61 protein-coding genes and 1 other RNA gene (1 of these 62 running past the window's edge) are annotated in these 57,671 nt (G+C 36.9%); 55 read left to right on the top strand and 7 right to left on the bottom strand.

Going from position 1 to position 57,671, the window contains the following annotated elements:
- The 19 genes from trpE to LRP81_RS17090 all read left to right on the top strand — a co-directional run.
- On the top strand, positions 1-987 hold the 3' portion of the coding sequence (trpE, locus tag LRP81_RS17180) for an anthranilate synthase component I (RefSeq protein WP_230503394.1). The gene continues 534 nt to the left of window position 1, outside the view; 987 of the gene's 1,521 nt are visible here — the last part of the coding sequence; the start codon falls outside the window, past its left edge; the stop codon is at positions 985-987.
- Positions 980-2,005 (top strand): anthranilate phosphoribosyltransferase, encoded by a 1,026-nt coding sequence (gene trpD, locus LRP81_RS17175; protein ID WP_230503392.1) that lies wholly within the window; start codon positions 980-982, stop codon positions 2,003-2,005. The genes trpE and trpD overlap by 8 nt, the downstream gene beginning before the upstream one ends.
- A complete protein-coding gene (trpC, locus tag LRP81_RS17170) occupies positions 1,995-2,759 on the top strand; it encodes an indole-3-glycerol phosphate synthase TrpC (RefSeq protein WP_230503390.1) in 765 nt (254 codons plus the stop codon). Before trpD ends, trpC begins: the two co-directional genes overlap by 11 nt.
- Positions 2,752-3,414 carry a phosphoribosylanthranilate isomerase gene (locus tag LRP81_RS17165; RefSeq protein WP_230503387.1) on the top strand — a complete coding sequence of 221 codons (663 nt, stop codon included), beginning with the start codon at positions 2,752-2,754 and terminating at the stop codon, positions 3,412-3,414. The genes trpC and LRP81_RS17165 overlap by 8 nt, the downstream gene beginning before the upstream one ends.
- Positions 3,392-4,591: a tryptophan synthase subunit beta gene (gene trpB, locus LRP81_RS17160; RefSeq protein WP_230503385.1), complete on the top strand. Its 1,200-nt coding sequence runs from the start codon at positions 3,392-3,394 to the stop codon at positions 4,589-4,591. Before LRP81_RS17165 ends, trpB begins: the two co-directional genes overlap by 23 nt.
- Positions 4,588-5,394, top strand: coding sequence for a tryptophan synthase subunit alpha (gene trpA / locus LRP81_RS17155; RefSeq protein WP_230503383.1), 807 nt, complete (start codon positions 4,588-4,590; stop codon positions 5,392-5,394). Before trpB ends, trpA begins: the two co-directional genes overlap by 4 nt.
- An 8-nt stretch (positions 5,395-5,402) precedes the next feature.
- Entirely contained in the window at positions 5,403-6,497 is a 1,095-nt protein-coding gene (gene hisC, locus LRP81_RS17150) for a histidinol-phosphate transaminase (protein WP_230503381.1), read from the top strand.
- A gap of 57 nt (positions 6,498-6,554) precedes the next feature.
- Positions 6,555-7,667, top strand: a complete 1,113-nt coding sequence (locus tag LRP81_RS17145) for a prephenate dehydrogenase (RefSeq protein ID WP_230503379.1) — start codon at positions 6,555-6,557, stop codon at positions 7,665-7,667.
- 15 nt (positions 7,668-7,682) lie between these two features.
- The gene (aroA, locus tag LRP81_RS17140; RefSeq protein WP_230503378.1) at positions 7,683-8,978 is read left to right on the top strand and encodes a 3-phosphoshikimate 1-carboxyvinyltransferase; all 1,296 of its coding nucleotides are present in this window, start codon (positions 7,683-7,685) and stop codon (positions 8,976-8,978) included.
- Between the two features lie 240 nt (positions 8,979-9,218).
- Positions 9,219-10,139, top strand: a complete 921-nt coding sequence (locus LRP81_RS17135; RefSeq protein WP_230503376.1) for a hypothetical protein — start codon at positions 9,219-9,221, stop codon at positions 10,137-10,139.
- Between the two features lie 4 nt (positions 10,140-10,143).
- The gene (locus tag LRP81_RS17130) at positions 10,144-11,403 is read left to right on the top strand and encodes a tetratricopeptide repeat protein (protein WP_230503374.1); all 1,260 of its coding nucleotides are present in this window, start codon (positions 10,144-10,146) and stop codon (positions 11,401-11,403) included.
- 31 nt (positions 11,404-11,434) lie between these two features.
- Positions 11,435-11,971 (top strand): ReoY family proteolytic degradation factor, encoded by a 537-nt coding sequence (locus tag LRP81_RS17125; protein WP_230503372.1) that lies wholly within the window; start codon positions 11,435-11,437, stop codon positions 11,969-11,971.
- Positions 11,972-12,113: 142 nt separating this feature from the next.
- Entirely contained in the window at positions 12,114-12,563 is a 450-nt protein-coding gene (locus tag LRP81_RS17120) for a YpiF family protein (RefSeq protein ID WP_230503370.1), read from the top strand.
- Between the two features lie 245 nt (positions 12,564-12,808).
- Positions 12,809-13,318, top strand: coding sequence for a QcrA and Rieske domain-containing protein (locus LRP81_RS17115; RefSeq protein WP_230503368.1), 510 nt, complete (start codon positions 12,809-12,811; stop codon positions 13,316-13,318).
- A 3-nt stretch (positions 13,319-13,321) separates the two neighbouring features.
- Positions 13,322-13,996 carry a menaquinol-cytochrome c reductase cytochrome b subunit gene (gene qcrB, locus LRP81_RS17110; RefSeq protein ID WP_152444771.1) on the top strand — a complete coding sequence of 225 codons (675 nt, stop codon included), beginning with the start codon at positions 13,322-13,324 and terminating at the stop codon, positions 13,994-13,996.
- A gap of 37 nt (positions 13,997-14,033) precedes the next feature.
- Positions 14,034-14,828: a menaquinol-cytochrome c reductase cytochrome b/c subunit gene (locus LRP81_RS17105; protein ID WP_230503366.1), complete on the top strand. Its 795-nt coding sequence runs from the start codon at positions 14,034-14,036 to the stop codon at positions 14,826-14,828.
- Positions 14,829-14,898: 70 nt separating this feature from the next.
- Positions 14,899-15,495, top strand: a complete 597-nt coding sequence (locus LRP81_RS17100; protein ID WP_230503364.1) for a DUF1405 domain-containing protein — start codon at positions 14,899-14,901, stop codon at positions 15,493-15,495.
- A 58-nt stretch (positions 15,496-15,553) separates the two neighbouring features.
- Complete coding sequence (ypjB, locus tag LRP81_RS17095; RefSeq protein WP_230503362.1) at positions 15,554-16,351, top strand: sporulation protein YpjB; 798 nt, start codon at positions 15,554-15,556, stop codon at positions 16,349-16,351.
- A 73-nt stretch (positions 16,352-16,424) separates the two neighbouring features.
- Complete coding sequence (locus LRP81_RS17090) at positions 16,425-17,105, top strand: zinc metallopeptidase (RefSeq protein WP_230503360.1); 681 nt, start codon at positions 16,425-16,427, stop codon at positions 17,103-17,105.
- Between the two features lie 140 nt (positions 17,106-17,245).
- On the opposite strand, the gene LRP81_RS17085 is transcribed toward LRP81_RS17090, so the two are convergent.
- Positions 17,246-18,121 carry a YitT family protein gene (locus tag LRP81_RS17085; RefSeq protein WP_230503357.1) on the bottom strand — a complete coding sequence of 292 codons (876 nt, stop codon included), beginning with the start codon at positions 18,119-18,121 and terminating at the stop codon, positions 17,246-17,248.
- Between the two features lie 188 nt (positions 18,122-18,309).
- On the opposite strand from LRP81_RS17085, the gene LRP81_RS17080 reads away from it, so the two are divergent.
- The 19 genes from LRP81_RS17080 to LRP81_RS16990 all read left to right on the top strand — a co-directional run bounded on the left by LRP81_RS17080 (position 18,310) and on the right by LRP81_RS16990 (position 35,204).
- A complete protein-coding gene (locus tag LRP81_RS17080) occupies positions 18,310-18,627 on the top strand; it encodes a nucleotide pyrophosphohydrolase (protein WP_230503401.1) in 318 nt (105 codons plus the stop codon).
- A complete protein-coding gene (gene dapB / locus LRP81_RS17075) occupies positions 18,624-19,427 on the top strand; it encodes a 4-hydroxy-tetrahydrodipicolinate reductase (protein WP_230503355.1) in 804 nt (267 codons plus the stop codon). Before LRP81_RS17080 ends, dapB begins: the two co-directional genes overlap by 4 nt.
- A gap of 16 nt (positions 19,428-19,443) precedes the next feature.
- Positions 19,444-19,863, top strand: a complete 420-nt coding sequence (mgsA, locus tag LRP81_RS17070; protein WP_230503353.1) for a methylglyoxal synthase — start codon at positions 19,444-19,446, stop codon at positions 19,861-19,863.
- The gene (bshB1, locus tag LRP81_RS17065) at positions 19,856-20,566 is read left to right on the top strand and encodes a bacillithiol biosynthesis deacetylase BshB1 (RefSeq protein WP_230503351.1); all 711 of its coding nucleotides are present in this window, start codon (positions 19,856-19,858) and stop codon (positions 20,564-20,566) included. Before mgsA ends, bshB1 begins: the two co-directional genes overlap by 8 nt.
- Entirely contained in the window at positions 20,567-21,700 is a 1,134-nt protein-coding gene (gene bshA, locus LRP81_RS17060; protein ID WP_230503349.1) for an N-acetyl-alpha-D-glucosaminyl L-malate synthase BshA, read from the top strand. It begins immediately after the preceding gene.
- Positions 21,701-21,731: 31 nt separating this feature from the next.
- Positions 21,732-22,943: a CCA tRNA nucleotidyltransferase gene (locus LRP81_RS17055; RefSeq protein ID WP_230503347.1), complete on the top strand. Its 1,212-nt coding sequence runs from the start codon at positions 21,732-21,734 to the stop codon at positions 22,941-22,943.
- Positions 22,913-23,899, top strand: a complete 987-nt coding sequence (locus LRP81_RS17050) for a biotin--[acetyl-CoA-carboxylase] ligase (protein WP_230503344.1) — start codon at positions 22,913-22,915, stop codon at positions 23,897-23,899. The genes LRP81_RS17055 and LRP81_RS17050 overlap by 31 nt, the downstream gene beginning before the upstream one ends.
- A gap of 269 nt (positions 23,900-24,168) precedes the next feature.
- Positions 24,169-24,999: a 3-methyl-2-oxobutanoate hydroxymethyltransferase gene (gene panB, locus LRP81_RS17045; RefSeq protein ID WP_230503342.1), complete on the top strand. Its 831-nt coding sequence runs from the start codon at positions 24,169-24,171 to the stop codon at positions 24,997-24,999.
- 6 nt (positions 25,000-25,005) lie between these two features.
- Positions 25,006-25,854: a pantoate--beta-alanine ligase gene (panC, locus tag LRP81_RS17040; RefSeq protein ID WP_230503340.1), complete on the top strand. Its 849-nt coding sequence runs from the start codon at positions 25,006-25,008 to the stop codon at positions 25,852-25,854.
- Between the two features lie 15 nt (positions 25,855-25,869).
- Positions 25,870-26,253: an aspartate 1-decarboxylase gene (panD, locus tag LRP81_RS17035; RefSeq protein WP_230503338.1), complete on the top strand. Its 384-nt coding sequence runs from the start codon at positions 25,870-25,872 to the stop codon at positions 26,251-26,253.
- A gap of 126 nt (positions 26,254-26,379) precedes the next feature.
- Positions 26,380-28,965, top strand: a complete 2,586-nt coding sequence (locus tag LRP81_RS17030; RefSeq protein ID WP_230503336.1) for an exonuclease domain-containing protein — start codon at positions 26,380-26,382, stop codon at positions 28,963-28,965.
- A 215-nt stretch (positions 28,966-29,180) separates the two neighbouring features.
- Positions 29,181-29,351, top strand: coding sequence for a YpmA family protein (locus LRP81_RS17025; protein WP_230503334.1), 171 nt, complete (start codon positions 29,181-29,183; stop codon positions 29,349-29,351).
- 12 nt (positions 29,352-29,363) lie between these two features.
- Positions 29,364-29,837 (top strand): cell wall elongation regulator TseB-like domain-containing protein, encoded by a 474-nt coding sequence (locus LRP81_RS17020; RefSeq protein WP_230503332.1) that lies wholly within the window; start codon positions 29,364-29,366, stop codon positions 29,835-29,837.
- A gap of 20 nt (positions 29,838-29,857) precedes the next feature.
- Entirely contained in the window at positions 29,858-31,045 is a 1,188-nt protein-coding gene (locus LRP81_RS17015; protein ID WP_230503330.1) for a pyridoxal phosphate-dependent aminotransferase, read from the top strand.
- Between the two features lie 171 nt (positions 31,046-31,216).
- Positions 31,217-32,509, top strand: a complete 1,293-nt coding sequence (gene asnS / locus LRP81_RS17010; protein ID WP_230503328.1) for an asparagine--tRNA ligase — start codon at positions 31,217-31,219, stop codon at positions 32,507-32,509.
- Between the two features lie 256 nt (positions 32,510-32,765).
- Positions 32,766-33,467: a DnaD domain-containing protein gene (locus LRP81_RS17005; protein ID WP_230503308.1), complete on the top strand. Its 702-nt coding sequence runs from the start codon at positions 32,766-32,768 to the stop codon at positions 33,465-33,467.
- Positions 33,468-33,536: 69 nt separating this feature from the next.
- Positions 33,537-34,190 carry an endonuclease III gene (gene nth, locus LRP81_RS17000; protein ID WP_230503306.1) on the top strand — a complete coding sequence of 218 codons (654 nt, stop codon included), beginning with the start codon at positions 33,537-33,539 and terminating at the stop codon, positions 34,188-34,190.
- Positions 34,190-34,708 carry a YpoC family protein gene (locus LRP81_RS16995; RefSeq protein WP_230503305.1) on the top strand — a complete coding sequence of 173 codons (519 nt, stop codon included), beginning with the start codon at positions 34,190-34,192 and terminating at the stop codon, positions 34,706-34,708. Before nth ends, LRP81_RS16995 begins: the two co-directional genes overlap by 1 nt.
- Before the next feature lie 106 nt (positions 34,709-34,814).
- A complete protein-coding gene (locus LRP81_RS16990; RefSeq protein WP_230503304.1) occupies positions 34,815-35,204 on the top strand; it encodes a hypothetical protein in 390 nt (129 codons plus the stop codon).
- 131 nt (positions 35,205-35,335) lie between these two features.
- On the opposite strand, the gene LRP81_RS16985 is transcribed toward LRP81_RS16990, so the two are convergent.
- Both LRP81_RS16985 and recU read right to left on the bottom strand, forming a co-directional pair.
- Positions 35,336-37,984: a transglycosylase domain-containing protein gene (locus tag LRP81_RS16985; protein ID WP_230503303.1), complete on the bottom strand. Its 2,649-nt coding sequence runs from the start codon at positions 37,982-37,984 to the stop codon at positions 35,336-35,338.
- Positions 37,985-38,026: 42 nt separating this feature from the next.
- Positions 38,027-38,626 (bottom strand): Holliday junction resolvase RecU, encoded by a 600-nt coding sequence (gene recU / locus LRP81_RS16980; RefSeq protein ID WP_230503302.1) that lies wholly within the window; start codon positions 38,624-38,626, stop codon positions 38,027-38,029.
- Positions 38,627-38,729: 103 nt separating this feature from the next.
- Between recU and LRP81_RS16975 the strand changes: the two genes are divergently transcribed.
- On the top strand, positions 38,730-39,737 hold the full coding sequence (locus tag LRP81_RS16975; RefSeq protein WP_399207970.1) for a DUF2515 family protein: 1,008 nt from the start codon (positions 38,730-38,732) through the stop codon (positions 39,735-39,737).
- 131 nt (positions 39,738-39,868) lie between these two features.
- Here the strand turns inward: LRP81_RS16975 and LRP81_RS16970 are convergent, their stop codons facing one another.
- Positions 39,869-39,976 (bottom strand): spore protein, encoded by a 108-nt coding sequence (locus LRP81_RS16970; protein WP_230503301.1) that lies wholly within the window; start codon positions 39,974-39,976, stop codon positions 39,869-39,871.
- Between the two features lie 196 nt (positions 39,977-40,172).
- On the opposite strand from LRP81_RS16970, the gene LRP81_RS16965 reads away from it, so the two are divergent.
- Together LRP81_RS16965 and LRP81_RS16960 are read left to right on the top strand one after the other, a co-directional pair.
- The gene (locus LRP81_RS16965; protein WP_230503300.1) at positions 40,173-40,430 is read left to right on the top strand and encodes a hypothetical protein; all 258 of its coding nucleotides are present in this window, start codon (positions 40,173-40,175) and stop codon (positions 40,428-40,430) included.
- A gap of 35 nt (positions 40,431-40,465) precedes the next feature.
- Positions 40,466-40,831, top strand: a complete 366-nt coding sequence (locus LRP81_RS16960; protein WP_230503299.1) for a YppE family protein — start codon at positions 40,466-40,468, stop codon at positions 40,829-40,831.
- Positions 40,832-40,993: 162 nt separating this feature from the next.
- Here the strand turns inward: LRP81_RS16960 and LRP81_RS16955 are convergent, their stop codons facing one another.
- Entirely contained in the window at positions 40,994-41,161 is a 168-nt protein-coding gene (locus LRP81_RS16955; RefSeq protein ID WP_230503298.1) for a hypothetical protein, read from the bottom strand.
- 223 nt (positions 41,162-41,384) lie between these two features.
- On the opposite strand from LRP81_RS16955, the gene LRP81_RS16950 reads away from it, so the two are divergent.
- Positions 41,385-41,963, top strand: coding sequence for a YppG family protein (locus LRP81_RS16950; protein ID WP_230503297.1), 579 nt, complete (start codon positions 41,385-41,387; stop codon positions 41,961-41,963).
- Positions 41,964-42,086: 123 nt separating this feature from the next.
- Here LRP81_RS16950 and LRP81_RS16945 read toward each other — a convergent pair whose 3' ends face one another.
- Both LRP81_RS16945 and LRP81_RS16940 read right to left on the bottom strand, forming a co-directional pair.
- Positions 42,087-42,272 carry a hypothetical protein gene (locus tag LRP81_RS16945; RefSeq protein WP_230503296.1) on the bottom strand — a complete coding sequence of 62 codons (186 nt, stop codon included), beginning with the start codon at positions 42,270-42,272 and terminating at the stop codon, positions 42,087-42,089.
- Positions 42,273-42,669: 397 nt separating this feature from the next.
- The gene (locus tag LRP81_RS16940) at positions 42,670-43,134 is read right to left on the bottom strand and encodes an Hsp20/alpha crystallin family protein (RefSeq protein ID WP_230503295.1); all 465 of its coding nucleotides are present in this window, start codon (positions 43,132-43,134) and stop codon (positions 42,670-42,672) included.
- A 78-nt stretch (positions 43,135-43,212) separates the two neighbouring features.
- Between LRP81_RS16940 and LRP81_RS16935 the strand changes: the two genes are divergently transcribed.
- The 13 genes from LRP81_RS16935 (at position 43,213) to LRP81_RS16875 (ending at position 57,521) form a co-directional block, all read left to right on the top strand.
- On the top strand, positions 43,213-45,198 hold the full coding sequence (locus tag LRP81_RS16935; RefSeq protein ID WP_230503294.1) for a lysylphosphatidylglycerol synthase domain-containing protein: 1,986 nt from the start codon (positions 43,213-43,215) through the stop codon (positions 45,196-45,198).
- A gap of 171 nt (positions 45,199-45,369) precedes the next feature.
- The gene (locus tag LRP81_RS16930) at positions 45,370-45,582 is read left to right on the top strand and encodes a cold-inducible protein YdjO-related protein (RefSeq protein WP_230503293.1); all 213 of its coding nucleotides are present in this window, start codon (positions 45,370-45,372) and stop codon (positions 45,580-45,582) included.
- A 216-nt stretch (positions 45,583-45,798) separates the two neighbouring features.
- On the top strand, positions 45,799-48,066 hold the full coding sequence (locus tag LRP81_RS16925) for a DEAD/DEAH box helicase (protein WP_230503292.1): 2,268 nt from the start codon (positions 45,799-45,801) through the stop codon (positions 48,064-48,066).
- 14 nt (positions 48,067-48,080) lie between these two features.
- A complete protein-coding gene (locus tag LRP81_RS16920; RefSeq protein WP_230503291.1) occupies positions 48,081-49,337 on the top strand; it encodes a ribonuclease H-like domain-containing protein in 1,257 nt (418 codons plus the stop codon).
- 336 nt (positions 49,338-49,673) lie between these two features.
- Complete coding sequence (locus LRP81_RS16915) at positions 49,674-50,075, top strand: CotD family spore coat protein (RefSeq protein ID WP_230503290.1); 402 nt, start codon at positions 49,674-49,676, stop codon at positions 50,073-50,075.
- A gap of 486 nt (positions 50,076-50,561) precedes the next feature.
- Entirely contained in the window at positions 50,562-51,125 is a 564-nt protein-coding gene (locus LRP81_RS16910; protein ID WP_230503289.1) for a DUF1273 domain-containing protein, read from the top strand.
- A gap of 101 nt (positions 51,126-51,226) precedes the next feature.
- Positions 51,227-51,532 carry a cell division regulator GpsB gene (gene gpsB, locus LRP81_RS16905; protein ID WP_230503288.1) on the top strand — a complete coding sequence of 102 codons (306 nt, stop codon included), beginning with the start codon at positions 51,227-51,229 and terminating at the stop codon, positions 51,530-51,532.
- A gap of 72 nt (positions 51,533-51,604) precedes the next feature.
- Positions 51,605-51,994: RNase P RNA component class B (gene rnpB / locus LRP81_RS16900), an RNA gene on the top strand.
- Positions 51,995-52,106: 112 nt separating this feature from the next.
- Complete coding sequence (locus tag LRP81_RS16895) at positions 52,107-53,249, top strand: THUMP domain-containing class I SAM-dependent RNA methyltransferase (protein ID WP_230503287.1); 1,143 nt, start codon at positions 52,107-52,109, stop codon at positions 53,247-53,249.
- Positions 53,250-53,301: 52 nt separating this feature from the next.
- Positions 53,302-53,511, top strand: a complete 210-nt coding sequence (locus LRP81_RS16890) for a hypothetical protein (protein WP_230503286.1) — start codon at positions 53,302-53,304, stop codon at positions 53,509-53,511.
- Positions 53,512-53,594: 83 nt separating this feature from the next.
- Complete coding sequence (locus tag LRP81_RS16885) at positions 53,595-53,786, top strand: hypothetical protein (protein WP_230503285.1); 192 nt, start codon at positions 53,595-53,597, stop codon at positions 53,784-53,786.
- A gap of 159 nt (positions 53,787-53,945) precedes the next feature.
- Entirely contained in the window at positions 53,946-55,865 is a 1,920-nt protein-coding gene (locus LRP81_RS16880; RefSeq protein WP_230503284.1) for an ATP-dependent DNA helicase, read from the top strand.
- Positions 55,866-56,000: 135 nt separating this feature from the next.
- Positions 56,001-57,521 carry a carboxypeptidase M32 gene (locus LRP81_RS16875; protein WP_230503283.1) on the top strand — a complete coding sequence of 507 codons (1,521 nt, stop codon included), beginning with the start codon at positions 56,001-56,003 and terminating at the stop codon, positions 57,519-57,521.
- Positions 57,522-57,671: the final 150 nt, after the last annotated feature.

Below are 57,671 nucleotides of genomic sequence, written 5' to 3'. Positions count from 1 at the left end.
ATTGAGGAACTAAAACGAATGTATCATGATGCAATATTCTCCATTTCTGAAAAAGTAACCCGTATTAAGAAACGACAAGAAGTGGATGAATTGATCGAGGTGTATGATGGGCACAAACAATTAAATGTCCATTCAAATTACACAAAGGCAGAATTTATAAGACATGTAGAAAAGATCAAAGATTATATTCAAAAGGGAGATATCTTTCAGTGCGTGCTGTCACAGCGATTTGAGATAAATGTGCAGATGGAAGGATTTGATGTATATAGGGTGTTAAGACGTCAAAATCCATCTCCATATTTATTCTATTTATATTTTGAGGAAATGGAGTTAATCGGCAGTTCACCTGAACGACTCATTCAAATACAAGATAAGAAACTTGAGATTCACCCTATTGCAGGTACAAGAAAAAGAGGTAGGACAGAAAAGGAGGACCAGGAGCTTGCAAAAGAATTAATGAAAGATGAAAAGGAACAGGCAGAACACTATATGCTTGTGGATCTTGCAAGGAATGATCTCGGTAGAGTTGCTAAGTATGGCACAGTTCACACTCCAGTTATGAAAGAACTTGTTTATTTTTCAAAAGTGATGCATTTAATATCCATTGTTAAAGCAAAACTATCCGATGAATATTCACCAATAGATGCCTTACTGGCTGCATTCCCTGCTGGAACTGTTTCAGGTGCTCCTAAAGTACGTGCCATGCAGATATTGCAAGAACTTGAGCCGACAATACGTAACACATATGCTGGAGCAATATGTTATATCGGCTTTGATGGAAATATTGATTCTTGTATTACTATAAGAACAATACAAAAGCGAGGGGATTCCTTTTATGTTCAAGCAGGAGCAGGGGTGGTAGCAGATTCTGTACCAGAGCTCGAGTGGGAAGAGACAATTAATAAGGCATCTGCATTAATTGAGACAATCCAAGTAGCCAACCAATATTTTGCGAAAGAGATGGGAGGTTCAGTACCATATGTTTAAAAAATATTTAACAAAGCTGATCGAAGGAGAGCAGTTAACAGTTCAGGAAGCAGAAGAAGCAATGGATCTGATGATGAAAGGAGAAGTAACATCAAGCCAGATTGCTAGTTTTATTTCGATTTTGCGTTTTAGGGGAGAAACGGCACAGGAAATGGTGGGATTTACAAAAGCGATGCGCGGTCATATGAAACCGCTAAACTATAAACATCCACATTTAATTGATACATGCGGTACAGGAGGGGACGGAGCATCTACTTTCAACATCTCTACTGCCGCTGCCATTGTTGCAGCGAGTGGTGGTGCGAAAGTTGCAAAACATGGAAATCGAGCTGTCTCTTCTTCTAGCGGAAGTGCAGACGTGCTCGAACAGCTGCATATACCAGTTCAGCAATCATTGGATAAAGCTGTAAAAAATCTGAAAGAGAAGGGTATGAGCTTCTTGTTTGCACCGCTTTATCATGAAGCAATGCAACATGCTGTAGTACCAAGAAAGGAAATTGGTTTTCGAACTATTTTTAACCTACTAGGTCCCCTTGCAAATCCGGTGGGATGTAAAAAGCAAGTGATCGGCGTATATTCTGTTGACTATGCCTATAAAATGGCAGAAGTACTATTAAAACTGGGCTCAGAGCATGTTTTAATTGTTTCTGGTCAAGACGGTCTTGACGAAATTACCATTACAGGAAAAACCAATGTAGTAGAAGTAAGAAATGGGAAAATTACCTCCTACGTTATTGAACCTGAGGATGTCGGACTTAGTAGAGGACAAATGGAAGAAATCCAAGTTGCAAACAGTAGACAAAGTGCAAACTTAATGATGCAGATCTTTCAAAATAATGCGTCAAAAGGCGCTATGAATGTTGTCATATTAAATGCAGGTGCTGCTCTATATGTTTCAGGTTTGGCAATGAGCCTTTCAAAAGGAGTCAACCTAGCAAAGAGACTACTAGAATCAGGCAAAGCCTACGAACTGTTAAAGGACTTACAGAACTTAGGAGTGAACAAATATGCTAACTAAAATAGTGGAAAAGAAAAAGCATGAGGTTGCGAGATTAGAACTTCCTCAACTAAGAAATGTGCCAAAATATTCCTTTTACGAAGCGTTGATGAGCCCTAAACGTTCTCTAGGAGTCATAGCAGAAATGAAAAAAGCTTCTCCCTCAAAAGGAGTTTTAAAAGAGAATTTTTCTCCGATAGATATTGGTGCAGATTATGAAAAAGCAGGTGTGGATTGTATCTCTGTATTAACAGATCAAAGCTTTTTTAAAGGCTCCACCTTAGATCTCATAACTGTAAAGGAATTGACACAGGTTCCTGTATTACGTAAAGACTTTATAATTGACCGATTACAAATAGAAGAAAGCGTACGGATTGGAGCAGATGCAATTCTACTTATTGCAGAAATATTGACAGATGATAAGCTTTTATTATTTTACAATGAAGCGACAGACAAAGGCTTAGATGTATTGGTTGAAGTTCATAGTTTGGAAAGATTGTTTCAATTGCTTCAAACGTTATCACCGAAAATCATCGGGGTAAACAATCGAAACCTTCAAACGTTTGAAACAAACATAAAGACTACGAAACAACTAGCAGAGCATATCCCAGACAACTCACTACTTGTCAGTGAAAGCGGCATCTTAACCCATGAAGATTTAAAAGAGGTTGCAGAATATGGGGCAAATGCCGTACTTGTGGGAGAAGCTTTCATGAAGGATATTTCCCCAGGTGTTGGGGTGAAAAGACTATTTGGAGAATTAGAGCATGTCTAATACTCTGCTAAAATATTGCGGGAATAAAACTCTCCTTGATTATCAGATATCTCTACAATCCAATGCAGATTATATTGGGTTTGTGTTTGCGGCAAGTAAAAGAAGGGTTTGTCCAGTTAATGCATCAAATTGGGTCGAGATGAATCCGCCAGGAAAGAAAAAACTTGTTGGTGTTTTTGTTAATCAACCAATTGAAGAGATGATAGATACAGCCCAAAGAGTTGGTTTGGACGTAATTCAATGTCATGGAGATGAAAATGTTGATTTTATGAGAAGGTTACGTTCACGTTTTACCGGAGAGATATGGAAAGTTATACACCATAAAAATGAGGATAGTGTTTACAGTCTAGTAGCATTTCAAGGGCTCATAACAGCAGTGATAGTTGATAAAAAGATAGGGAATCAATATGGCGGAACAGGCACAAGCTTCGATTGGTCCTACATTCCCGCTTATTTAAAAGTATCAAAGTCTCTCGGAATACCTTGCATCATAGCAGGTGGGGTGAATGATGAGACAATTAATGAATTGTTATTCTTTCAACCTGATGGAGTGGATATATCAACTGGCATTGAATCAAATTTTAGAAAAGACAAAAGGAAAATGACTCTTATAGAAAGCATGGTGAAGAATCATGGAAAACAAAGAACTTCCTGATAGTTTTGGAAGATTTGGTAATTATGGTGGGAAGTATGTGCCTGAAACATTGATGCTACCACTCGAAGAGCTCGAAAATGGCTTGCATATTGCCTTGAATGATCTTTCATTTTTACAAGAATACCACTATTATCTCGAGGAATACTCTGGAAGACCAACAGCATTAACTTTTGCAGAAAAACTGTCCAAACGTTTTGATGGGGCAAGAATCTTCCTAAAAAGAGAAGATCTAAACCATACAGGTGCACACAAAATAAATAATGCTATAGGCCAGGCTCTCCTTGCTAAAAGACTTGGTAAAAAGAAAATTATCGCAGAAACCGGGGCTGGTCAGCATGGTGTGGCAGCAGCAACTGTTGCAGCAAAGTTTGGTATGGAATGCAAAGTATTTATGGGAGAAGAAGATATTGAACGACAAGCGTTAAATGTATTTCGTATGAAACTTCTTGGTGCCGAAGTGGTTCCGGCGACTAGTGGAAATAGGACATTAAAGGATGCTACCAACGAAGCGATTCGTTACTGGGTGCAACATTGTGAAGACCATTTCTATATGATTGGCTCTGTTGTAGGACCGCATCCGTATCCATTTATGGTGAGAGAGTTTCAGCGAGTCATAGGTGAAGAAGCCAAAAGGCAGTTTCTTGATAAAACAGGAGGTCTTCCAGATAAAATTGTCGCATGTGTAGGAGGAGGATCAAATGCAATCGGAATGTTTGCTCCATTTGTGGAAGATAAGGTGGAATTAATCGGGGTGGAAGCAGCAGGAAAAGGTATCCATACCTCCCAGCATGCCGCCACACTAACGAAAGGAACGAAGGGTGTCATCCACGGATCCTTGACATACCTTATACAAGATGAGCACGGACAAATTATGGAACCATACTCCATTTCTGCGGGACTGGACTATCCAGGAATTGGGCCTGAGCATGCCTATCTAAAAGACAGCAAGAGAGTAACATATCAAAGTGTGACAGATGAAGAGGCACTTGAAGCACTTGATATTTTAGCAAAGGAAGAGGGGATCATCCCTGCGATTGAATCTGCCCATGCACTTGCAGTTGCCTATGAATGTGCACAGGTAATGGGGAAGAACGAAACGGTACTTGTTTGTTTATCTGGTCGTGGTGATAAAGATGTGCAAACGTTAATGAAGAAAATGGAGGAGGTGGACGAATGACAAGCTATGAAGAAAGATTACCTAATCATGAAAAACTCTTTATTCCATTTATTATGTCAGGAGATCCTTCTCCAGAGCTAACGATAAAGATAGCATTGATGCTGGAAGAAGCAGGGGCATCTGTTTTAGAGCTAGGAGTACCATACTCTGATCCTCTTGCAGATGGACCAGTCATCCAACGAGCTTCAAAACGAGCCCTGGCTCATGAAATGACAATTACCAAAACAATGACGCTTGCAGGAGAAATGCGGAGAAGAGGACTGAAAATTCCAATCATTCTCTTTACGTACTTCAATCCTGTGTTACAATTAGGGGAAGTATCCTTCTTTGCTTTAGCGAAGCAAAACGGCATAGATGGCTTGCTTGTTCCTGATCTTCCATTTGAAGAAAGTGAGCATTTACGAAAGAGATGTAAAGAAAATACCCTAACATATATTTCCCTTGTAGCCCCCACTTCCAAACAAAGAATGAAAAGAATCACCGAAAATGCACAAGGGTTTCTTTATTGCATCTCCTCGTTAGGGGTTACTGGTGTACGCAATGATTTCTCTAATGAATTGCATGATTTTCTTTCAGAAGTGAAAAATATGAGTAACGTACCAACAGCAGTGGGATTTGGTATTTCTTCAAGTAAACAAATCGAAGCATTAAAATCATATTGTGATGGCTTTGTGGTTGGAAGTGCAATCATAAAAATGACGGAAGACCTAGAAAATCAATTTAATGTAAACGAGGAACAAACTTTAATAGAATTTAAACAAAAAATAGAGGAGCTTATATCTCCACTTCTAGCAGAAAGGTGATTGTCGACATGGATGTAAAAAAACAACTGCTTAATCTGACACCTTACCAACCTGGAAAGCCGATGGATGAGGTGAAAAGAGAGCTAGGATTGGAAAGGATTGTAAAACTTGCTTCAAATGAGAACCCATATGGATGTTCTCCAAAAGTACAAAAAGCAATATTGGAACAATTGACAAATGCTGCTACTTATCCCGATGGATACGCGAGGATGCTTAGAGAAACGTTGGCATCCCAACTTGGAGTGAAAGAAAAACAGCTTATTTTTGGAAACGGCTCTGATGAAGTGATACAGATTATAAGCCGTGCATTATTGTCACATGATAAAAATACTGTAATGCCAACACCGAGCTTTCCACAGTATAAACATAATGCAGTTATCGAAGGGGCTGAAATAAGAGAAGTGCCCTTAAAGAACGGATATCATCAATTAGATGAAATGTTAAGGCAAATAGATGAAAAGACAGCTATCGTATGGTTATGCAGTCCAAATAATCCTACAGGAACGTATATAAATAATGAATTATTAATTTCATTTTTGAATCAAGTACCAGCCCATACATTGGTAGTAATTGATGAGGCATACAAGGAATATGTCACAGCCGTGGATTATCCAGAGTCAATTAATTTACTAAAGGATTATCCAAATCTACTGATAACCCGTACCTTCTCAAAAGCATATGGACTGGCAAGCTTCCGTATTGGTTATGGAATAGCCCAAGAAAATCTTTTACAACGTATTGAACCAGTTAGGGAACCGTTTAATACAAATTCGATGGCTCAAGCTGCTGCTACTGCTGGATTAACGGACCAAGCATTTATTAATGAATGTAAAAATAAAAACAAAGAAGGTCTGAAGCAGTATTATAATTTTTGCGAGGAAATGAACCTTGCCTATTATAAGTCTGAAGGAAATTTTATCTTAATTGATTTTCAAACAGATGCTGACGAATTGTTCCAGTTTTTATTGAAAAAAGGCTATATAGTTCGTTCTGGAATGGCTTTAGGTTTTCCAACTTGCCTGCGCATTACAGTCGGAACGTTTGAGCAAAACAATGAAATTATCTCCTATCTGAGGGAATATAAAATGAAGCAAGCTATTTAATAGAGAGGATCCTTCCTCTCTATTTACATATTGATAAAGCTTTAGGCGGTGGAAAGAATGAAAGGCAAAGTTTTAGTGATCGGACTTGGATTGATAGGTGGGTCCATCGCTCTAGCGATAAAAAAGGAACACCCACATGCAGCAATAATCGGCTATGATATTAATGAACAACAAGCCAAGCTTGCTAAGTCATTGAAAGTAGTGGATGATTATAGTGACAATTACATACATGTAGCAAAAAATGCGGATTTAATTGTGATTTCGGTACCTGTTATGCAAGCTACTGAGGTGTTAAAAAGATTAAGCAGCATAACATTCGAAAGAAGTCAGGTATTAATTACGGATGTTGGTAGCACTAAGAAAAAGATTACCGAGCTCGCGGCTACCTTATTCCCTCATGGAAATGTAAACTTTATAGGAGGACACCCAATGGCGGGGTCCCATAAAAGTGGAGTTATTGCAGCAAAAAGTCATCTTTTTGAAAATGCTTTTTACGTATTAACCCCTTCCAAAGTGGAAGAAAACCAAAAAGAGATGGCTTTATTAAAAATGTGGCTTGGAGGAACCAAAGCTAATTTTGTAACAATGACTGCCGATGAACATGATATGGCGGCAGGTGTCATCAGTCACTTTCCACATATTGTTGCAGCTGGACTTGTACATCAAGCGGAAGAGAAGCAGCAGTTAAATCCTTTTGTCACAAGACTTGCAGCAGGTGGATTCCGTGATATCACCAGAATTGCCTCAAGTAACCCGACGATGTGGAAGGATATTCTCCTCCATAATAAAGAAACACTTATACAACTTCTAAATCAATGGATGGAACAAATGGAAACAGTAAAACAGAAGCTTTCAGAGAATAATGAAGAATATTTATATTATTATTTTCATAAAGCTAAACAGTTTCGTGATGATTTGCCAGTGAAAGCAAAAGGTGCGATTCCGTCTTTTTATGATCTATATGTTGATGTACCTGATTATCCAGGTATTATTTCAGAAATTACGAGCTATCTTGCAAAAGAAAACATTAGCATAACGAATATTCGCATTATGGAAACGAGAGAAGAAATATATGGAGTCCTCCGGTTAAGCTTCCAGTCAGAAGCAGACCGGCAAGCTGCAGAAGACTGCCTCAAGAAATATACCATGTATGAAACTTATATTGTCTAGATAGGGGAGAAACCAATGATAAAGTTATCAAACGTTGCTTCCGGCCTTAACGGAACGATAAAAATACCAGGGGATAAATCCATTTCCCACCGATCGGTCATGTTCGGTGCTATGGCAAAAGGTAAAACAACGGTAGAAAATTTTCTTCTTGGTGAGGATTGCTTAAGCACAATTGACTGTTTCACCAAGTTGGGTGTTACTATAGAGAAAAATGGATCTAATATAACTGTGTATGGTAATGGGCTAGAAGGATTAACAGAACCAACTGACATATTAGATGTCGGGAATTCTGGTACGACAGCTAGGTTGATCATAGGGATACTATCAGGACTCCCTTTTCATTCTGTCCTTATTGGTGATGAATCCATTGCAAAAAGGCCGATGAAACGTGTTACCGGCCCCCTAAAAGAAATGGGAGCACGCATTCAAGGGAACCAAGATGGTAATTTTACTCCAATTTCTATTCAAGGTGGCCATTTGCGGGCAATCGATTTTGTCTCTCCTGTAGCGAGTGCTCAAGTAAAGTCAGCTATTCTACTCGCGGGTATTCAGGGTATCGGTACAACAACGGTGAAAGAACCATATAAATCACGTGATCATACCGAACGGATGCTACGGGCTTTTGGCGTGAGAGTGGAAGAAGATGAATTTACGGTATCCGTCCAAGGTGGGCAAGAATTGAAGGCAAACCTTCATATAATTGTGCCAGGTGACATTTCATCGGCGGCATTCTACTTAGTTGCTGGAGCCATTGTTCCAAATAGTAAAATTACGCTAGAAAGAGTTGGGTTGAACCCAACTCGAACAGGAATCCTGGATGTGCTGAAAAAAATGGGTGCTACCATGTCTTTCTCAAATGTAGAAGAAGAAGCCCCAGAGCCATTTGCAGACATAACCATTGAAACATCTACCTTAAACGGGACAGAGGTTTCTGGTGATATCATTCCACGATTAATTGACGAAATCCCAATAATAGCACTAATGGCCACCCAGGCAGAAGGAACCACGGTTATAAAGGACGCAGAAGAGCTTAAAGTAAAGGAAACAAATCGCATTGATACAGTTGTAAACGAATTGAGAAAAATGGGTGCAGACATAGAAGCTACTGATGATGGCATGGTCATCAAAGGCAAAAGCATGCTCACTGGAACGAATTTAAACAGCTACGGTGACCATCGTATTGGAATGATGGGAGCAATTGCAAGCCTTATTGCAAATGGTGAAACATCTCTTGAAAATGCCGAAGCGATAAATGTTTCCTATCCAAACTTTTTTGAGCATATGGAAGAGCTGAAAAAAGGAAAAGAATGATTTTTGAGGGAAGCTCCATGATAGGGGGCTTCCTTTTTATTAGAAATACATTATTTATAACTCCAATGCCTAACCCCGTTACATCATTAGTCCAATTATTCAAGAAGGTCAAAACCGACCATCTAGCCATTTCGACTTATGCTTGTCTTCGCTAACCAATACTCATAATGTTTTCTGCTATTCATAATCCACTAATTAACGGCATAGCTTGTCTTAAGGGAATTAGAAAAGAGGGATGCTATGGAATATATTATGGAAGCGACAAATATTTTAAAACACAACAAGAATCTCCAAACAACTAATATTTATGTAAAACAAAACAGTATATATTATATGAAGGACAGTCCTTTCCAAAGCTCCACAAAAACTACCAAAATGAATCTTTCCTCCTATCTGCTTACACCAGGGCATGTTATGTTATTAGATAATATCGACTACATGCCATTCAGCCAATTCAAAACTTACATGACAGAAAACTACTTAAGAAAGGGCTGCACAACATTAGTTTCGTTGTTCCAAGTAGAAAGAGAACGGGAATTTGCCAGTGCCCTCAAAAAAGCACGGTCTAATTTGCTGAACAGTCCGTTAGATTACTATTATGCAGTCCGTATACCGCTTAAGAAGCTTACACCTTCCCTTGTCAGGCAATGCAGACGTTATAAGATAGCTGCTATCTTTCTAGAGATGGATGAAGGAACCTCCATTTCAGCATTACCATGGGGATGGATTAAGGATGCGCTATACCAATTTCCCATCACCTTCCTACCTTGCTGGAAAAAGATCAATTCCGCCAATAAATCAAAAAAGAAAAAAGAATGGAAGAAAGTAATGAAACAAGAGCGCTTATCACATTCTGAAGAATGCCCAGCGGCTGGCTTTCCATTAAGTATTGACCTTTTGATGAAAATTGGTATTTATCCCACAAAAGGAGATTTAAGGGTCGGTGGCGAATTAGATTATAACCTTTATGTTTCACCTGAAGGCCATATAATTGAAACTATTCAAAATCTGAATTATGATAGTCATATTCCAGAAGTGACCGTCCATAAAGGAACGATTATAAAAACGGGCGAAAGCTTTCTTTTTCGACCAGGTTTTGGGAAGGAATGCACGGTGACAGTCCCGGGTCACTTTTTACTAGAAGAAAACGAAAGAAGGTAGTAATTTGTCATACACAGTAATCGACCAAGCACTTGAACTAATAGATAATGGAGAAATGGAAAAAGGACTTGCCCTTCTAAAAGAAAACGAGAATAGTTTGGGGGAAGAAGATTTATTCCAAACAGCTCAAATCTACCAACAATTAGGAATGCTGGAAGATGCAAAGATTATATTCCGAAACTTATTGTATCAATTCCCTAATGAATCAGACTTGATTATTTCACTAGCGGAAGTGCATATTGATTTAGATGAAGAGGACGAAGCGATGGCACTCCTTGACAACATCTCACAAGAAGACAATGGATTTGTACAAGCTTTATTGTTATTGGCAGATCTATATCAAGCACAAGGGCTATTTGAAGTAAGTGAGCAAAAGCTGTTGACGGCAAAGAAACTTGCGCCAAATGAACCCATTATTACACTTGCACTTGGAGAGTTGAACTTGTCAAAAGGGGACTATAAGAAAGCTATTCCATATTATGAAGCGATAGGTAACGACAATAATGAATTGGATTATCCCCTTGATGAAAGATTAGCAGAGTGTTACAGTGCGACAGGGCAATTTGAAGAAGCGATGCCATTTTATGACAAAGCTTTGCAAAATCAGTTGAAAATTGACGTATTATTTCAGTACGGTTTTACTGCTTTTCAGGCAGGATATTTCAAGACTTGTATCGAAAAACTAAATCAAGTGAAAGAATTGGATCATGAATATTCTTCTATTTATTTGTACTTGGCTAAGGCCTATGAACAAGAAGGAATGTTAAAAGAAAGCTTGGAAACTGCCAAAGAAGGTCTAGCGGTAAATGAATTTAATAAAGAACTGCAGCTATATGGGGCGCGGGTCGCGATCAAGCAACAAAATAGTGAAGAAGCAGAAAAGTTGTTAAGGGAAGCAATCGCCGTGGATCCAGGCTATGTGGAAGCAGCGATGACACTCACTAAAATATTCTTACAGGATGAGCGTTATGAAGACGTAATAGATACTATCCAAGAATTGATACGATTTGGTGAAACTGATCCACAATATGATTGGGACCTTGCTGTAGCCAATCAGAATCTAGAAAAATATTCTGATGCATTAAACCATTACCGTCTTGCATATACTTCTTTTAAAGATGACAGCAGCTTTCTTTACGATTACGCTCATTTCTTACTGGAAGAAGGATTACGTGAAGAAGCCAAACCTCTATTTGAAAAACTAATTCAACTAGATCCGACGAATATAGAGCTACAGGATTTGTATTTAAGTTTACAAGAGTAGAGAAAATCAACGCAGAGGAGGGACGATAGTTGTGGCTACCCCTGTATCTGTCAACGAGAAAAAGGACTTTATAAGGTGGTTCTTAGGAAACTATCAGTTAAAAAGACGAGAATGTGTTTGGATTTTAAACTATTTAATGAGTCATGATCAATTAATGAAAAAAGTTCATTTTGTCGAGCAAGCCCAATTTTGCCCGCGCGGTATCATTATGTCAACTCATTGTGTAGAAGAAGTGCCATTCAGATTTTATAAGGAAAATGTGATGACTACTGATGCTGAAAAATCTTTTCACGATATTCGTTTGAATAGAGATGAGGACATTTATATCCAATTAAACTTCAGATCAGTATATCATTCCCCTCAGTATGCAGCGGTGTTAGAAGAAAATCCATTTATGCCAAAACAGTCCCAATTCAATGAAAAGGATCGAATCCTTGCAGAACGCATGCTGGAGGAATCTATTTTTACTTTTCAGCGAGAAAAACTTCTGAAGTTGATTGATGAGGCATTAGATCAGCAGGATGAAGTGGCTTTTATAAAACTGACAAATCAACTAAAGAAACTATAAAACCCTGCTTATCGAGCAGGGTTTCGTACGTATTATGCTTCTAAATTTAAATCAGTTGACCTTAAGTACCACAAATCTTATAGTAAAAATATTAATTACAAAGCTATTTAGAATCTTAAAAGGAAAGAGTTGAATAGAAACAATGAAATGGACAAGCAAAGATATCGTGCAATACACACAAGCGAAAGAGTATATAGATACTGTCGTAATCCCTTTAATACCAATCAGCTTTAAAGAAAATATTCAATCTGTCGCTGCACAAGGTGAGTACATAACTATTTTAAGCTTTGAACTTGAAAGACAATTCAAAGGCAGAGTTGTTCTTTTACCTTCCTTCAGCTATGTCGAAGCATCTTCATCCGTTGAACAACTAAACAATGTTTCTCTTCATATTAAAGAAGCTGGAATTAAGCATGTGTTTCTATTAACTTCTGATGCTACGTGGAGCACCCAAGAACAAATACTGGAAGGGAAGCTCATTTGGTTACCTTCTATTCCACTGCAAGATATGGATGAAAAATATAAAAAGAAGATTATACAAGATCAAATGAATCAGCTTCTCCCCATGTTCATCCAAAAATGGCAGAATTAAATCATAAATATGGTGCAAAATATAAAATGAAATAATCTTTTAGCAAAATAATATTAAAAAAGCAATAGAAAAAATTCGAAAATTTGAGACTATCTAAAATAAGTCACAACCTTGCCATTTTTTCAGACCATGACCTTATTGACCTTGGGACAAGATTGATATATCATGAGAATGTCCTAGTTTTCTATGTGTTATCATCTATTGTCCGTATTGGACTTAGTTCTTCTTATAGAGGGGGGAAAACAATGAGTGAGAAAAACCATCGCGTGTCTAGACGTCAATTCTTAAACTATACCCTTACTGGTGTAGGCGGTTTCATGGCAGCAGGAATGCTGATGCCAATGGTTCGTTTTGCAATTGATCCAGTTTTAAAAGCTGGAACGGACCAGGATTTTGTCTATGTTTGTGAAGAAAGTGAACTGACAACTGAACCAGAACGTTTTGACTTTAAAATCGACCAGGTTGATGCATGGTATGAATCAGAAGAACCTCGTTCTGCTTGGATCTTCAAAGCTGAAAATGGTGACATCGTTGCATTATCACCTGTATGTAAACACCTTGGCTGTACGGTAAACTGGGCTTCTGACGAGGCGAACCCAAACAGATTCTTCTGTCCTTGCCATTACGGCTTGTATGAAAAAAATGGTGACAACGTACCTAATACACCGCCACTTGCTCCACTTGATGTGTACCAACACAGAGTGGAAGACGGTAAAGTATACTTAGGTAGCGCGAAACCTAAAGGGGAGGCGTAATAATTGTTAAATAAGATCTATGACTGGGTTGACGAACGGTTAGATATTACGCCAATGTGGCGCGATATCGCGGACCATGAAGTCCCTGAACACGTAAACCCGGCACATCACTTCTCCGCATTTGTTTATTGCTTTGGAGGACTAACATTTTTTGTTACTGTTATCCAAGTATTATCTGGAATGTTCCTAACGATGTATTACGTTCCGGATATTAAAAATGCGTGGGAATCAGTTTATTACCTACAAAATGAAGTTGCGTTCGGTCAAATCGTTCGCGGTATGCATCACTGGGGAGCTAGTCTCGTTATCGTAATGATGTTCTTACATACCCTGCGTGTATTCTTCCAAGGTGCATATAAAAAGCCTCGTGAACTTAACTGGGTGGTCGGAGTACTTATTTTCTTCGTAATGCTTGGTCTAGGTTTCACAGGATATCTATTACCTTGGGATATGAAAGCGTTATTCGCAACAAAGGTAGGTTTGGAAATTGCTGCAGCAACACCTTTAATAGGAGACATGGTGAAAACATTGCTTGCAGGTCATCCTGAAATCGTTGGAGCTCAAACACTGACTCGTTTCTTCGCGATTCATGTATTCTTCCTCCCAGCAGCTCTGTTTGGATTAATGGGAGCTCACTTTGTCATGATTCGTAAGCAAGGTATTTCCGGACCACTATAAGATCCATTATTTTTCAACATAAAGGAGGGGAACCTATATGCATAGAGGAAAAGGGATGAAGTTTGTTGGTGACTCCCGTGTACCAGCAGAGCGTAAACCTAATATTCCGAAAGATTATTCCGAGTTTCCTGGTAAAACGGAAGCATTCTGGCCAAACTTCTTATTAAAAGAATGGATGGTTGGTGCGGTATTCTTAATAGCATTTCTTTGCTTGACAGTTGCGCATGAACCACCGCTAGAGCGTATTGCAGATCCAACTGATACTGCATATATTCCACTACCAGACTGGTACTTCTTATTCTTATATGAACTTCTTAAATATCAATTTGCTGCTGGACCTTACACAGTTATTGGTGCGATGGTTATGCCAGGTCTTGCTTTTGGTGCCCTATTACTTGCACCATTCATCGATCGTGGACCAGAGCGTCGCCCAAGTAAGCGTCCAATTGCAACTGGATTAATGCTTCTTGGTATTGCATCTATCTTCTTCCTAACTTGGCAGTCTGTTGATTCTCATGACTGGGAAGCTGCAGCACAACAAGGGGAAATTACAGAAGAACTAGCAATTGAGATAGATGAAAGTGCGGAAGGCTACCAAATACTTCAAGCAAGCTGTTTAGGTTGTCATGGTGGTAATCTACAAGGTAACCCAGGATTGGCACCTTCTTTACTTGGACACCACGAGGAACTTACAGCAGAAGATTATAAGGATATTGCGGTTAATGGTATTGGAACAATGCCAGCTGGACAGTTCCAAGGTACTGATGAAGAGCTAGAAATTCTAGGTGAATACTTAGTAGAAATGAATGAACTTGCTGCAGAAGCAGAATGATGAGAAAGCTGGCTAAATTAGCCAGCTTTTTTGTATAATGAATTCATTATGATAAAAGCGAGGGTAGACAATGTTCACTTGGTTTATTCATTTATTAAAACACCCAACTATGCTTTGGCTAGTATTGGTTATTAACATTCTCGGCACTATTTATGGGTACATTTGGTATGGATATCAGCTTGCTGAGACACCAGCAATTTTTATCGCTTTTGTTCCAGATAGCCCGACAGCAAGTTTGTTCTTTTGCTTCGTATTACTTGGTTTTATTTTTAGAAGAAATTATCGGATTTTTGAGGCGTTGGCTATTGTAACACTGGTTAAGTACGGTATCTGGGCTGTAGTGATGAACATATTGACTTTTTTAGAAACAGGATATTTACCAATAGAGGGGTATATGCTTATCGTCTCTCATGGTGCTATGGCTGTTCAAGGAATATTATACAGCCCATATTATCGATTTGAAAAATGGCACTTAGTTGTGGCGGGAATATGGACTTTACATAACGATATTATTGACTATGTTTTTGGAATGATGCCTAGGTATGGTAGTCTCATGCAATATATGCCTGAAATTGGCTATTTTACTTTCTGGTTAAGTATTTTCTCCATTGCAATCGCCTATTATTTTTCACTGCGGCAAAATAGGTACGAGTTATCCATTAAATAATGTTCTAACCTTGTCCACACTTTCATAACATTTAGTATTGAATATGGGAGGGACAGGCATGAAAGTAAATAAACTTCTAATACTCGCGCTAATCACTGTGTTCATTTATCCAGTCAATTCTAACGCTCATTCACATGATGAGCAGGTTGAATCCTTCATTCTCAATTACATCATGGATGATGCCCTTCAGTTAGTTAAAACAGAACGATATGTAGAGGCACATAATCTTCTGGAGATTTTTTCAGAAGAATTTACCCAAGTGTTAGTTTCGAATCAACAAATACCGATGAATGAAGTAAGAATAATATCGCTTGCTCATAACCAGTCATTGGCGTCGTTAACGGATACAACTTTACCTCACGAGGAGAGAGTTAGGTCGGTAATGAAACTACGCTTAGTAGTTGACGCAATGACTTCCGAGCATCAGCCAATGTGGGTGGAAATGGAAGAGCCTATTGTCATGACGTTTCAACAATTAAAAGATTCTATTGATACAAGGGATCGTGAAATGTATCAGGAAATGTATAGCAGACTCTTACTGGAATACGATATGATCCATCCTAGTATTCGAATGGACGTAAAACCAGAACATATACAGAAAATGGATGCGCATTTTGAATATTTGGATAAGAATAGGAATAATTTACTTTCTCATTTAGAGGAATTCGATGATATGGAAGTCATCGAGGCGGACTTAAAAGCATTATTTAAAGAATTAAAGGAAGATGAAACGGACCCTTCTCTATTGTGGGTTATGATTTCGACAGGAAGTCTTATCTTACTTACCCTCTTTTATGTGGGTCTACGCAAATATCTAGGAACTAAAAAGCTGGAAAGACGGAAAAAAGCTGAATGATTGACATGGATAAAATAAAACAAATAAAATAATCCTAACAAGGAAACCACCAAACACAAGGAGGCATTTTCTTATGGGATTAGGATTATATCTTATCTATTTCGCGATATTGTTAATTGTTCCGTTATGGGCTCAATCTCGTGTAAAAAATGCGTATAAAAAATACTCAAAAGTTGCATCCTCTTCAGGAATGCCGGGAGTGGAAGTTGCACGTAAAATATTGCATGACAACGGTATTTATGATGTGAAAGTAGAAGAAACAAGAGGGCATCTGACAGATCATTATGATCCGCGTTCCAAAACAATACGACTTTCATCGCATAACTACCATGGTAACTCTATTGCAGGGGCAGCGATTGCAGCACATGAGGTCGGCCATGCTATTCAGGATGATCAAGCCTATGCGTTTTTACGATTTCGACATGCATTAGTCCCATTTGCAAGTATAGGATCAAACATGTCATTTTTTCTAATATTCGCTGGACTTATTTTCGGTGCATCTAATCTTATATTAATAGGTATTATCTTCATGGCTGCAGCTGTACTATTTCAGCTTGTTACATTACCAGTAGAGTTTGATGCTTCCAGCAGAGCGATGGATCAAGTTATCTCGCTGGGAATTATTAACAACAATGAAGAAAGAGAAACGAAGAAAGTATTAAATGCCGCTGCTCTTACTTATGTAGCTGCGGCTGCAGTGGCAGTTGCAGAGCTGATGAGATTTATTTTAATCTATTTGGGTAATCGTGATTAACATCTTATAATGAAAATTTGTAGGTGTTCAGAATAATCTATTCTGAGCACCTTTTTTGCATACATTAAAAGCATAAATAAAAACTGTAGACAACCCGAATAATAGAGTATATCTACAGTTTAGAAATTCTTTAATTATGTCTAACGTTCCATCGGGTTTTTATTTTCATCGAGCGTAAAGCCTTCACCAAGTACATCATGTACATCATTTACCGCAACAAAGGCATGGGGATCAACAGAAGTTATCACGTTCTTCAGTTTGACGATTTCGTTCTTTGCAACTACACAGTATAAGACATTACGCTCCATTTTAGAAAATGTACCTTGCCCTTTTAAAATGGTTACGCCTCTATCCATCTCCTGATGAACTTTAGTCGCAATTTCTTCATGCCTATCAGAAATGATGGTAGCACCTTTAGCTGCATATGCTCCTTCTTGCATAAAATCAATCACTCTTGCTGCAACAAATACAGCAACAAGTGTGTACATAGCTTCTTGATAAGTTAAGTACATGATGAGAGAGAGAATAATTACGACTGCATCAAATAGAAACATCGTTTTTCCCATACTCCAGCCGATATATTTATGGGCAAGACGAGCAATGATATCTACTCCACCAGTGGTACCTCCGTACCTGAAAATGATTCCGAGTCCAATGCCAATAAAAACACCAGCAAACAAAGCTGCTAACGTTAAATCTTCTGACAAAGGGGGAAACATTAAAGGAACTCTTTGGAAAATCCACAGGAATATCGATAAACTAAACGTCCCAATCAATGTATAGAAAAATGTATTTCGTCCTAGTAGCTTCCATCCTATAAAGAAGATAGGAATGTTTAAAATAAGGTTTGTATAAGAAGGGTCAAAGTGAAACATGAAAAATAATAATAAGGTGATACCTGTAAATCCGCCCTCCGCTAGATTATTCTGCATATTAAAATTGACAAGTCCAAAAGCAAAGATGGCCGAGCCTATTAAAATATAGATGATATTCGTAATTCTTAAGCCAGTTAACATGGTGACCTCCAAGACCTAGATTGTTTACAACCTCTCCATTATAATAGACAAAAAGAAGGGAAGTAAATTGTTATTTTCCCAAGGCATTAAAGTAATACTCCCAAGCTAAATAATTTGTCAAATGATAGGCTTTTAGCTAACATGAAAAATGAGGTGAAGAATTAGTGCGTGAAAAAACAATTCAAGAAATGCAAAAAGAAGTGGACAACTACATTTCACAATTTAAGGAAGGTTATTTCACACCTCTTGCCATGCTTGCAAGAATGACGGAAGAACTTGGGGAATTATCCCGTGAAATTAATCATTATTATGGGGAAAAGCCAAAGAAAAATACAGAAAAAGAGAATACTGTAGAAGAAGAGCTTGGAGACATGCTGTTTGTAATGATATGCTTTGCTAATTCACTTAATATTGATTTGCAAGAAGCTCATGATCGAGTCATGCACAAATTTGAAACGAGAGATAAAAACAGGTGGACAAGAATCAGGAAGGAAGAGGAAAAATGAAAATCATCAAGATAATTTTGGCAGGACCACGCGGCCGAATGGGACGGGAAGCAGTAGAGTTAATACAAAGAGAGGAACACTTTGAGTTAGTAGCCTGTCTTGATCGGGTAAATGAGGGGAAGAGACTATCTGACCTAGATGGTTTCCCGCAAATAGATGCTCCGATCTATAAAGATCCAGTAAAATGTTTCCAAGAAATCGAGGCTGATGTATTAATTGATTTGACCACACCTGAAATAGGTAAAATACATACTAAACTAGCTGTAGAACATGGAATTCGTCCTGTTGTTGGAACAACAGGCTTTAATGAAGAGGAGCTTCAAGAGTTGACAGAGCTTGCAGATGCTAAAAAAACTGGTGTTATTATTGCACCCAATTTTGCGGTTGGTGCCATTTTGATGATGAAGTTTGCACAAATGGCTGCCAAACATTTTCAAGACGTAGAGATTATAGAATTGCATCATGACCGTAAGCTTGATGCCCCTTCTGGAACAGGTATTAAAACAGCAGAGATGATCTCAAAGACAAGAACGCCTAAACAGCAAGGACATCCAAATGAAGAAGAGACCATTCAGGGTGCAAGAGGTGCTGAGACGAAGGACGGAATCAGAATTCATAGTGTTAGGTTGCCAGGGCTAGTTGCACATCAGGAAGTTATTTTTGGAGGAGAGGGACAATCTCTGACCATTAGACATGATTCCTACAACAGAGCAAGCTTTATGTCCGGAGTGAAATTAGCGGTAGAGACAATAATGACATTAGATGTATTAGTATATGGATTAGAAAATATTATCGAATAACAGAGGAGAGCCTGTCATGAAGATTGCATTGATTGCACACGATAAGAAAAAGCCAGATATGATAACATTTGCTACGGCATATAAAACTATTTTGGAAAAACATGAACTATATGCAACAGGAACAACCGGTCTTAAAATTGCAGAAGCTACAGGGTTATCTGTTTATCGCTTTCAGTCTGGTCCATTAGGTGGGGACCAAGAAATTGGTGCTTTGATCGCTCAAAATAAAATGGATATGGTAATCTTTTTTAGGGATCCACTTACAGCTCAACCACATGAACCAGATGTAACGGCACTGCTTAGACTTTGTGACGTCTATGCTATTCCACTTGCTACAAATATGGGAACTGCAGAAATTTTAATTCATGGGCTCTCTAGAGGGGAACTACATTGGAGAGATATTATTCACGGTAAAGAGGCGGAAGAGAATGAGTGACCAAATAGACATACTTGCATTTGGTGCACACCCAGATGATGTGGAAATAGGGATGGCAGGAACGTTGGAAAAGTATCGTCAAAAAGGATACTCCACTGCTATTTGTGATTTAACCCTTGCAGAAAGGTCTTCAAATGGAACGGTTAACATTAGGCAGAAAGAAGCAGCATTAGCATCTTCCATTTTAGGATTAACCAAAAGAATTCAGCTAACCTTGCCTGATAGGGGATTGTTTTTAGATGATAATTTTTTAAAGGAAATCATGACAGTCATAAGAAAGCACCAACCGAAAGTAGTTTTTGCTCCCTACTTTGATGATCGCCATCCAGACCATGGGAATTGTGCACGATTAGTAGAGGAAGCGGTTTTTTCAGCAGGAATTAAACGGATGGAAGATAATGAAAACCAACCAGCACATAAAGTGACCAATCTTTATTTTTATCAAATTAACTCTCTTTCAAAACCTGATTTTTACATAGATATTAGCAATGAAATAGAAGTGAAGGCTAAAGCCCTTAATACATATACTAGTCAGTTTGAAAAAACACCGGATGGAGTGGAAACGCCTTTAACTAATGGATATGTGGAAGCAGTGATCAGCCGTGAACGTGCATACGGCAAACAAATCGGCTCCATGTATGCAGAAGGTTTTTTTGCCAAAGGACCACTCGTCCTCCATTATGATTTAATAGGTGGGATTTAAGTGAAATTGAAAATCGGTATTACCTGCTATCCGACAGTTGGGGGATCAGGGGTAATAGCTACGGAACTTGGAAAGTTACTGGCGGAAAAAGGACATGAAATCCATTTTATTTCCTCTAGTATGCCGTTCCGGTTAAGTAAAGTATATAGCAATATTTATTACCATGAAGTACAGGTAAATCAATACTCTGTATTCCAATACCCGCCTTACGATCTTGCATTGGCAAGTAAAATGGCAGAAGTTGCAAAGCGAGAGCAATTGGATTTACTTCACGTCCATTATGCAATTCCTCATGCTGTTTGTGCTTATTTAGCTAAGAAAATGACAGGTGATTCTTTGAAAATAGTAACAACGCTTCACGGAACAGATATCACTGTTCTTGGATATGACCCTTCCTTAAATGACATGATTCGTTTTGGAATTGAAGGATCAGATGCTGTAACAGCAGTTTCAGAATCACTCGTACAACAAACCTATGATTTATTAAAACCTAAAAAAGCTATTCAGACCGTTTATAACTTTGTTGATGAGCGAATTTATTATAAAAAAGACACACAAGAACTAAAAGCCCAATATGGAATTTCTCAGGATGAAAAGGTTATCATCCATGTTTCGAATTTTCGGAAAGTCAAACGGGTCCAGGATGTTATTCGTTCATTCAAACTGATCCAAAATCAAATTCCCGCGAAACTATTACTTGTAGGAGATGGCCCGGAAATTTCTGTCATGTGTAACCTAGTTCAAGAATTAGGTTTGAAAGACAAAGTACTTTTTCTAGGAAAGCAGGATAATTTAGAAGATCTGTATTCATTCAGTGACTTGATGCTTCTTTTGTCTGAAAAGGAAAGTTTTGGTTTAGTTTTACTGGAAGCGATGGCATGTGGTGTGCCTTCAGTAGGTAGTAAAATTGGTGGGATACCTGAGGTAATTGAACCTGGTAAAACGGGATATCTTAGTGAAGTTGGTGATATTGAGGATATTGCCAAAAACGCTATTAACATTTTAAGTGATGACCACTTACATAAAACTTTTTCTAACAACTCTATCAAGCGTGTAAAAGATTACTTCAGTTCTCAAAGTGTTTTAAGCCAATACGAAGAATTGTACAGGCAATTGGTTGGCACAAAGGTTTAGAATTGTACGGATAAGTTGGGAGGGGAAAAAGATGGACAAAGCCTTTCATCAAGGAATGAAAATTATTGAAGAATTAGAGAAAAGCGGCCACGAGGCATATTTTGTCGGTGGCTCGGTTCGCGATACATTGATGAACAGGGCAATTGGAGATATCGATATTGCAACCTCTGCAACTCCTCAAGATATTCAAAGAATTTTTCCGAAAACGATCGATGTTGGTGCGGAACACGGGACAATTATCGTACTAACAGCAGAGAATGAAAGCTTTGAGGTAACCACTTATCGTACCGAAAGCCAGTATTCAGATAATCGCCGTCCTGATCAAGTAACCTTTGTTAAAAGCTTATTCGAAGATTTAAAGCGCAGGGATTTTACCATGAATGCAATCGCTATGACAAAGACAGGTACGATCGTTGATCCATTTCAAGGGGAAAAAGATATCAAAAGAAAAATTATCCGTTCTGTCGGTATCCCTCGAGAGCGCTTTCAGGAAGACGCGCTTCGTATGCTAAGGGCTATTCGTTTTGCCAGCCAATTATCTTTTTCCTTAGAATCTAATACTTTCCTTGCTATCATGAATGATCACGAGCGATTGCATTCAATATCAGTAGAGAGAAAAACGGCTGAAATAGAAAAGCTCCTCGCTGGCATTGGCCTTAAGTATTGCTTGGAATTATTAGTGAAAACTAAATTGTATAAGCATCTCCCTGAATTATCGGATAAAAAATCAAAACTCTTAGAACTTAGCACCAAAAATTTATGTAACCTTAACTCCCGCTCAGCATTATGGGCAGCATTTGTTCATGTTCTAGAAATAGAACAAATAGATGATTTTTTAACCAGTTGGAAATTACCAAAAAAAGTAATAAAAGCTGTAGAGCATAATATCGCCATAATAACAAACGTACAAAAGTATGGCTGGAATAAAGAATTAATTTATCAAATGGGTTTAAAACAATCAATTGAAGCACATGAAGTATTAGTAGCCTTAAACCCAGATACGGAAACTTCCAATCTTCATATTGAAAACTTGTACAAATCCTTGCCAATAAAGAATAAAAAAGAAATCGTTTTTAATGGGCATGATCTTATTAAAATTGCTGGTGAAAAGCGTGGAAAATGGATAGCAGAATTGTATCAGGATATGGAGCTTGCCATCATTCACGGTTCTACCGCAAATGATAGGGCGGTATTAAAGGAGTGGGTGGAAAAATGGCTACAGAAATACGAAAAAAGCTATTGAGAATGTTTACAGAAACGGAAGATGATTTTTTATCAGGTCAAAAAATTAGTGAAGAACTTGGTTGTTCACGTACAGCAGTGTGGAAGCATATTGAAGATTTAAGGCAGGAAGGATTTGAACTTGAAGCCGTCCGGAGAAAAGGTTACCGGATTAAGAAAATACCAGATAAAATTTCACATAATGAAATCACCTTAGGATTGAAAACAACTTCACTTGGTAGACAGGTACATTTTAAAGAATCCGTAACTTCGACCCAAAAAATTGCTCACCAACTTGCATATGATGGGGTTCCAGAAGGAACATTAGTCGTTAGTGAAGAACAGACAACTGGAAGGGGAAGACTTAACAGATCTTGGCATTCACCTAAATACACAGGAGTTTGGATGAGTTTGATATTGCGTCCCAATCTTCCTCCAGCAAAAGCACCGCAGCTTACGTTACTTACCGCTGTTGCTATTACTCAAGCGATAGAGGAGGTAACTGGATTAAGACCTGATATTAAATGGCCAAATGATATATTAATAAATAAGAAAAAAGCTGTCGGAATTCTAACGGAGATGCAAGCGGAAGCAGATAAAATTAACTCTGTTATAATTGGAATGGGAATAAATGTTAATCATCAAATAGACCATTTTCCAAAAGAGCTCCATTCCATTGCTACTTCTCTCTCTATTGAACTTGGTAAGACAGTTAATCGGGCAGAGCTTATTCAATCCATTCTTCTCCACCTTGAAAATCTATATGAGCGGTATTTGCAGCACGGCTTTTACCCAATCAAGCTTTTGTGGGAGTCATATGCTATTAGTATTGGAAAAAGAATTATTGCTCGGACAATTACCGGAACTTTGGAAGGATTAGCAAAAGGGATAACAGAAGACGGTATCTTGATGCTTGAAGATGACCAAAACTGTATTCATTATATACACTCTGCAGATATCCAAATTGGAAATGATTAAAAAGTAGCATCTTTCCCAAACATCTTTTATAATATAGGTGGCGGGCAGTATCTAGCTAGAACTGCACCATACCATATAATTTTGTAATTACTATTTACCAACCAAATATCTGCCTTGATCCAAAGGACTAGGACAGAGGGATTGAACTGAACTTTTGATATGATATTTTCCTATCCTTCTTTCGTATGTGAAAAGAAGGATTTTTTCGGTTCTCTTCCTCTCCTAAAAAGGCTGTTTTGAGAAAAACGCCAAATAAGGAGGAAGGAAAATTGAAGACAACTGCTGATTTTTTAAAGATGAAAAAAAATGGGGAAAAAATAGCAATGTTGACAGCCTATGATTACCCATCTGCCAAGCTTAGTGAACATGCTGGTGTGGATATGATTTTGGTCGGTGACTCACTCGGAATGGTGGTACTAGGCTACGAATCAACTGTACCAGTCACTATAGAAGATATGATTCACCATACAAAAGCAGTGAAACGAGGAGCACCTTCTACGTTTATCGTTACAGATATGCCGTTTATGTCTTATCACCTTTCGATGGAGAACACCTTAACTAATGCTAAAAAGATTGTTCAGGAATCTGGTGCACATGCTTTAAAAGTTGAAGGTGGCGGTGATGTTATTCACGTTATAGCTTCCTTGACTGCAGCAGGGATTCCTGTTGTTGCCCACTTAGGTTTAACTCCCCAATCTGTTGGAGTCCTAGGTGGATATAAAGTGCAAGGGAAAGATGTGGAAAGTGCCAGAAAAATGATGAAAGAAGCCCGTATGGCTGAGGAAGCAGGAGCAATGGCACTTGTATTAGAATGTGTACCAAAACAGCTTGCCAAAGATATTGCTGCCCAGCTAACAATTCCGGTCATCGGGATAGGAGCTGGGGTAGAAGTGGATGGACAGGTACTAGTTTATCATGATGTTCTCTCATACGGAGTGGAACGTGTACCAAAATTTGTCCATTCCTATGTAGACGCTCAAAGCATTATGCGAGATGGACTTAAGCAATATGTACTGGAAGTTAAAGACTCGCTGTTTCCAACTTCAGAGCATAGTTTTACAATGAAGGAAGAAACACTTCATCGATTATATGGAGGATAAAGAAAAGTGAACATTATTAATAAAGTAGCTGACATGCAAAAAATCAGTAAGCATGAAAAACAGCAAGAGAAAACCATCGGATTTGTCCCGACCATGGGATATCTCCACGAAGGCCATCAACAGTTAATAAAAAAAGCACGTGCAAGTAATGATATTGTAGTGCTTAGCATCTTCGTTAACCCGCTTCAATTCGGTCCTAATGAGGACTTTGAAGCGTATCCTAGAAATATGGAGAGAGACGAGGAAATAGCACATTCATTGGGTGTTGACTACCTTTTTTATCCAACTATTACTGAAATGTACAATGGAGAAAGAACGACTATCATTAAAGTTCAAAAGCGCGTAGACGTTCTTTGTGGCAAGCATCGCCCAGGGCATTTCGATGGGGTGGCTACTGTAGTAATGAAATTGTTTCAGATAGTTATGCCCGATTCAGCTTACTTTGGAATGAAAGATGCGCAACAGGTGGCAGTGATTGAAGGCTTAATAAATGACTATCACCTACAAGTAGAATTAATTAGAGTTGATACTATTAGAGAAGAAGATGGTCTTGCAAAAAGCTCACGAAACGTCTATTTGAATGATAAGGAGAGATTAGAGGCCCCTTATATATATAGAGCCCTTACATCTGGTAAAGAAAAGTTTTTACAAGAAATGTCTGTAAGTAATGCAAAAGACCAAATTTTTAATTTTTTATCTAAAAACACGTCAGGTGAGATAGAATATATTGAAGTTTTATCTTATCCAGCCCTAGAGCCAATTTCTTCAGTTAAACCTGGGGAAACAGCAATCATTGCACTGGCATTAAAATTTTCTAAAGCTAGACTAATTGACAACATTGTTTTTTCATATTAAGAAGGAGTGAACAAAATGTTCCGCACACTAATGAATGCCAAGATTCACCGTGCACGAGTGACAGAGTCAAATCTTAACTATGTGGGCAGTATCACGATTGATGAAGACATTTTAGATGCTGTAGGTATGGCAGCAAACGAAAAGGTGCAAATTGTTAATAATAATAATGGTGCCCGCTTTGAAACATATATTATTCCAGGACAACGAGGGAAAAGGGATTTCTGTCTTAACGGTGCTGCAGCAAGACTTGTTCAAGAGGGAGATGTAATTATCGTCATTTCATATGCAATGATGGCAGAAGAAAAAGTGAAAACACATCACCCAAAAGTTGCAGTCATGAATGAATATAACGAAATAGTTGAAATGCTCGGGACAGAACCTGCAGCTACAGTAATGTAACCTTCCCCCTTCCATAAGGGGGTTTTTCTTTATTATCTATGGGAAAAGTAGAAATACATATAGTATTTACAAAGATTTCTATGGTACCTTTTAATTATGTTGAATAGAGTTATGAGGTGTAATTACATGAAACAGCGATATGTCGTTCTTGATTTAGAAACGACAGGGAATTCTCCCAAAAAAGGTGACAAAATCATACAAGTTGGCGCTGTTTTGATAGAGAATGGAGAAATTGTTGAGCGGTTTGCAAGTTTTGTAAATCCTGAATGCATCATACCACCATTTATCGAACAATTGACCAACATTACACAGCAGATGGTAGACCGTGCTCCAACGTTTAAACAAATTGCTCCCATGTTAAATGAAATGTTGCATGGATCTTCTTTAGTAGCACATAATGTACCATTTGATTTATCTTTTTTACAATATGAGCTTACACAAAGCGGTTATCCATCCTTTACAGGAAATACGTTTGATACAGTCGAGCTTTCAAGGGTAGTACTACCAACTTTAAAGAGCTATAAACTGACCGATTTATCACAATTATTTCAGTTGGATCATGATAGTCCTCATCGTGCAGACAGCGATGCAGAAGCGACAGCTACTATTTTCCTTAAGCTCTTAGGTAAAATTGCTGCATTGCCTACCTTAACACAACAACAGTTACATACTTTGCTACGACCAATGAAAAGTGATATTTTTTTGTTATTTAAGACTACTGATAAGCAGAAAGACACAACTGATTATTTATGCATTCAACAAAAGTTAGTGATTAAAAAACCAAAAGAAGATAATATACAGGCAAGTTTTCCATCTTTGACAGGGGAATTGGAGAATTTGCAAAAAGAAAGTGCAGAAATTTATACTCAAGTTGAAAATCTATTTGAGTCAAGACAACACGGATTTCTTGAATTTACTGGGAATAATGGGTTGCATTATGCATTGGGGGCACTGAGGTTCGCACTTAACCATAAACAAAAAGTAGTAATATGTACCGGGGCAGCAGGGACAAAACATTTGTTGGAAAAAACACTGAACAGATTGGGTAATGAGAGGGACTTATTTACAGAAATTAAAGGTAAGTATTACTATTTAAGTCTTTCAAAATTTCTACTTATTTTGGAAGATGAGGATAACAATTATGATATGGTGTTAACGAAATCACAGATTCTCGTATGGTTAACAGAAACAAAAACCGGAGATCTCCAGGAACTTTCTTTATCCTCAGGTGGAAGACTTCTTTGGGATAGTATTAATTGTAGCCGTGATAATCAAAGAAATGAGCATGATACAACTTTTTGTTTTTATGAATTGGCGAAAAACAGATTGCAAAATTCCTTGCTCATATATACTAACCATGCGTTTTTAGCGAAAGAAATACACAAGCCTGAGCTTTTTTCACAAATAAAGTATTTTGTCGTGGATGATGCCCATATTTTCCACCATCAAGTAAGTAGTTTTTTTGGAAAACAGATAAGTTATTTAGATATATATTTTGCTCTTTCAAGATTAGAGGACGTGCAAATAGTACAAGAGGCTAAAGAAGAATTAGATGAGGTATTTCGTTTAATTAGAAGTTATTGTTTAACACGAACAAGGAATAAACAAACGAGAATTATTTATCCGTTTAACGTCCTAAAGGAAAATACCCCGGGATGGTTTGCTGTTCAAGAAGCGAGTCACCGTTTTAGTATGAAATTAAAAGAGGTACTGATTTTCCTTGAAAAACAGATAAACCAAAGAGTAGAAACGTCCAAGGATGTTATGATGCTTGATACAGGGTTGCTACCTTTAAAAAAAATGAGAGCAACATTTGATTCCCTAATGTTTGAGCCGAACAAAAGCAATCTTACCTGGTTTGAAATTCATTCACGTGGTGCAAAAAACTCTGTAAGTATTTATGAACATCCAAGTGATACCACTCAAATTCTTAGTGAAAAATTTTATCAAGAAAAAAGCAGTGTTCTATTCATTTCGCCTGCGTTGAGTGTTGGTGGGGATTTTGAATATATTTCTGAAGAACTTGGTTTAACGGATTTTTATCCACAGGAGTTAAATGCTCCTTCTCAAGTGTTACCTAAAAAAATTGATGTATATATCCCTTCAGATATGCCTTTAATAAAGAAGGGAGACAATAGTTCATTTATTCAGGCTGTAAGTATGCAATTATTAGAATTGATACAGGTAAAGGAAGGAAGAATTCTTGTATCATTCTCTTCAATAGAAATGATGTATGAAGTCAGTCAAGAGCTAAAATCATACCCCAATGCAGAAGAATTTGTTATCGTAAGCCAAGGTAGTATGAGTGGCAGTAAACAAAAAATTTGGAAGACCGCTGCTAATTTTAATAAATCCATCCTTCTAGTAACGAACAGCTTTTTGGAAGAAATATCATTTCTTGATGAAAAGGTGGACACACTTGTACTTATTCGTCTTCCATTTAAAGCGATGGAAGAACCAGTCATGGCTGCAAAAATAAAAGAAGTAGAACAAATGGGGAGAAACTCATTTACTGATGTATCACTTCCTGTAGCAGTCTTACGCTTCAAAAAAATAATTAATTCATTTATATTAGGAAATGATCCAAAAGCTATTTTTATCTTTGATAAAAGGGTTATCGAAAGACGTTACGGAGATACATTTCTAGAAAGTATTCCAAACAAAAGAGTCATAAAAGAAAGTTTTTTTACCATAATAGACGAAATGACTTAAAAAAGAGGTGAATTAACCATTTTTGGAAAATTCACCTTAAAAGTTGGTGTGGGATAGGAGTAAAATTTATACTTTCATGTACATCCATGTACTAAACTGAATAGAAACTGTTATAATGTGTTTGGACACTATAGGTGATTCAGTAGTTATATTTTATCCGACATCAAAAGTCACTATGAGTTACAAAAATTGTTTGTTCGCAGGAGGATTTTGGAATGGAGAGCAAGATAGAGGTTTTATCGACTGTAACAGTGGAAAATTCAGCGGATTTGTATAAAATCGTAGATGCGTTAAACAGAACTCTTAAACGCGAAAATTTAATGTTTGGTTTGGCTTTGGATCAAAATAATCAAGAAAAAGCAATTTTTACAATATATCGTACATAAAGAAGTGATGAAATGAAAAAGTGGTTAATTATTAGCGGATTTATTATTGTTCTTATTATATTATGGCAAGGAAGCTCTATTTATCATTCTGCCTTGTCCCCTGTGAAAAATGCCCAGGATCAAGGGGCAAGAGTAGCTGTGCAACAAGCAAATTTACAGTCAATTGAAGAAGTTTCCTCATATAATGGAACACAATCCTATATCATTGTTCAAGGTACAAATAATGAAGGCAATGAGCTTATTGTGTGGGTGGACGATAATCAAGAAATAGCGTTCACAGCCCTTGCAGAAGAAGGAATATCAAAAGAAGAAGTATTGGGATACCTCCAGACAGACAGAGATCCTAAAGAAATTATTGCTGTATCACTGGCAATGGAGAAAAACACTCCATTGTGGGAAATAAAATATAAAGATTTGAATGACCAATATAATCTCTATTACATTAAATTTGAAACTGGAGAGTATTTTCAACGAATAATTTTTTAATGGTAGCGGGAGGATTTTACATGAAATTAGCCAAGAGAGTTTCCACATTATCACCATCTACGACATTAGAAATAACAGCTAAGGCAAAGGATTTAAAAGATGCTGGGCATGATGTTATCGGCTTAGGTGCAGGTGAACCGGATTTTAATACACCTGCCCATATCCTGGAGGCTGCAAAAGACGCAATGGAAAAAGGATTTACTAAATATACTCCATCTGGAGGACTTCCAGCGCTTAAAAAAGAAATAATCAATAAATTACAACATGACCAAAGAATTACCTATCTTCCGTCTGAAATTATTGTGTGCATAGGTGCAAAGCATGCCCTTTATACATTATTCCAAGTCATTTTAGATAAAGGTGATGAAGTTATCATACCAACTCCATATTGGGTAAGTTATCCGGAACAGGTTAAATTAGCTGAAGGTGTACCCGTTTATGTTGAAGGTAAAGAGGAAAATCAATTTAAGATAACAGTGGAACAACTAAAGCAAAGTATAACTCCTAAAACGAAAGCGTTAGTGATAAATTCTCCAAGCAATCCGACTGGGATGATATATACAAAAGAAGAATTGTTGGAACTTGGGAAAGTTTGCCTAGAAAATGACATTCTTATCGTATCTGATGAAATATATGAAAAGCTTTTATATGATGGAAACAAGCATTTTTCAATTGCAGAGCTTTCTCCTGAATTAAAAGAGCAGACAATCATCATAAATGGCGTGTCCAAGTCCCATTCAATGACAGGATGGAGAATAGGCTATGCTGCTGGTAATCAAATGATTATCAGTGCAATGACAAATCTTGCGAGTCACAGTACATCCAATCCAACATCAATCTCCCAGTATGCAACCATCGCGGCATATCAAGGTCCACAAGATGAAGTTGAGATGATGAGGAAGGCTTTTGAATCTCGTCTGAATATCATTTTTGAAAAACTGAACAAGATTCCAGGATTCCATTGTTTGAAACCACAAGGAGCGTTTTATCTCTTCCCAAAAGCGATTGATGCTGCTAAAATGGCAGGTTTTAATGATGTTGATAGCTTTGTAAAAGCTCTACTTGAAGAAGAGAAAGTTGCCCTAGTTCCGGGATCTGGTTTTGGTGCAAATGATTATGTTCGTCTCTCTTATGCGACAAGTCTTGACCTTTTGGAAAAAGCAGTGGAACGAATAGCTAACTATATGGCTAAAGTAGCTATAAAATAAAGAACTATGCAGGAAACATGTACAGCCTTTGTGGAATGTTTTAACATGCCTCAAAGGCTCCCTTTTTTTTACCCGTAAAAGTGTTTGCTTACGACTATACGGGCTTGTATAATAAAGGGTATGTACATAATTGTGTAAATAAATGTAGAATATTGTGGAGGGAATTAAGAAGTGAAAACAACGATTTCAGAAGTACATAAATATGTTGGCGAGCAGGTTACAATCGGGGCTTGGATCGCCAACAAGCGTTCTAGCGGAAAAATTGCTTTCTTGCAACTACGTGACGGTTCAGGATTTATCCAAGGAGTCGTAGTGAAAGCAGAAGTGGAAGAGTCGGTGTTCCAAACAGCAAAAACTGTTACCCAAGAATCTTCCGTATATGTAACAGGTATCGTTCGTGAAGATGAACGATCTCCATTTGGATACGAGTTAGGGGTAACTGGCGTTGAAGTTATTCATGAAGCAGTTGATTATCCAATCACACCAAAAAATCATGGTACTGAATTTTTGATGGATAACCGCCACTTATGGCTTCGCTCAAAAAAACAGCATGCCATCATGAAAATCAGAAACGAAGTAATTCGTGCAACATACGAATATTTTAATGATAACGGATTTTCTAAGGTTGATCCTCCTATCTTAACCGGTAGTGCACCAGAAGGTACGTCAGAGCTTTTTGCGACTAAATACTTTGATGAAGATGCATACCTTTCCCAGAGCGGACAATTGTACATGGAAGCAGCAGCAATGGCCTTAGGAAAGGTTTTCTCATTTGGACCAACATTCCGTGCAGAAAAATCGAAAACACGTCGTCATTTAATTGAGTTTTGGATGATTGAACCAGAGATGGCTTTCTACAATCATGAAGACAGCTTAGTTGTCCAAGAAGAGTATGTATCTTATATTGTTCAATCAGTTCTTAAAAACTGTAAACTTGAACTAGGAGTCCTTGATAGAGATACGTCTAAATTAGAAAAAATTAAAGCTCCTTTCCCAAGAATTAGCTATGATGATGCAATTAAATTCCTAAATGAAAAAGGATTTGATGATATTCAATGGGGTGATGACTTTGGTGCACCTCATGAGACAGCCATTGCTGAAAGTTATGATATGCCTGTTTTTATCATTAATTACCCTGTTGGAATTAAACCATTTTATATGCAACCTCATCCTGAACGTGATGATGTTGTCTTGTGTGCAGATCTAATCGCACCTGAAGGATATGGAGAAATCATTGGTGGCTCTGAACGGATACATGATTATGACTTACTAAAACAACGTATCGAAGAACATAATCTTGATTTAGATGCGTATGGATGGTACTTAGAGCTTAGCCGCTACGGGTCTGTACCACACTCTGGCTTTGGTCTAGGTCTTGAACGTACAGTTGCCTGGATCAGCGGAACAGAGCATGTTCGTGAAGCCATTCCATTCCCAAGATTATTAAACCGTTTATACCCATAATTGATATAAACAAAGGGTCATTAGCTCTTACGGGGCTGATGACTGTTTTTATTTTTGAAGGAGAAACATGGTTTTGAAGTCGGTGTCTAGATTCTGCTTCAAGTCTAATCGAGTCATCAACCGATTCGTCTTGGAGGTAGAATCATTACTTGGACAGGTGGTCGTCCTCCAAGTCTCTTGTACTTTCCGTAAAGGAAATATATTACCTATGTAGTAAGAGAATATTTTTGTTATACTTGTCTAAGAGGTGTCTCAAATGAAAAAAGAACAATTTATGCAGTTTATGGAAGAAGGGAATCTTACGGTTCCGAAATACTTGTTAAACAATTATGTAAACCTTGGCTTAAACGAGAAAGAATTCTTACTACTCTTACATATTCATTCATTTGTAGAGACTGGGATTATTTTTCCTACTCCTATGGAGATAGCAGAAAAAATGACGATTGAGCCATCAGAGTGCATGGAGATATTACGACATTTACTACAAAAAGGTTACGTAGGCATCAATGATGAAATGGATGAGTACTCCATAAAATATGAACGCTACTCCCTTCAGCCCCTCTGGGAAAAAATGATTCAATTTATGATGAATCAAAGCAACGAATCTTACCAACAAACCCAACATGAACAGGAAATCAATCTATATACGATATTTGAACAAGAGTTTGGCAGACCATTATCACCCTTTGAATGTGAATCGCTAAGTATGTGGATAGATCAAGATCATCATGATCCATTAATAATAAAAGCAGCATTAAGGGAAGCAGTAATATCAGGGAAATTAAACTTCAGATATATTGACAGAATCCTTTTTGAGTGGAAAAAGAATGGCATTAAAACCATTAGCCAGGCAAATGAATATGGAAAAAAGTTTCGAAAAAATCAACAAAAAACTCACACCACTCAGCCTAAGAAAACAGGTAACAACACTATACCTTTCTATAATTGGCTAGAGTAGACGTAAGGAAGGCGTATGGTAAAATACGTTTTCCTTTTTTATCTTTATAAAATATTGGAGGAGCAATCTATGTTAAATAAGACACAGATTAGAGAGGTCATTGATGTAATGGGAGAAATGTTTCCAGATGCACATTGTGAGCTTAATCATAAAAATCCATTTGAATTGGTTATTGCAGTTGCATTATCTGCGCAGTGTACAGATGCGCTTGTAAATAAAGTAACGAAAAATTTATTTGAAAAATATAAGACTCCAGAGGATTATCTTGCGGTATCACTTGAAGAACTCCAGCAGGATATCCGTTCTATAGGGCTATTTCGAAACAAGGCAAAAAATATCCGTAGTTTAAGTCAACTTTTACTAGAAAACTATGGTGGAGAAGTTCCTAATGAAAGGGATGAACTCGTCAAACTTCCAGGTGTAGGGCGCAAGACTGCAAATGTTGTCGTTTCCGTTGCGTTTGGTGTTCCAGCGATTGCAGTAGATACACATGTGGAGAGAGTTAGTAAGAGATTAGGAATTTGTAAATGGAAAGACAGTGTTCTAGAAGTAGAAAAAACATTAATGCGAAAATTACCCGAAGAAGAGTGGTCTGTAACACATCACAGATTAATATTTTTCGGAAGATACCATTGTAAGGCGCAAAATCCTCAATGTGATAGCTGTCCATTACTAGAAATGTGTAGGGAAGGGAAAAAGAGAATGAAGAAGAAGGTGGGCTAATGAAAGTACCTGACGGATTCCTGCATCCTTATTTTTATTCTAAAGGTGATCTTTTGGAAAGTCACGCTTTCTCGCTACAAGATCTTTTGGAGTTTCCTTTTAAATATGATATTGCGTATTACCTTGGAGCTGCTCCAGATAGGCTACCTTGGGAAAATAATAATGAAAGTATTCCATTTTTGCTGTTAATTTGGAAAACAAATGAAAATACATTGAATTTTTTACATGAAAAGCGTGATAGAACAAAGACAAAAGCAACGATGATTTCTTCTATTGCTATTTATTTGCAACTTCTTTTTTGGATGAACGAGCAACCAGTGAGAAGTATCAATGATTGGACAAGAGATTCTAACTTATTTAAGTGGAAGCCCGTAAATATTGAAGAAAGATTAGATTTTGTCATAAAAAGACCTGAACTTTATCATTCCTTTATTCAATTGCAGCAACTATATAGCGAATCAACAAAGCTATTCTATAAAAAGAAAGCATTAGATATGAAAATAAACTCTAGTAAATAGGTTTTTTGAATAATATGGATGAATATTATGTGGAGCAAGTATATGTTTGTAGACCTGGAAATAATTAGCGGCGAAATGTATAGGTAGGACAGCATGGAATGGCTGGATGAATATGCAGTGCCCGGAAAATGACAAATTGAAAAATTCGGGCACACAAAAAGTGAAGCCGTGCCCGAAAAATCACGAAATGAAAAATTCGGGCACACAAAAAGAGAAGCAGTGCCCGAAAAATCGCGAAATGAAAAATTCGGGCACACAAAAAGAGAAGCAGTGCCCGAAAAATCGCGAAATGAAAAATTCGGGCACACAAAAAGAGAAGCAGTGTCCGGAAAATCGCGAAATGAAAAATTCGGGCACACAAAAAGAGAAGCAGTGCCCGAAAAATCGCAAAATGAAAAAAACGGGCACACAAAAGGAAAAGCAGTGCCCAAAGAATCGCGAAATGAAAAATTCGGGCACACAAAAAGAATGTACAATACTTTCAATTTTACAATGACAGCAAGCTCAGTCCTTAAATAAGATTGCTAATCAGCATTGCTGCTTCTACAAAAATTGATAACAAAAAAGCAGGAAGGTAAAATCTCACGATTTTCCTTCCTGCTTTTCTTTTATAGACTATTTCAATATTTAATCTTCATCATCATCCCCGTCACCTGGTGGAGTCCTACCAGGTGGTGTTTGCCCATTCACTGGAGGTACTTCATCATCATCATCATCATCCCCATCTCCCGGTGGCTCCTCATCACCATCTCCCGGAGGTTCTTCTCCATCTCCTGGAGGTTCTTCTCCGTCTGCAGGAGGTTCTTCATCATCGTTTGGTGGGGATGGGATTTCTGGAATAATACTATCATCCTCCTCCTCTTCCTCGACAGCTTCTGGGATGGTGAGAGTTTGAGTTGCTGAGTCACTCTTATTGTCGTTATTCTCTTCCAATACAGCGGTGACTTCAAATCGATAAGTTGCACCTGGTTCTGGATTTTCAACTACTAATCCTAAATCTTTTGTCTCTGTTAGGTTTGAAGCAGATCCGCCATTTACAGCTGCGCTGATAACAAATTTTACATCAGCTAGACGATCTTCAGGATACTCCCAATTTAAGTTGATAACATTTGCTTCCTCATCAAACTCAGCTTTTAAGTTAGAAGGGGAAGGGATTTTATCATATTCCTTAGAAACTTCTTTTGGTTCAGTTCCTTTTACAAAGTATTCATTTGTTACTCTGTCAGAAGGAGTAAATTCACTCGCTTTTAATGGTGGGTTTGTTCCTTTTTCAATTGGCACCCGTACAACACTGTTAGGAACAGGGAAGTCCGCTTTGTCGGCTTCAGTTGTAGAGATATTCTCCATTAATTGTTTAAAAATTTCTCTTGAAAGGTACTGGTCTTGGTTTGAGCCATTTATCGGGCGTAAATAGTTATTTTCACCAGTCCTTCTAAATCCTGTCCAGACGGCTGCTGTATAGGTCGGAGTATAACCCGCAAACCATGTGCTTGGGACTCCGCCTTCCGGGATATTGAATTGAGAAATTGTGTCACTAGCAAAGTTAGTGGTCCCTGATTTTCCGGCAATATTAAGTCCAGGAACATGGGCACGATTTGCGAGTCCACTACGTACAGATGTTTTTAACATATCTGTAATCATGAAAGCGGTAGAATCCTTCATAGCGACTTCTGAATCCTTACTTAAGTTAACAGTAGATCCGTCTTGGAAAACGACTTTAGTTACAGCATATGGCTCTGTATATACGCCACCGCTACCAAATGAACTATATGCTCCAGCCATTTGAAGAGGGGAAATACCGTTTGTAAATCCACCGATTGCATATGCTTCATTGATATGTTCTTCCAAAGGAATACCTAACTTCACTGCAAAATCACGGGCTCTATCCAATCCTACTTCTTGTAATGCTTTTAGAGCCGGAATATTTCGTGAGTTTGCTAAATGGTCTCTCATACTCATATACCCTTTGTGGAGGTTATCCCAGTTATTTAGTTCCGTTCCAGAAGAATAACTGTACGGTTCATCATTAATCTGATGATAGGTGGACCAGTCTAAATATTCGATCGCTGGTGCATAGTCAAGTATTGGCTTAATGGCAGATGCAGGCTGAACACGAATTTCTGTCGCATAATTTGTGCCAGTCTTCATATGATTTCGTCCGCCACCAATTGCTCGAATTTCTCCAGACTGAGTATCAAGAAGTGCGATACCTGCTTGATAGTCTTCATTTTCTAAATGTGCAATTCCACTTTCATCTGATAAAAGATGTTCAACTTGTTCTTGGGCATTTATATCCAGGGTAGTATAAATTTCTAAGCCATCTGCTTGTGGATCGACATCACCTAATTGCTCAGTGATTTCTTCGATTACACGGTCTACAAAAGCATTGTATCTATTTGAGTAATTAGTTTTTTCTACATCGTCGGAAAGAGTGGAATCTACCGGTACAGAACGTGCTTCGTCTGCCTCTTCCTGTGTTACTTTTCCATGTTTAACCATTAAGGTTAGAACAATGTTCCGTCTAGCCTCCGCTTGATCTGGATTGGTAATTGGATTATATCGGTTTGGACTTTGCGGAAGACCAGCAAGCATTGCCGCTTCATGCAACTCTAATTCATCCAAAGATTTACCGTAATAGTTTTTAGCTGCATTAGAAATTCCGTAAGCATAATTCGAAAAGTAAATTCTATTTAAATACATTTCTAAAATTTCATCTTTAGTAAATCGTGATTCCAACTGGTATGCTAGGTAAAATTCCTGAGCTTTTCGTTTTAATGTTTTATCGGTTGATAAAAAAGATAGCTTTACGAGCTGCTGAGTTATGGTACTACCACCTTCAGCACCAAAACCTCTTGTAACATTGGCAAATACGGCACCAGCAAGGCGTCTATAGTCGACCCCACTATGTTCATAAAAACGAACATCTTCCGTTGCTAAAAAAGCATCCTTTACGAGAGGGGGGATATCATCTGCATCTACATATTCCCTGGCTTCATGACCGCCTATTTCTGCAGCCAATTCTCCGTTCATGTCATACACTTTAGAGGGTACTGGAACTTTTAGCAATGTTTCATCTAATGGGGGAGTGCTACTTACATAGTAAGCAAATGTTCCTATACCTGTTAATAATCCAACAATTCCGATAATAAGTGCCGATAAGAATATTTTTTTAAAGATTCCTTTTTTGGAATTCTTCTTTTTCGCTCCACTTTGAAGGTTTTTCTCCTCCTGCATCGCTTTCCTTCTCTGTTCCCTTGATTGATACTTTTCAGTCATGTTTCAGACCTGCCTTTCTTTTCACATACCTGTCTCCAAAAGCTAGAAGAATTCATTTATTACTTTGATATAATCAATTCTAGGTTGATAACCAATAGGAATAAGATAACCGTTTTCTTCCACTTCTGTTTTAGTAATTGATTTTCTTTGCCCTGATTCCTTTCTTTCCCAAAAATAAAACAATTTTTCAGCAGGTAACAAATAAATTTCATTTAAAGAGCTGAACATTAATATGACGAAACAAATCCCATTTTGTTTCACTACATATTGCATATGTTGAATTTGATGAGCATGGAAGTTCTGAAGTGGGAAGGAGGTTTTGTTTTTAGTTTCCTTCGCTTCAAAATCGATATATCTTCCTTTATAAACACCATTAAAGTCAGTTGTAGATGCTTGTTTGAAATATGCTTCCTTGATGACAGCTGCACTTCGCTTCGGATAGTGAACATCTACAATTTGAATAGGGGTTGGCTTTTTATGAACAACGGCAATATTTTGAATAAGATAGTATTGATTAGATTCCTGCAAATCCTCCTCAAGGCTCATTCCTCTGTTTCCATATAATGTTGGAGAAGTTGATCTTCCAGAAGAAATAAGGTCTTTCCCTTGAAATACTTTACCATTTGGATATCTGATAGTCATAAATTTCCCCCTCTTAACAAAAACTAATCCTTAAAATAAAAGAAATACTTCTAATGTCAATTGTTTAATATAATTTGCTTTAAACAAGTAAGGAGGTCTTCCCATTATAAATGACATTTATATAGATATACAAAAAAGAAGGAAGAGAATAAATTTCTCCTTTCAAGAAAATAAGTTTATCACTACCATCAAAAAAAATACAGTAAAATACAATGTTGACAACATTTCAAGGACGAAAGCATATGCGATGTTTTATAAAAGCTTTCCAGAAGTTAAATGGTCATTTTTAGCCAGTATGGTATCCCGTAATGCTGGGTGGAATATGACCGATTTAGAAGGTAAATGGTTTAAGCTAGCTCTAGATGCCAGGCAGCGACTCTCATTCTTCCTTACCTATGAATTAGCAAACTGGACGATATTTCGCGACGCATTTCCTCAGCTATTGCTTTACAGGTTATCACTTTATTATAACAAACCATTATTTCATCTATTAAAAGCATTTAACGTATCTTGCTTTATGGAAGCAGAATGGCAATGGTTTTGGGAAAATAAAGATGAAAAAAGACTGATAAATTCTTTAATAATAAATGAACAGAATATTATTCAAGAACCTGTATTACATAATCACTTATTGAGAAAAAAAGTTTTTGGAACAGTATCATATATAATCCAAGATTTTGGACATTATAGTTGTGTCGTTTTTCCGACACTTGAAGGCAAGTTATATGGATTTTCTGTTCATGGCTTTCAAAAACTTGATAATAGAATATCACTCGGACAAAAACTCGCTTCATTATTATTCAGCCCTATATATTCGGAAAAATTTCATCAGTTTTCCGAAATGACCGAACATAGTGGATCAAGATATGATTATGAACAATATATATCCCGTAAACTATATAGAGAAACCCCGATCCTTAGAAGTGTATATCCGGTCATTGCGCATCCATTAAATGAGAGTCAAAAGGATTGGGTTTTTATTAAAAAAAAGAAGTTGAAAAAATGGAGTAAACGAACAGATAGTATTAATAGTTACCCCGAAATAACTAAATGGTTTATCCATAAACAACATCAAATGCAGGGGATAATTGCATTAAAACACGGGTTATGATAGTAATTGGGAGCCTAAGCATTGTAATAAAAGCCTAACTGCAATAAAACGCATGAAATCAAAGCTGAAAAAAGCTTTGATTTCATGCGTTTTTCATTTCTACATTTTAATGTGAGCCAGTTTGATTATGATTAAGTGGAAGGACGGTTTGGCCCTTTTAGCTTTTTATCTTCTTGTCCAGGTGTACTTTCAACTTGGTTTTTACTTTTTTGTTTTGTTTTTTTCTCTTGTTTAGACATTTGTTTGCCTCCTAGTCCAAATATTGTACTACAAAAGTATTTTTAGTATTTTTAACTCTCTTCATTCGTTTTAAGACTAAGTAATTGCAAATAACCACTTTCTTTGCCGAATCACTTCTAGTTTTGTCGCCATGGAAGGGGGATGTATGTGGACGGCGAATTTATTTATTCAACAAAAGTATGGAGGGGATAACATATGGCCAATGTTGTTTCAAAGAATGAAATTGCGGACCTGTTTAATGAAATGATGCATCAAATGGATATGTTGGAAGAAACCATGTCTAATTCACTTAAAATAGAGCGTGAAGAAATGGAAGGGGTAATGAAAGATCAAATTAATAGGCTACATGTGACGTTGGATGAAGTAGAGAAAGTAATGAATGAACAACAGATGATTAAAATTAGTTCCGCAAAAGCGGTTGATTTTCGTGCTAATGCTTACCCCGCATTGTAAAATATGGTAGTATGTATTGCTAGAGGTGAGAAAATGTGACTAGCAAGCATAAAAATGTAGAAGTCCTTTCAACTAACATTCTTTCTTATTTAAATACAATAGAATCAACATATGTAGAAACAGCAAAAGAGAAAGGTGAGCCAGACTTTTTTGAAACAGTAAAACCATTTGCCGATAAAGTATTTGATTTGGTACAGAGATGGGAAGAAGAGACAAAAAGCTGGATAAAGGAAGCTAATCCAAAGAATATTCATGTTCAACAAGTTGATAGTACTGTGGAGAATATTAACATGATATCTGTTCAGTGTTTTTATCCAGATACTCGTGAGAAAAGGTTTAAAGGGATGCTTCAATCTATTAGATACGTTCTAAATGATGTAATTACTAAACTGGATGTATAGATAAGTCTTTTAATACTGAAATCCGAACTACTTCAAATTCTTAATCGTAGAATGTTGAAAAGTAGTTCGGATTTTTTAGGCTAATATGTTTTTGTCCCAGTCTCTTATTAACTCAGCATTAATGTATACATTGAATGTTTTAAAACTTTGTACATCTTTTGTTTAAGAACGATCCTTTTCCGCTTTGTTGGTCACTGGAGGTTCTTCAGCAGTTGCGACCGGTTCAATTGCATATTCCACTTTTTCAAGCACCTTTTTTACTGCTGGTTGCACATCGATCTTTGGTTCATGTCCTTTTTTCTTGTGCTGAAAGCCTTTGCCTCTACTCATCATTACGCCTCCTCGCTATATTTTTATTAGTTTCCCATGTGAACTTTTTTCATGAATATGAATGGAAGAAATTCTTTAGTACATGTAGTAGTTAAGTACTATAAGTGAAATGTTTAGTGAGTTTTTAAAGTGAGATTTTCCTTGCTTTGGCGATATTTAAGATAGGCACATTTCCCATATCCCTTCATATGTTAAATATAGTTAGAAAAGAGGAGGGGTTTTAATGTTTAGGAGAATGTATGGCAGACCTAGACATTTATCATATAACCGCAATATGCCTTTACTAAATCAACTTCCCATTTTGAGCAATTTCCTTCCTAATGGATATGGAGGCTGGGGGAATAGCCAACAAGGAATGATGATGAACCAAATGCCTTATATGCAATCAAACAATGTACCGCAATACTATGCTGGTAATAGTATGGATGGAAATACACCTATTGGCTATCCTGGATGGATGGAATATATGGGACAAAACCATAACCCACAGGGAATGAATATGCCCAGTGGAATAATGGGTCCGAACAGTATTATTCCAAGTATGCAAAGTCCTGCAATGTACCAACAGGGGATGTCACCTAATGGATGGTCCCCGACAAACCAAATGCAAATGCCATTTATGAATCCATATCCTACTCAAACACAAAATACTAAACCTCCATCATCTTTCATGAATCAATTTAAAGGTCAGGACGGTAATGTTGATATGAAAAAAATGATGGACACTGCTGGTCAAATGATGAATACCGTCAATCAATTAAATAGTATGGTAAAAGGGATTGCTGCTACATTCAAGGCTTAAAAAGATGCTATTTCATGGCATCTTTTTTGTTTCAAAAATCTTTCATTTTAATGGCATGCAAAATTTTTTCAAGAAAAAATCATTTAGTCTTCCATTGGCGGGGAGAAGTTATCCTCCCCTGGACTATTCGTGATAATCTCCTTTAGGCTCATGCTCAAAGAAGAAGTTATCTAGTTTTTCTTCTTCTTGATGATTAAGTGATGAACTGTAATAAGGATTTTCCTCTTGTTGTTCCCGATCAAGATTAGTTTTAATAACCAATGATGGGGAAGTGGACGGATTTGCATACACTTTTTTGTATTTGCGCATTCTATACACCTCCTATTTAATATAGTTTGTTTGAATCACAATAATATGTATAGATCTTAATATAAGGTGCTTTTGTAAACTCTGTTTTTGTACTGAACTATTCATGAAACTCTTAATACTTCGTGCGTGGGTATTAGGGTGCTAATGAAAAGTTCAGACTAGGACTGTTTTGCAGCTTATTATCAAAAATCAATTTGAAACGATACTTACATAAAAAATTGACCACATATTTTAATAGTTAAATGAATCCAAATTATCCACCACTAAGTCTTTCTGCAGTTTTCTTGGCTCTGTTATAAAATATGAAAACAATCTCAAACCAAAAAACGTAGCAAGATAAAATCAGCTACGTTAAATGGAATATTCCTTTAGCTCTATGATTTGTTCTAGAAAGTATTTAATCGTTTATTTCAATTTGTTTACTATTTTTTTTAGGTATACGAATTTGCAATAGACCATCACGGTAATTTGCCTTCATGGAATTAATTTTGACATAATCTGGAGTAGGGATGGTCCTTTTGGATTCATTCATTGCATATGTGCTATGAATAGAAGAGTCCTTCTCATCAATCGTTTCGATCGTTTGATTATTTTTAATGCCTATTGTTAAATAACGATCAAAGGTCTCAATGCTTATTTGCTCTTTTTTAATTCCAGGCAATTTACATAAGACAATAAAATCCTTTGATGTCTCATAAGTTTCAACAGGAAAAGATGCATCTAAAAAGGCGTTTCCAAAAAAATTGTCCATTTGTTTTATCATATCTTTTATCGGAGACCGGTTAAAAAATGAATCAATGGACGACATGATATTGTTTTGTGGCTGTCTTCTTTGTGGAAGATTACCTTTTTCATCAGTCATGCTAATACCCCTTTCTTTGTTCTTTATCACTAATATATAAAGAAAAAGTTATTTGGGTTACTGACTTTCCTATTTATAGTGAAAAAATTTACATGGAAAGCACATGGAAAATATGATACTTTTGGAGATAGAAGCTTATTTAAAGGGAAGTTATACATGCAGATATTAAAAAATACATACTTTTTAAAAGTAGTAAAAGTTATTTTTCCATTAACGATCTTAATCGTTTTATATATTGAAGGAAAAAAACAAATCCAAACCATTAATGTAGGACTAGTATTTCATAAAGTACAGGACATTGGATTTCTTGCTTTCATTTGGCTCGTGATACTAGGATTACTAGCTGTTAGTTCCATGATTTTTTATGATTGGCTTATTGCTAAAAGGTTAAAGATGAATGTATCCACCAAGAACTTGTGTTTATTTGGGTTTTCAGCAAATTCGTTTGCAAATTTCATGGGTTTTGGAGGATTTGCTGGAGTAGCTTTGCGTACTCTTTTTTACCGAAAGTACACAACAAGGCTCCCTTCCTTACTAAAGAATGTTACGATTATTCTTCCATACATGTTGTGTGGATTATCAGTTTTTGCTTGGGTTGTCCTTGCGCATGAATTAGTGCAGCCAGTTTTTCTGCACGAGTATCCATTGTTAAAGTTACCTTTGCTAATAGTGTGTGGGTATGGGCCGTTTATTGTGTTGGCAAGTCACTTTACCAAAAGTCTTGTCGTGAACGAACAGATAAAACTTACTGCAGTTTCCGTTTTAGAATGGTTGCTTGCTGCAATCGTCTTTTGGCAGACATCCATTATGTTGAATGTCGATGTACCATTTATCGTTATATTTGTTGTGTTTTTTATGGCAGCCATCGCAGGCGTATTAAGTACAGTTCCAGGGGGGGTAGGAGCTTTTGATTTTGTTGTCCTAGTAGGTCTTGCAGCATTTGGGACAAATGAAGAGAAATTAATAGCCTTATTGCTCCTATATAGATTGGTTTATTATGTCGTCCCTTTCCTTGCAAGTGGTTTTTATGTCGTGTATTTCATGTTTAAAGAAAAGGCTTGGGAACATTTATTACCAGATAAGGAGACTTGGTCCGTTCTTTGCCATAGGATTTTATCTATTTGGGTGTTGATTGTAGGGGTTTTGTTGCTACTTTTCCCAGTCATCCCTGTTATTGTTCAAAAAATAAAAATAGCCAATGAATTTCTGTCCATGGAGGTCATGCAGTTATCGCAGCATTTCTCAATAGGAATCGGGATAACTTTATTAGTGTTAGCTAGAGCCATCGATGATAAAGTAAAGAGGGCATATTATTTTACATTTATTATCTTAGTTGTTGGGCTAGTTATCAGCTTTTCAAAAGGTTTTCATGTGTGGGAAGCTTTTATGTTTTTAATTGCCATGCTCTTACTGTATTTTTCAAAAAATCGATTTTATCGGAAAAGGAGTCCATACACTCTTTTAAAAGGACTGATTGACGGGATTATTATATTATGTATTGCTTTGACATATGTACTAGTTGGTTCCTTACAATTTCATTATATACAGCGTATAGTTCCAAGAAGGTTGCAAGATTTATTTTCACTTGATCAACAATCATTGTGGCATGATGTAGGTATTGGGTTTATTCTGGCTATATTACTACTGTTTTTTGGCTTGTTTTTTTCTAGAGAAAATAACTTTGGTCGATTGTTTCAAAAAGTTGACGAGAACTCTATTAAGGAAGTGGAATTATCATCGACTTCACATAAACCGCTATATTATTTTAACTATGAAAATACAACCTTGTACTATCAAAAGTGGTTGGATAACCTTTTAATAATAAAAGAACTAGAAAGCTCATTGGAAGATTGCTCTCTAGCATACAAAAAATTCGTGGAAGAATCAGATAAATTCGGATTCAATATTATTGTTCCACAAATAAGAAAAGAAGAGATTTCCATGTATGCGGAGTATGGCTTTCAAATAGTTGAAATTGACGGGAAATGGTTTGCAGTGTCGAAGAATGTTTCTGCAAATGTCGCAAAAAGCAATATAAAATGGTTGATTAGATATAGGAAATAACAGATAAAGACCTGATTTTTCAGTATAAATATGTTATAATAAACTGGAAGAGATTGTATGAAAAAAATACTTTTTTTATTTTTTCTTATTTTTTCCTCGTAGATTGGAATACTAAAAGTATATAGTTGAGGATCTATTGTGCCCCACCTCAAAAGATAGGAGAGTGGTAATATGGCTTTTGGAAGAAGAGAAGTAGAAGAGATTGTAACGGAAGAAACGAAAATATGGGAATGTGCATCTGACGATTGTAATGGCTGGATGAGAGATAATTTCAAGAGTGGAGAAAGCGAAACACCTACCTGCCCGCTTTGCGATAGCGGAATGACTCAATCTACCAAAGTTCTTGCGGTAATTAATAATTACAGTCAAAATCAGAAAATGTAAATACACAGATGAAAAGGCTATGCGGTTTATCAACAATTGTTGACTACTGCAAGCCTTTTTTGTTTGAAAGAAGTGTCTAAATTCAGTGATAAGCGACTATCGAACGTTCATTAATTCCTATCCTCTTCCGTTTAATTCCATTCATACCCAGTAAAAGACACTTTACGTACCGAACGCTTATTCGATAATATAGAAGATAGACGAAGAGGTGATCGAATGAAATGGAAAAAAACCATATATGAAATTATTGATTGGATGAAAAAGGAAGAGTCAATAGCAAAAAATATTGTTCATTGGGAAACAGTACCTCCAAAAGAAGCTCAAAGTGTACCCTTTCCAGAAGAAATCGATGATCGATTATTGGACTCCTTGACAAATAGGGGAATCTTATCCCTTTATACACATCAAGCTGAAGCATTTCAGACTGCTATAAACAAAAAACATTTTGTTGCTGTTACTCCAACAGCATCAGGGAAAACGTTATGTTATAACTTGCCTGTCCTTCAAAAAATAGTCGAAAATAATGATAGCCGAGCTTTGTACTTGTTTCCGACAAAGGCGTTAGCACAAGATCAAAAAAGTGAATTGAATGAAATAATTACACAAATGGGAGTAAATATAAATAGCTATACATATGACGGTGACACAGCTCCAACCATAAGACAGAAAGTGAGAAAAGCGGGGCATATCGTTATTACGAACCCTGATATGCTTCATTCCGCTATACTACCCCATCATACGAAGTGGGTTTCATTATTTGAAAACTTAGAGTATATAGTAATTGATGAACTCCATACATATCGGGGGGTATTTGGAAGTCATGTAGCGAATGTACTCAGAAGATTAAAGCGTATATGTAGATTCTATGGTAGTAATCCTACCTTTATTTGTACTTCTGCCACGATTGCAAATCCTAGAGAGCTTGCAGAAGACCTGACTGGTGAACAGTTTCACCTTATTAACAATAACGGAGCACCATCAAGTAAAAAACATATTGTTTTTTATAACCCGCCAATAGTTAATAAACCATTAAACATAAGAAGGAGTGCAACTCTTGAGGTTCGTAAGCTGGCGGCTGAATTTTTACAAGAAAAAATTCAAACGATTATTTTTGCCAAAAGTCGTGTCAGAGTTGAAATCTTACTTACTTATTTAAAAGACTTAGTCAAAAACCAATTAGGTGAAAAGTCTATTCAAGGATATCGAGGAGGGTACTTACCGACGCAAAGACGTGCGATAGAAAAAGGGCTCCGAAATGGTGAAATTTATGGAGTGATTAGTACAAATGCATTGGAGCTAGGTGTGGATATCGGACAGTTACAGGTTTGTATTATGACAGGGTATCCAGGAACCATTGCAAGTGCATGGCAACAAGCGGGAAGGGCAGGTCGCAGGCAAGGAGAGGCTGTCATTATTATGGTAGCTAGCTCAAATCCTCTTGATCAATATATCATTCAGCATCCGGAATTTTTCCTAAAAAGCAATCCAGAGTCAGCAAGGATAAATCCAAATAATTTAATTATTTTAGTAGATCACATAAAATGCGCAGCTTATGAGCTTCCATTTAAAAAAGGAGAAACGTTTGATGAGGTGGAGCTGAAGGATATACTAGATTATTTAACGGAGGAACGAGTCCTTCATGAGCATGGTGGAAAATGGCATTGGATGAATGACGCTTTTCCTGCCCATAACATCAGCCTCCGCTCTGCATCTCAAGAAAATGTCATTATTGTTGACCAATCGTCAGAGCCGGTAAACAAAGTAATTGGAGAAATGGACCGATTTAGTTCCATGACACTTCTTCATGAGGAAGCTATTTACCTACACCAAGGGATACAATATCAAGTGGAGAAACTAGATTGGGAAGAAAAAAAGGCATTTGTAAGAGAAGTAAATGTAGACTACTTTACTGATGCAAATCTCGCAGTATCACTAGATGTTCTCGAAGTAGATAAACAAACAGTATACTTGGGAGGTTTCCTTTCATTTGGTGATGTTTCAGTTAGAGCGATGGCTACCATTTTTAAAAAAATAAAATTTGAAACTCATGAAAACATTGGTTCAGGTCCGATATATCTACCAGAGGAAGAATTACAGACAAGTGCGACATGGATTACATTTGAAGCAGAGATAACAGAAAACTTTAAAGGTGATGACTTAGAAAAAAGCCTGCTTAGTATCGCTCATGCTTTAAAACACGTTGCTCCGCTTTTATTGATGTGTGAACCGATGGATTTACAAGTTGTTCCACAGGTGAAATCTACACATGATGAAAAGCCTGTCGTTTATTTTTATGACAGATACCCTGGTGGTGTAGGATTGAGTGAAAAAGCCTATGATCAAATGGCTGACCTGTTAGCTCGTGCTAATAATTTGATTGAAGCTTGCCCATGTAAATCTGGCTGCCCTTCTTGTATAGGTGCAGATTATCCAGATGAGGATTCAAAAATTCTAGCTCTTACATTACTCCAAAAGCTAATTTAAAAGGATGATGTAGCATGAACATGATAAATAAATTAAATCGGATGAAAAAACATCTACAACATACTCCATCAGGAGAAAATAAAGAACAAAAGCAAGTGAAAGTACAAACTTCAACAAGTTTTGATGTTCCCAATAAAAAAGAATGGCAGGACTTTCAAACAAACGTTTTTTATTTTCAAGAAGAGCATTGTTTAATTAGGGAAGTAGAGTATAGTTTAGATTTTTGCCATGGTATATATAAGCTTGGTGAACTTTTGCCAATAATAAAACGTTGGCAAGATGTAGAGGTAGACCACCCTTTATCAGCTAAAGGTCATCAAGTAACAGACCTTTTCTTCTTTGATACAGAAACAACAGGTTTAAGTGGCGGGGTAGGAACGACTATTTTTTTGCTCGGGTATGCGAGAGTATTTTCAGATAAAGTAGTAATCAGGCAACACCTATTACCTAGTCCAGGTAATGAGATTGCCTTATACCAAAGTTTTTTGGAAGAAGTGAACTACTCTACTTTAGTCACTTATAATGGAAAAGCGTTCGATTGGCCACAAGTAAAGACTAGGCATACATTGATTAGAGAACAAGTACCTAAGCTTCCTGCTTTCGGACATTTTGATTTATTGCATGCGGCTAGACGGCTTTGGAAAAACAAAATGGAATCTGTTCGATTGGCAAATGTCGAAAAAGAAATTCTTAAAATAGAACGAAAAGATGATATACCAGGGTTTTTAGCGCCAATGATTTATTTTGACTTTGTAAAAACACATGAAATGCAAGGGATTAAGGGAGTTATGAAACATAATGAATTGGATGTTCTAACACTAATAACCTTGTACATTCATCTATCAAAACTACTTTTAAGCCAAGAAATGGGCATGAATAAAGAAGAAGTATTTGAAATTGGTCGCTGGTATGATGTATTGGGCCAAAAAGAGGCAGCTACTTCAAGATATAAGAATATTGTCGAAAACTCATGGCAAGCTTCCTATAAATTAGGATTGCTAAAAAAGAAGGAGAAAAACTACGAAGAAGCTAAAAAATGGTTTATCCATTCCTTCTATTTACAAGATAATATGTCTAAAGAGATGGTAGGCATTGAACTAGCAAAGATCTTTGAACATCAAGAAAAAGATTGCTTAACAGCACTAAAATATGCGGAAATTTCGTACAAGTTATACCGACAAAAGAATGCAATCTCCACTCCTCCAAGTGAAAAGACACAGCTAGAAATGGAAAAAAGAATAAAAAGACTAAAGAGAAAAATAGGAATGTAAAATCATTTTTATTTTGTCAAAATTTCTATAACACACATATTGTCAACGTGCTATTTACCATGTAAAATTACTTATTGTGGATAACAAAACTACTACTAATAAAAAATGGGAGAGAGCACGTTGTCAAGATTTATTTTATGTTTATTTTTTATTGTAATCGGGCTAACTTTATTTGGACTATCTAACTTAAAGGAAAATATCTACACGATTTTACTATAAAATTTCTTGGAAACTGTAATATTAGAAGAAAATAGGTATTTGTATTAGTACATGTACCACGCTTCTTTCATAGTTTGTTAATGTAAAGAGAAAACAAAAATGAAAGGAGTTTGAAATATGTATCACAACAGACCTAATATGATGGCACCAATCGTTCACCCTACAAAATGTTGTGTTAAAAATCTTTATTCTGTTAATGAAGTTAATCACATCCATCCTTCACACACAACATATGTAAACAACCAACAATTCCAACACAAACATTATTTCCCACACACAGAATCTATGGTTGATTCTGTAACGAATCAACATTTTAACTGTGGCCCTGGTGGCCCTGGAATGGGGCCTGGCGCTCCTGGTCAAGTAATGGGTGCTTCAACAGGACCTGGTCAAGTAATGGGAGCTCATGCAAACGCTCCATACGGACAAATGGGGATGCCATCTCAAGTAATGGGCGCACATCAAGGTCCAGGTATGGGATATGGCGGACACTCTAAGCCAAGTTGCCACGGCAGATAAGAAAGTATTGTTCTGTTCTTACTTTCTAGGAATATAACTTAAAAGAACTGGCATTTGTCAGTTCTTTTTACTGTACATAATAAAGGTGTATAGCAGATTAAACCGTTGGTTGTAAACCCCAACCTCCGTTGTGAACTCGTCTTATGCTTGTCGGGCCAAAACGAGCCAACTCCACATTTCAAGTGTCCAGCTACAGTGTCTAGCTCCTTGAGGTCTTAAGTAATTATACTACGAAGGACAAAGAGCACCCTTCTTCGTAAACTGCCTTAAGCTAGTCGGAGCTGACTAAGCCGCTTCCGCTTTTCAGGTGTCCAGTTCCGCCAGCTTGGCCCTCGAGGTCATAAGTCGAGTTCACTGCGGAGGTAAAGTCCAACCTCCTCCGTGAACTCGTCTTATGCTTGTCGGGCCAAAACGAGCCGGCTCCACATTTCAGTAAACACTTGCGCTTTTTGTGCTTTGTATTTATTATTTTAAGTAGAGGTGTTTATGAAAGTATTAGTAATTACAGGGTATAAGGCCCAGGAAATGCAGATATTTAAAAAAAACGATCCTGCTCTACATTTTATAAAGCTAGCTATTCGAAAACGACTGACAGCTTTATTAGAGGAACATCATGAACTCGAATGGGTTGTCATTAGCGGGCAAATTGGTGTAGAACTATGGGCAGCAGAAGTGGTGTATGATTTACAGGAGTTGTTTCCACTTTTAAAATTGGCTGTATTTACTCCTTTTCTCGAACAGGAAGCTAACTGGAATGAACAAAATAGGGAGTATTATGACTTGATTTTGTCGCAAGCTAATCATATAGATTTCATTTCCAAAAAAAAGTATGAATCACCAATGCAACTACGTAATAAAAATCAATTCATTGTAGATAAGTCTGACGCAATGTTAATTGTTTATGAATCGGAAAGTCCGGGTAGTCCCAGATATATATTGGAGATGGCACAACATAAAGCTAGACAAATGGACTATCCTATCTATATTATAGATAGCTATGAGCTACAGGTAACGGTAGAAGATGAACAATATAACACAGATTTTGAGTAACAAGATATTTTTATAGTTGTAAGTTAAAGAACTAATTAACATACAGAGAATGAAGAAGTGACCTTTGAAAAAAAGGCACGCATATAGAGGTGAGGGAAAATATGTTACAGGATAAAATTAATTTAACGGCAAAAGAAATTTTGGAAAAAGAATTTAAATCGGGAATGCGAGGATACAAACCAGAAGATGTTGATAAGTTTTTGGATATGATTATCAAGGACTATGAAACGTTCTATAACGAATATGATTTACTTGTTCAAGAAAACGCAAGATTAAAAAGACAAGTGGAAGAAGCGGGGAAAAAACCTCAGCAAACGAATTCTAATAGTGGTTCAACAAACTTTGATATTTTAAGAAGGCTTTCCAATTTAGAAAAGCACGTTTTTGGGAGCAAGCTTTATGATTGATTGTAAATTACAATAAATTACAGTTGCAATCTGCACTTAAATTTACTATACTATATTTTGCTGACATCAATAGTGATTGGGTAACCGCTATAGTATTTTTACTATAGAGGAAAGTCCATGCTCGCACAGGCTGAGATGCTTGTAGTGTTCGTGCCTAGCGAAATAATAAGCTAGGGTAGCTTGGTTTTAGGACGAAGCTAACGGCAGGGAACGCACCTAAGTCCTTAGATATGGTGTTAATACCTTGAAAGTGCCACAGTGACGTAGTCTTACAAGAAATTGTAAGAGTGGAACGAGGTAAACCCCTCGAGCGAGAAACCCAAATAATGGTAGGGGCACCTTCTCTAAGGAAATGAACGATGAGAGGGACAAAAACTTTTGTTTTTGTAGACAGATGGTTACCACCTGCGTACAAGGAGCGATCCGTTTGCAGTACAAAGGTACAGAACATGGCTTACAGATCACTATTGATTGAATGTCGCACCCAACTATGATATCTTAATCCAAGCTCCCCTGATGTCAGGGGAGCTTTTATTGTAGCTCTAAAAAGAATATAGATAGGATGTAGATAACGATGAAAACATATACAATCATTGCTACCGCAGCAATGGGATTGGAAGCATTGGTAGCGAAGGAAGTACGGGATCTAGGATATGATTGTACGGTGGATAATGGGAAGGTTATCTTCAAAGGAGATGCACTTGCCATTTGTCGTGCAAATTTATGGCTAAGAACAGCTGATCGTGTAAAAGTTTTAGTAGGAGAGTTCAAGGCAACTTCTTTTGAAGAACTGTTCCAACAAACAAAAGCACTCCCATGGGGAGAGTACCTCCCCGAAAATGCAGAGTTTCCGGTCATTGGGAGATCTGTTAAATCAAAGCTTTTTAGTGTTTCTGACTGTCAGTCTATTGTAAAAAAAGCGGTAGTAGAAAAAATGAAAGAACATTATGGGATTCAAACAGCATGGTTAGATGAAAACGGTGGGAAATACAAAATAGAAGTAGCGCTATTAAAAGACATTGCTCAAATTACCTTAGACACATCTGGAGTTGGACTACATAAACGTGGATACCGTGCTGGTCAGGGGGAAGCTCCATTAAAGGAAACACTTGCTGCATCTTTAGTCATGCTTACCAACTGGTATCCTGATAAGCGGTTCGTGGACCCTTTTTGTGGTTCAGGAACGATTCCTATTGAAGCTGCATTAATTGGTCAAAATATCGCACCTGGATTTAATCGAGATTTTGTTGCAGAAGACTGGAATTGGATTGGTCAAGAAAAATGGGATACAGCTCGTGAAGAAGCAGAAGATTTAGCAAAGTATGATCAACCGCTTGACATTGCAGGTTTTGATATTGATCATCGTATGATAAACATTGCTAAGGAAAATGCATTTGAAGCAGGACTTGGAGAGTTGATTGACTTTAAACAAATGCAAGTCAAGGATTTTACAACGAAAAAAGATTATGGAGTTATCGTTGGTAACCCTCCTTATGGGGAACGTCTTGGAGAAAGACCGGATGTGGAGAAAATGTACCAAGAGATGGGGCAGGCATTCAAAGATATTGAGACATGGTCCATCTACATGCTGACATCCCATGAAGGATTTGAATCTTTTTATGGTAAGAAAGCGACAAAGAAACGTAAGCTATTCAATGGTTTCATTAAAACAGATCTATATCAATATTGGGGAAAAAGACCACCTAAAAAAGGATAACGTTTACTTCAGGCAATCGACGGGAAATTAAGTAATTAAAGGAGTGATTGTCATGAAGAATAAAGAGAAAGAAAGAGAGCTGCACAACCGTAATAATAAACAAAAGGCTTTCAAACAAAGCAAAGAGAATCAAAAAGAACGTGATCAGCTTGTCATGCCCATAGATGAATTACCCCTAGAAGAAATAAAGTACGAAAAAGAAGAAGAACGTGATAAAAAGGATTCGAAAGACCGCTCTAGCAGTAATGGCTTGAACAAGTGATGAATTTCCAATACTTTAGCAAGTGAATATTTTTCCAATACTGGGCATAGAATACTCTTATCTTAATTATTGGAGGGAGTTCTATGCCATTACATGTAAATGATTTTATGAGAATTTCCAAAGCATTGGAAAACAGTTATCAGCTCCTTCTTAGTGATAGCACACATAATAATCAAGAATGTGTTGAAAAAATGCATGCTGCATTTGATGAATATAGAAAAGCGATGCTGTATGCGACTTTATTGGATGATGAAATAATTCACATTATTAAATAATAATAGAGGGTGTCCAAAAAGTTTTCACTTTCTGGACAGCCTCTTGTTTTTTATAGTGTTTGGAAAGTTATTTTCCTCTTTTGCAAGGTTTCTCTTGACAATTACCTCCATTCTATTCAATAATGTTCAAATGCAAACTTTTTCTTGGAGGTACATAGTATGAACAATCGTCTTCCATTTTCTATGAACAAAGGAGATTCATTTTTTGACCGGTTAAATGATTGGATAGGGGATGTATTTTATGATATTCTCCCTGACGCTGGATTTGAACTTCGCGATGAGCAGATTTTTATGGCCTTTCAATTGGAAAGGGCCTTTAAAGAAAAGAAGGTAATTTTTTCTGAAGCCGGAGTTGGTACTGGAAAAACGATGGTGTACCTTTTATATGCAATATGTTATGCAAGGTATATGGGCAAACCGGCCATCATAACCTGTGCGGATGAATCATTGATTGAACAATTAGTAAAAAAAGAAGGCGATATTGCAAAGTTATCTAAGGTTCTAGACATAACCATGGATGTGCGTTTGGCTAAATCTCCTGATCAATATTTATGTTTAAATAAGCTAGATATAGCTTTAGATAAATATGACAGTACAAAAATGGATGAAGTGTATCACACTTTACCGAATTTTGTTAATAAACCTTCAGCCATGCAATCTTTTTTTGCATATGGAGATCGGAAGGATTATTCACAGCTTGATGATGAGGAATGGAGTGCAATTGCATGGGATAGCTTCCAAGACTGCTTCAGTTGTGAGAAACGTCATCGATGTGGACAAACTCTCTCACGTGACCATTATCGAAAATCTACAGATCTAATCATCTGCTCTCATGATTTTTATATGGAACATGTTTGGACTTTTGATAAACGAAAACGGGAAGGACAGCTTCCGCTATTGCCTGAAGCATCCACGGTTATTTTTGATGAAGGGCATTTACTTGAATTTGCTGCCCAAAAAGCATTAACATACAAAATTAAAAACAAGCAAGTAGAAGAAATTTTGACAAGATTGCTTGGAAACGATCTTCGTGAGGAATTTGCTCTTTTAGTGGAAGATTCTTTACAATCTAATGATTTTTTCTTTGAAACACTTGAGCAAAAATTAAAGAATATTCCAGGATCTGAAAGAAAAGAAATTACTATGGATGCACCTTTAATTCAATCCATAAAGAATTTACTAGCAAACCTTGAAGAAATCGGTAATCAACTGGTATTCGAAGGCGAATTACATACAGTTGACCACTATCAGCTGCATATCGTTGAAGAATACCTAGATTCAATTGAATACCTATTAAAGCTATTATTATCAAAAGAAGATATGATTGCATGGGCAGAACAAAACAAGGATGATTTGACACTGGTTGTTATGCCAAGAACGGTGGAAGAGGTCTTAAAAGATAAAGTGTTTACGAAAAAAATACCTTTTATCTTTTCATCAGCTACATTATCTGAAAATGAAAACTTCACCTTTTTAGCTTCTTCATTAGGAATAGAGGAATACTTATCATTTTCTATCCAATCTCCATTTGACTATGAGAATAATATGAAGCTTTCAGTGAAGTCCGAAGATGACTTTAGTATCAAATTCGAGGATACTATTGAGTCTATTAAACGTCATGAGGGTAGAACCCTAGTATTGTTTAACTCCAAGCAGGAGTTACAAACGTTTAAACAAATGAATAAAGGGAATAAAGATTTTCCATTCCTATATGAGGGCGATAAAGAGATAAGTGTACTTGTTTCGGATTTTCAGAATAAGGAAGAGTCTGTTTTATGTGCGTATCACTTATGGGAAGGCCTTGATATTCCTGGTCCTTCATTATCCAATGTAGTGATTTGGTCTTTACCATTTCCGCCAAATGATCCTGTATTTGCAGCAAAGCGTAAAGGACTTGAAAATCCCTATATGGAATTGGATGTCCCATATATGTTACTTCGCTTAAGACAAGGTATCGGAAGACTTATTCGTACAACGGAGGATAAAGGGGAAATATTCCTATATCTACCTGAAGATACAATAGCTGAAGTAGAAGATAAAGTGAAATCAATACTACCAACAGCACCAGCAGTCATTTAAAAATATATTATATGTGTCATCAAAATAAGAGCATCCAAGCTATTTAGGATGCTCTTTTGTGCGTATAAATCTATTGCTAATTAGTGTGAAAATTGTGTATTCTAAACTTAGTAAAGAATAAAGGGGGCGATAAACATGGTGGAAACGTCTAATTTAAAAGAAGATTACTTAGCCTATGTAAATAAAATGGAAAGCTACAATGAAGCATTGTCGCTTATTTTTTGGGATTTACGAACAGGGGCACCTAAAAAAGGTTTAGATCGCCGTTCTGATGTAATTGGCGTATTGTCATCTGAAGTGTTTAAAATGTCAACTTCAGAGGAAATGGCAAGTTTTCTGACCCAACTTTTAAATAAAGACAACTTACATAATCTCGATGATGTTACAAAAGCATCACTGTTAGAAAGTCAGAAGAATTACGAAAGAAATAAAAAAATACCTGCAAAAGAGTATCAGGAGTATGTAGTTCTAAGTACCAAAGCTGAGTCTGTGTGGGAAGAAGCGAAAGATAAATCTGATTTTACTATGCTTCAGCCATTATTAGAGCAATTGGTCGACTTTAATAAAAAATTTATTGGGTATTGGGGACATGAAGGAAACAAATATAATACGTTATTAGATATGTATGAACCAGGAGTAACAGTAGAGAAACTTGATGAAGTCTTTGGTAAATTAAAGGAACGTATTGTTCCTCTTGTAAAGAAAATTGCTGACTCATCTATACAACCTCGTACGAAAGATCTGTTAATACAGTTTCCGAAAGAAAACCAGCGAGATTTTAGTTTAAATATCCTCAAAGAATTAGATTATGATTTCGATTCAGGTCGATTGGATGAAACAGTTCATCCGTTTTCAATTGGGCTTAATCCAGGTGATGTAAGGGTAACAACAAAATATGATGAAGATGATTTCAGAACAGCAGTCTTCGGTACCATACATGAATGCGGTCATGCTTTATATGAACAGAATATCTCCAAGGACCTCCAAGGTACTGGTTTATGCTCAGGTACATCAATGGGTATACATGAATCTCAATCATTATTCTATGAAAACTTTGTTGGGCGTCATGAAAATTTCTGGAGCAGACATTATAACACGTTACAAGGATATGCAAATGGAGAATTTGATGGTATTAGTCTGGAAGAATTCTATGTAGCAATCAACGAAGCCAAACCATCATTTATTCGAATAGAAGCTGATGAATTAACATATTCTCTGCATATTATGATTCGTTATGAACTGGAGAAAGAACTATTTAACGACGAATTAGAAGTAAAGGATTTACCAAGAGCGTGGAATGAAAAATATGAAAGCTATTTAGGAATAACCCCATCTAATGATGCAGAAGGCGTACTTCAAGATGTTCACTGGTCAGGTGGAAGCTTTGGTTATTTCCCATCTTATGCGCTTGGATACATGTATGCGGCACAATTTAAACATGCAATGTTGAAGGACTTGCCAAATTACGATGAGCTTCTTTTAGAAGGAAATTTAGTACCAGTAAAAGAATGGCTGACAACTAACATACATCAATATGGCAAATTGAAAAAACCATTAAAAATATTAAAAGATGTTACAGGCGAAGAATTGAATGTGCAGTATCTCATCGAATATTTAGAAGATAAATATAGTAATATTTATCAATTGGAAAAATAGAGACCACATCCAGCGGACAAAATGTTCGCTGGTTTTTTATGTGCGCCCGGCATGGGTGCAATCTATAGGGTGCAAGTCCCGAACTGTGAAGACAGAAGTAGCAGTTAGCTTAACGCAAGGGTGTCCATGGCGACGTGGAATCTGAAGGAA

The organism is Sutcliffiella rhizosphaerae (assembly GCF_917563925.1).
Classification (GTDB): domain Bacteria; phylum Bacillota; class Bacilli; order Bacillales; family Bacillaceae_I; genus Sutcliffiella_A; species Sutcliffiella_A rhizosphaerae.
This window is presented reverse-complemented; position numbering and strand designations above follow the sequence as displayed.

Coding starts and splice junctions, on each gene's coding strand:
- trpD (WP_230503392.1), top strand. CDS start 980: ATGTTTAAAAAATATTTAACAAAGCTGATCGAAGGAGAGCAGTTAACA.
- trpC (WP_230503390.1), top strand. CDS start 1,995: ATGCTAACTAAAATAGTGGAAAAGAAAAAGCATGAGGTTGCGAGATTA.
- LRP81_RS17165 (WP_230503387.1), top strand. CDS start 2,752: ATGTCTAATACTCTGCTAAAATATTGCGGGAATAAAACTCTCCTTGAT.
- trpB (WP_230503385.1), top strand. CDS start 3,392: ATGGAAAACAAAGAACTTCCTGATAGTTTTGGAAGATTTGGTAATTAT.
- trpA (WP_230503383.1), top strand. CDS start 4,588: ATGACAAGCTATGAAGAAAGATTACCTAATCATGAAAAACTCTTTATT.
- hisC (WP_230503381.1), top strand. CDS start 5,403: ATGGATGTAAAAAAACAACTGCTTAATCTGACACCTTACCAACCTGGA.
- LRP81_RS17145 (WP_230503379.1), top strand. CDS start 6,555: ATGAAAGGCAAAGTTTTAGTGATCGGACTTGGATTGATAGGTGGGTCC.
- aroA (WP_230503378.1), top strand. CDS start 7,683: ATGATAAAGTTATCAAACGTTGCTTCCGGCCTTAACGGAACGATAAAA.
- LRP81_RS17135 (WP_230503376.1), top strand. CDS start 9,219: ATGGAATATATTATGGAAGCGACAAATATTTTAAAACACAACAAGAAT.
- LRP81_RS17120 (WP_230503370.1), top strand. CDS start 12,114: ATGAAATGGACAAGCAAAGATATCGTGCAATACACACAAGCGAAAGAG.
- LRP81_RS17115 (WP_230503368.1), top strand. CDS start 12,809: ATGAGTGAGAAAAACCATCGCGTGTCTAGACGTCAATTCTTAAACTAT.
- LRP81_RS17105 (WP_230503366.1), top strand. CDS start 14,034: ATGCATAGAGGAAAAGGGATGAAGTTTGTTGGTGACTCCCGTGTACCA.
- LRP81_RS17100 (WP_230503364.1), top strand. CDS start 14,899: ATGTTCACTTGGTTTATTCATTTATTAAAACACCCAACTATGCTTTGG.
- ypjB (WP_230503362.1), top strand. CDS start 15,554: ATGAAAGTAAATAAACTTCTAATACTCGCGCTAATCACTGTGTTCATT.
- LRP81_RS17090 (WP_230503360.1), top strand. CDS start 16,425: ATGGGATTAGGATTATATCTTATCTATTTCGCGATATTGTTAATTGTT.
- LRP81_RS17085 (WP_230503357.1), bottom strand. CDS start 18,121: ATGTTAACTGGCTTAAGAATTACGAATATCATCTATATTTTAATAGGC.
- LRP81_RS17080 (WP_230503401.1), top strand. CDS start 18,310: ATGCAAAAAGAAGTGGACAACTACATTTCACAATTTAAGGAAGGTTAT.
- dapB (WP_230503355.1), top strand. CDS start 18,624: ATGAAAATCATCAAGATAATTTTGGCAGGACCACGCGGCCGAATGGGA.
- mgsA (WP_230503353.1), top strand. CDS start 19,444: ATGAAGATTGCATTGATTGCACACGATAAGAAAAAGCCAGATATGATA.
- bshB1 (WP_230503351.1), top strand. CDS start 19,856: ATGAGTGACCAAATAGACATACTTGCATTTGGTGCACACCCAGATGAT.
- LRP81_RS17055 (WP_230503347.1), top strand. CDS start 21,732: ATGGACAAAGCCTTTCATCAAGGAATGAAAATTATTGAAGAATTAGAG.
- LRP81_RS17050 (WP_230503344.1), top strand. CDS start 22,913: ATGGCTACAGAAATACGAAAAAAGCTATTGAGAATGTTTACAGAAACG.
- panD (WP_230503338.1), top strand. CDS start 25,870: ATGTTCCGCACACTAATGAATGCCAAGATTCACCGTGCACGAGTGACA.
- LRP81_RS17030 (WP_230503336.1), top strand. CDS start 26,380: ATGAAACAGCGATATGTCGTTCTTGATTTAGAAACGACAGGGAATTCT.
- LRP81_RS17025 (WP_230503334.1), top strand. CDS start 29,181: ATGGAGAGCAAGATAGAGGTTTTATCGACTGTAACAGTGGAAAATTCA.
- LRP81_RS17020 (WP_230503332.1), top strand. CDS start 29,364: ATGAAAAAGTGGTTAATTATTAGCGGATTTATTATTGTTCTTATTATA.
- LRP81_RS17015 (WP_230503330.1), top strand. CDS start 29,858: ATGAAATTAGCCAAGAGAGTTTCCACATTATCACCATCTACGACATTA.
- LRP81_RS17005 (WP_230503308.1), top strand. CDS start 32,766: ATGAAAAAAGAACAATTTATGCAGTTTATGGAAGAAGGGAATCTTACG.
- nth (WP_230503306.1), top strand. CDS start 33,537: ATGTTAAATAAGACACAGATTAGAGAGGTCATTGATGTAATGGGAGAA.
- LRP81_RS16995 (WP_230503305.1), top strand. CDS start 34,190: ATGAAAGTACCTGACGGATTCCTGCATCCTTATTTTTATTCTAAAGGT.
- LRP81_RS16990 (WP_230503304.1), top strand. CDS start 34,815: ATGAATATGCAGTGCCCGGAAAATGACAAATTGAAAAATTCGGGCACA.
- LRP81_RS16985 (WP_230503303.1), bottom strand. CDS start 37,984: ATGACTGAAAAGTATCAATCAAGGGAACAGAGAAGGAAAGCGATGCAG.
- recU (WP_230503302.1), bottom strand. CDS start 38,626: ATGACTATCAGATATCCAAATGGTAAAGTATTTCAAGGGAAAGACCTT.
- LRP81_RS16970 (WP_230503301.1), bottom strand. CDS start 39,976: ATGTCTAAACAAGAGAAAAAAACAAAACAAAAAAGTAAAAACCAAGTT.
- LRP81_RS16965 (WP_230503300.1), top strand. CDS start 40,173: ATGGCCAATGTTGTTTCAAAGAATGAAATTGCGGACCTGTTTAATGAA.
- LRP81_RS16955 (WP_230503298.1), bottom strand. CDS start 41,161: ATGAGTAGAGGCAAAGGCTTTCAGCACAAGAAAAAAGGACATGAACCA.
- LRP81_RS16950 (WP_230503297.1), top strand. CDS start 41,385: ATGTTTAGGAGAATGTATGGCAGACCTAGACATTTATCATATAACCGC.
- LRP81_RS16945 (WP_230503296.1), bottom strand. CDS start 42,272: ATGCGCAAATACAAAAAAGTGTATGCAAATCCGTCCACTTCCCCATCA.
- LRP81_RS16940 (WP_230503295.1), bottom strand. CDS start 43,134: ATGACTGATGAAAAAGGTAATCTTCCACAAAGAAGACAGCCACAAAAC.
- LRP81_RS16930 (WP_230503293.1), top strand. CDS start 45,370: ATGGCTTTTGGAAGAAGAGAAGTAGAAGAGATTGTAACGGAAGAAACG.
- LRP81_RS16925 (WP_230503292.1), top strand. CDS start 45,799: ATGAAATGGAAAAAAACCATATATGAAATTATTGATTGGATGAAAAAG.
- LRP81_RS16920 (WP_230503291.1), top strand. CDS start 48,081: ATGAACATGATAAATAAATTAAATCGGATGAAAAAACATCTACAACAT.
- LRP81_RS16915 (WP_230503290.1), top strand. CDS start 49,674: ATGTATCACAACAGACCTAATATGATGGCACCAATCGTTCACCCTACA.
- LRP81_RS16910 (WP_230503289.1), top strand. CDS start 50,562: ATGAAAGTATTAGTAATTACAGGGTATAAGGCCCAGGAAATGCAGATA.
- gpsB (WP_230503288.1), top strand. CDS start 51,227: ATGTTACAGGATAAAATTAATTTAACGGCAAAAGAAATTTTGGAAAAA.
- LRP81_RS16895 (WP_230503287.1), top strand. CDS start 52,107: ATGAAAACATATACAATCATTGCTACCGCAGCAATGGGATTGGAAGCA.
- LRP81_RS16890 (WP_230503286.1), top strand. CDS start 53,302: ATGAAGAATAAAGAGAAAGAAAGAGAGCTGCACAACCGTAATAATAAA.
- LRP81_RS16885 (WP_230503285.1), top strand. CDS start 53,595: ATGCCATTACATGTAAATGATTTTATGAGAATTTCCAAAGCATTGGAA.
- LRP81_RS16880 (WP_230503284.1), top strand. CDS start 53,946: ATGAACAATCGTCTTCCATTTTCTATGAACAAAGGAGATTCATTTTTT.
- LRP81_RS16875 (WP_230503283.1), top strand. CDS start 56,001: ATGGTGGAAACGTCTAATTTAAAAGAAGATTACTTAGCCTATGTAAAT.